This window comes from Roseomonas gilardii subsp. gilardii (assembly GCF_023078375.1).
Taxonomy (GTDB): Bacteria; Pseudomonadota; Alphaproteobacteria; order Acetobacterales; family Acetobacteraceae; genus Roseomonas; species Roseomonas gilardii.
The window spans coordinates 3,316,992-3,372,517 of record NZ_CP095554.1; the positions used below are offsets into that span (position 1 = coordinate 3,316,992).

At 71.5% G+C, this 55,526-nt stretch carries 51 protein-coding genes, 1 other RNA gene and 3 pseudogenes (2 of these 55 cut by a window edge); 25 read left to right on the forward strand and 30 right to left on the reverse strand.

Annotated features, from left to right (window positions below; all coding sequences use genetic code 11):
- From MVG78_RS15250 to ruvB, 11 genes are all read right to left on the reverse strand, one after another.
- Nucleotides 1–185, reverse strand: the 5' portion of a protein-coding gene (locus MVG78_RS15250) for a tautomerase family protein (RefSeq protein WP_247552845.1). Its footprint begins 1 nt before the window's first position; 185 of the gene's 186 nt are visible here — the first part of the coding sequence; the start codon lies at nt 183–185; the stop codon is cut by the window's left edge — 2 of its three bases fall inside, at nt 1–2.
- A gap of 62 nt (nt 186–247) precedes the next feature.
- Nucleotides 248–1,282, reverse strand: a complete 1,035-nt coding sequence (folP, locus tag MVG78_RS15255; protein ID WP_247552846.1) for a dihydropteroate synthase — start codon at nt 1,280–1,282, stop codon at nt 248–250.
- Between the two features lie 84 nt (nt 1,283–1,366).
- Nucleotides 1,367–3,295 carry an ATP-dependent zinc metalloprotease FtsH gene (gene ftsH, locus MVG78_RS15260; RefSeq protein WP_247552847.1) on the reverse strand — a complete coding sequence of 643 codons (1,929 nt, stop codon included), beginning with the start codon at nt 3,293–3,295 and terminating at the stop codon, nt 1,367–1,369.
- A 189-nt stretch (nt 3,296–3,484) separates the two neighbouring features.
- Entirely contained in the window at nt 3,485–5,587 is a 2,103-nt protein-coding gene (gene tilS / locus MVG78_RS15265; protein WP_247552848.1) for a tRNA lysidine(34) synthetase TilS, read from the reverse strand.
- 9 nt (nt 5,588–5,596) lie between these two features.
- Nucleotides 5,597–6,091: a peptidoglycan-associated lipoprotein Pal gene (gene pal, locus MVG78_RS15270; protein ID WP_247552849.1), complete on the reverse strand. Its 495-nt coding sequence runs from the start codon at nt 6,089–6,091 to the stop codon at nt 5,597–5,599.
- A 105-nt stretch (nt 6,092–6,196) separates the two neighbouring features.
- A complete protein-coding gene (gene tolB / locus MVG78_RS15275) occupies nt 6,197–7,537 on the reverse strand; it encodes a Tol-Pal system beta propeller repeat protein TolB (RefSeq protein WP_247552850.1) in 1,341 nt (446 codons plus the stop codon).
- A 143-nt stretch (nt 7,538–7,680) separates the two neighbouring features.
- Nucleotides 7,681–8,934: a hypothetical protein gene (locus MVG78_RS15280; protein WP_247552851.1), complete on the reverse strand. Its 1,254-nt coding sequence runs from the start codon at nt 8,932–8,934 to the stop codon at nt 7,681–7,683.
- 24 nt (nt 8,935–8,958) lie between these two features.
- Nucleotides 8,959–9,459 (reverse strand): protein TolR, encoded by a 501-nt coding sequence (gene tolR / locus MVG78_RS15285; RefSeq protein ID WP_247552852.1) that lies wholly within the window; start codon nt 9,457–9,459, stop codon nt 8,959–8,961.
- A gap of 65 nt (nt 9,460–9,524) precedes the next feature.
- A complete protein-coding gene (tolQ, locus tag MVG78_RS15290; RefSeq protein ID WP_247552853.1) occupies nt 9,525–10,259 on the reverse strand; it encodes a protein TolQ in 735 nt (244 codons plus the stop codon).
- A gap of 30 nt (nt 10,260–10,289) precedes the next feature.
- Nucleotides 10,290–10,712 (reverse strand): YbgC/FadM family acyl-CoA thioesterase, encoded by a 423-nt coding sequence (locus tag MVG78_RS15295; protein WP_247552854.1) that lies wholly within the window; start codon nt 10,710–10,712, stop codon nt 10,290–10,292.
- Entirely contained in the window at nt 10,712–11,755 is a 1,044-nt protein-coding gene (gene ruvB, locus MVG78_RS15300) for a Holliday junction branch migration DNA helicase RuvB (RefSeq protein WP_247552855.1), read from the reverse strand. Before ruvB ends, MVG78_RS15295 begins: the two co-directional genes overlap by 1 nt.
- Nucleotides 11,756–11,956: 201 nt before the next feature.
- Between ruvB and aqpZ the strand changes: the two genes are divergently transcribed.
- Both aqpZ and MVG78_RS15310 read left to right on the forward strand, forming a co-directional pair.
- On the forward strand, nt 11,957–12,700 hold the full coding sequence (gene aqpZ / locus MVG78_RS15305; protein WP_247552857.1) for an aquaporin Z: 744 nt from the start codon (nt 11,957–11,959) through the stop codon (nt 12,698–12,700).
- A 173-nt stretch (nt 12,701–12,873) separates the two neighbouring features.
- Nucleotides 12,874–13,380: a hypothetical protein gene (locus tag MVG78_RS15310; protein WP_247552859.1), complete on the forward strand. Its 507-nt coding sequence runs from the start codon at nt 12,874–12,876 to the stop codon at nt 13,378–13,380.
- 14 nt (nt 13,381–13,394) lie between these two features.
- Here the strand turns inward: MVG78_RS15310 and ruvA are convergent, their stop codons facing one another.
- The 10 genes from ruvA to MVG78_RS15360 all read right to left on the reverse strand — a co-directional run bounded on the left by ruvA (nt 13,395) and on the right by MVG78_RS15360 (nt 19,586).
- Entirely contained in the window at nt 13,395–14,000 is a 606-nt protein-coding gene (gene ruvA, locus MVG78_RS15315) for a Holliday junction branch migration protein RuvA (protein ID WP_247552861.1), read from the reverse strand.
- Between the two features lie 10 nt (nt 14,001–14,010).
- Nucleotides 14,011–14,541: a crossover junction endodeoxyribonuclease RuvC gene (gene ruvC / locus MVG78_RS15320; RefSeq protein WP_019459549.1), complete on the reverse strand. Its 531-nt coding sequence runs from the start codon at nt 14,539–14,541 to the stop codon at nt 14,011–14,013.
- Nucleotides 14,542–14,604: 63 nt separating this feature from the next.
- The gene (locus tag MVG78_RS15325) at nt 14,605–15,354 is read right to left on the reverse strand and encodes a YebC/PmpR family DNA-binding transcriptional regulator (protein ID WP_247552863.1); all 750 of its coding nucleotides are present in this window, start codon (nt 15,352–15,354) and stop codon (nt 14,605–14,607) included.
- Nucleotides 15,355–15,460: 106 nt separating this feature from the next.
- The gene (locus MVG78_RS15330) at nt 15,461–16,084 is read right to left on the reverse strand and encodes an MSMEG_1061 family FMN-dependent PPOX-type flavoprotein (protein ID WP_247552865.1); all 624 of its coding nucleotides are present in this window, start codon (nt 16,082–16,084) and stop codon (nt 15,461–15,463) included.
- Nucleotides 16,085–16,167: 83 nt separating this feature from the next.
- Nucleotides 16,168–17,237 (reverse strand): IS630 family transposase gene (locus MVG78_RS15335; RefSeq protein WP_428480677.1). Its coding sequence is split into 2 segments (ribosomal slippage): nt 16,168–16,760 and nt 16,760–17,237, totalling 1,071 coding nucleotides; the frame shifts between segments, so codons are not numbered across the junction.
- Between the two features lie 85 nt (nt 17,238–17,322).
- Nucleotides 17,323–18,156: a TIGR00282 family metallophosphoesterase gene (locus MVG78_RS15340; RefSeq protein ID WP_247552869.1), complete on the reverse strand. Its 834-nt coding sequence runs from the start codon at nt 18,154–18,156 to the stop codon at nt 17,323–17,325.
- Nucleotides 18,153–18,776, reverse strand: coding sequence for a 5-formyltetrahydrofolate cyclo-ligase (locus tag MVG78_RS15345; protein WP_247552871.1), 624 nt, complete (start codon nt 18,774–18,776; stop codon nt 18,153–18,155). Before MVG78_RS15345 ends, MVG78_RS15340 begins: the two co-directional genes overlap by 4 nt.
- Nucleotides 18,763–18,917: non-coding RNA, 6S RNA (gene ssrS / locus MVG78_RS15350), on the reverse strand. Before ssrS ends, MVG78_RS15345 begins: the two co-directional genes overlap by 14 nt.
- 9 nt (nt 18,918–18,926) lie before the next feature.
- A complete protein-coding gene (locus tag MVG78_RS15355; RefSeq protein WP_247552873.1) occupies nt 18,927–19,247 on the reverse strand; it encodes a cell division protein ZapA in 321 nt (106 codons plus the stop codon).
- A gap of 3 nt (nt 19,248–19,250) precedes the next feature.
- On the reverse strand, nt 19,251–19,586 hold the full coding sequence (locus MVG78_RS15360; protein ID WP_247552875.1) for a hypothetical protein: 336 nt from the start codon (nt 19,584–19,586) through the stop codon (nt 19,251–19,253).
- A gap of 131 nt (nt 19,587–19,717) precedes the next feature.
- On the opposite strand from MVG78_RS15360, the gene MVG78_RS15365 reads away from it, so the two are divergent.
- From MVG78_RS15365 to MVG78_RS15380, 4 genes are all read left to right on the forward strand, one after another.
- Nucleotides 19,718–20,266 carry a hypothetical protein gene (locus MVG78_RS15365; RefSeq protein WP_247552877.1) on the forward strand — a complete coding sequence of 183 codons (549 nt, stop codon included), beginning with the start codon at nt 19,718–19,720 and terminating at the stop codon, nt 20,264–20,266.
- Between the two features lie 128 nt (nt 20,267–20,394).
- Nucleotides 20,395–21,318, forward strand: a complete 924-nt coding sequence (locus MVG78_RS15370; protein WP_247552878.1) for a class I fructose-bisphosphate aldolase — start codon at nt 20,395–20,397, stop codon at nt 21,316–21,318.
- On the forward strand, nt 21,318–21,992 hold the full coding sequence (gene thiE / locus MVG78_RS15375) for a thiamine phosphate synthase (protein WP_247552880.1): 675 nt from the start codon (nt 21,318–21,320) through the stop codon (nt 21,990–21,992). The genes MVG78_RS15370 and thiE overlap by 1 nt, the downstream gene beginning before the upstream one ends.
- 36 nt (nt 21,993–22,028) lie before the next feature.
- On the forward strand, nt 22,029–23,339 hold the full coding sequence (locus MVG78_RS15380; protein ID WP_247552882.1) for a hemolysin family protein: 1,311 nt from the start codon (nt 22,029–22,031) through the stop codon (nt 23,337–23,339).
- Nucleotides 23,340–23,346: 7 nt separating this feature from the next.
- Here MVG78_RS15380 and epmA read toward each other — a convergent pair whose 3' ends face one another.
- The gene (epmA, locus tag MVG78_RS15385; protein ID WP_247552884.1) at nt 23,347–24,414 is read right to left on the reverse strand and encodes an EF-P lysine aminoacylase EpmA; all 1,068 of its coding nucleotides are present in this window, start codon (nt 24,412–24,414) and stop codon (nt 23,347–23,349) included.
- A 340-nt stretch (nt 24,415–24,754) separates the two neighbouring features.
- Between epmA and MVG78_RS15390 the strand changes: the two genes are divergently transcribed.
- The gene (locus MVG78_RS15390; protein ID WP_247552886.1) at nt 24,755–25,081 is read left to right on the forward strand and encodes a hypothetical protein; all 327 of its coding nucleotides are present in this window, start codon (nt 24,755–24,757) and stop codon (nt 25,079–25,081) included.
- Nucleotides 25,082–25,323: 242 nt separating this feature from the next.
- Nucleotides 25,324–26,456 (forward strand): annotated as a pseudogene (locus MVG78_RS15395) (lysine-2,3-aminomutase-like protein).
- Between the two features lie 12 nt (nt 26,457–26,468).
- On the opposite strand, the gene MVG78_RS15400 reads toward MVG78_RS15395, so the two are convergent.
- Nucleotides 26,469–27,428, reverse strand: coding sequence for a LysR family transcriptional regulator (locus tag MVG78_RS15400; RefSeq protein WP_247552888.1), 960 nt, complete (start codon nt 27,426–27,428; stop codon nt 26,469–26,471).
- A gap of 96 nt (nt 27,429–27,524) precedes the next feature.
- Here MVG78_RS15400 and MVG78_RS15405 point away from each other — a divergent pair, with 96 nt between their 5' ends.
- Nucleotides 27,525–28,583, forward strand: coding sequence for a Gfo/Idh/MocA family protein (locus tag MVG78_RS15405; protein WP_247552890.1), 1,059 nt, complete (start codon nt 27,525–27,527; stop codon nt 28,581–28,583).
- On the opposite strand, the gene MVG78_RS15410 is transcribed toward MVG78_RS15405, so the two are convergent.
- A complete protein-coding gene (locus tag MVG78_RS15410) occupies nt 28,567–29,145 on the reverse strand; it encodes a P-loop NTPase family protein (protein ID WP_247552892.1) in 579 nt (192 codons plus the stop codon). The genes MVG78_RS15405 and MVG78_RS15410 overlap by 17 nt on opposite strands.
- A 190-nt stretch (nt 29,146–29,335) precedes the next feature.
- On the opposite strand from MVG78_RS15410, the gene efp reads away from it, so the two are divergent.
- The 5 genes from efp to MVG78_RS15435 all read left to right on the forward strand — a co-directional run bounded on the left by efp (nt 29,336) and on the right by MVG78_RS15435 (nt 34,309).
- Nucleotides 29,336–29,905, forward strand: coding sequence for an elongation factor P (gene efp, locus MVG78_RS15415; RefSeq protein WP_247552894.1), 570 nt, complete (start codon nt 29,336–29,338; stop codon nt 29,903–29,905).
- Nucleotides 29,906–30,117: 212 nt separating this feature from the next.
- Complete coding sequence (locus tag MVG78_RS15420; RefSeq protein WP_247552896.1) at nt 30,118–30,966, forward strand: inositol monophosphatase family protein; 849 nt, start codon at nt 30,118–30,120, stop codon at nt 30,964–30,966.
- A 160-nt stretch (nt 30,967–31,126) separates the two neighbouring features.
- Entirely contained in the window at nt 31,127–31,729 is a 603-nt protein-coding gene (locus MVG78_RS15425) for an OmpA family protein (protein ID WP_247552898.1), read from the forward strand.
- A gap of 7 nt (nt 31,730–31,736) precedes the next feature.
- On the forward strand, nt 31,737–32,864 hold the full coding sequence (locus MVG78_RS15430; RefSeq protein WP_247552900.1) for a flagellar motor protein MotA: 1,128 nt from the start codon (nt 31,737–31,739) through the stop codon (nt 32,862–32,864).
- A gap of 41 nt (nt 32,865–32,905) precedes the next feature.
- Nucleotides 32,906–34,309, forward strand: a complete 1,404-nt coding sequence (locus tag MVG78_RS15435) for a peptidoglycan -binding protein (protein WP_247552902.1) — start codon at nt 32,906–32,908, stop codon at nt 34,307–34,309.
- Between the two features lie 218 nt (nt 34,310–34,527).
- On the opposite strand, the gene MVG78_RS15440 is transcribed toward MVG78_RS15435, so the two are convergent.
- Nucleotides 34,528–34,860, reverse strand: coding sequence for a DUF1491 family protein (locus MVG78_RS15440; RefSeq protein WP_247552903.1), 333 nt, complete (start codon nt 34,858–34,860; stop codon nt 34,528–34,530).
- 129 nt (nt 34,861–34,989) lie between these two features.
- Between MVG78_RS15440 and MVG78_RS15445 the strand changes: the two genes are divergently transcribed.
- Nucleotides 34,990–35,184: a hypothetical protein gene (locus MVG78_RS15445; RefSeq protein ID WP_247552905.1), complete on the forward strand. Its 195-nt coding sequence runs from the start codon at nt 34,990–34,992 to the stop codon at nt 35,182–35,184.
- 32 nt (nt 35,185–35,216) lie between these two features.
- Nucleotides 35,217–36,173, forward strand: a complete 957-nt coding sequence (locus MVG78_RS15450) for a hypothetical protein (RefSeq protein ID WP_247552907.1) — start codon at nt 35,217–35,219, stop codon at nt 36,171–36,173.
- On the opposite strand, the gene MVG78_RS15455 is transcribed toward MVG78_RS15450, so the two are convergent.
- Both MVG78_RS15455 and MVG78_RS15460 read right to left on the reverse strand, forming a co-directional pair.
- Nucleotides 36,155–37,144: a ketopantoate reductase family protein gene (locus MVG78_RS15455; protein ID WP_247552909.1), complete on the reverse strand. Its 990-nt coding sequence runs from the start codon at nt 37,142–37,144 to the stop codon at nt 36,155–36,157. The genes MVG78_RS15450 and MVG78_RS15455 overlap by 19 nt on opposite strands.
- Nucleotides 37,145–37,195: 51 nt before the next feature.
- Nucleotides 37,196–38,371, reverse strand: a complete 1,176-nt coding sequence (locus MVG78_RS15460) for a M20 metallopeptidase family protein (RefSeq protein WP_247560465.1) — start codon at nt 38,369–38,371, stop codon at nt 37,196–37,198.
- Between the two features lie 410 nt (nt 38,372–38,781).
- On the opposite strand from MVG78_RS15460, the gene MVG78_RS15465 reads away from it, so the two are divergent.
- The 7 genes and pseudogenes from MVG78_RS15465 to MVG78_RS15495 all read left to right on the forward strand — a co-directional run bounded on the left by MVG78_RS15465 (nt 38,782) and on the right by MVG78_RS15495 (nt 50,732).
- On the forward strand, nt 38,782–39,378 hold the full coding sequence (locus MVG78_RS15465) for a tripartite tricarboxylate transporter TctB family protein (RefSeq protein ID WP_247552911.1): 597 nt from the start codon (nt 38,782–38,784) through the stop codon (nt 39,376–39,378).
- Between the two features lie 13 nt (nt 39,379–39,391).
- The gene (locus MVG78_RS15470) at nt 39,392–40,900 is read left to right on the forward strand and encodes a tripartite tricarboxylate transporter permease (RefSeq protein ID WP_247552913.1); all 1,509 of its coding nucleotides are present in this window, start codon (nt 39,392–39,394) and stop codon (nt 40,898–40,900) included.
- A 113-nt stretch (nt 40,901–41,013) separates the two neighbouring features.
- Nucleotides 41,014–42,444, forward strand: coding sequence for a mannose-1-phosphate guanylyltransferase/mannose-6-phosphate isomerase (locus tag MVG78_RS15475; protein ID WP_247552914.1), 1,431 nt, complete (start codon nt 41,014–41,016; stop codon nt 42,442–42,444).
- 252 nt (nt 42,445–42,696) lie between these two features.
- Complete coding sequence (locus MVG78_RS15480; RefSeq protein WP_247552916.1) at nt 42,697–44,088, forward strand: FAD-binding oxidoreductase; 1,392 nt, start codon at nt 42,697–42,699, stop codon at nt 44,086–44,088.
- A 136-nt stretch (nt 44,089–44,224) separates the two neighbouring features.
- Nucleotides 44,225–45,520 carry an MFS transporter gene (locus MVG78_RS15485; RefSeq protein WP_247552918.1) on the forward strand — a complete coding sequence of 432 codons (1,296 nt, stop codon included), beginning with the start codon at nt 44,225–44,227 and terminating at the stop codon, nt 45,518–45,520.
- Nucleotides 45,521–45,979: 459 nt separating this feature from the next.
- A complete protein-coding gene (locus MVG78_RS15490) occupies nt 45,980–47,407 on the forward strand; it encodes an efflux RND transporter periplasmic adaptor subunit (RefSeq protein ID WP_247552920.1) in 1,428 nt (475 codons plus the stop codon).
- 6 nt (nt 47,408–47,413) lie between these two features.
- Nucleotides 47,414–50,732: pseudogene (locus MVG78_RS15495) on the forward strand (efflux RND transporter permease subunit).
- Here MVG78_RS15495 and MVG78_RS15500 read toward each other — a convergent pair.
- On the reverse strand, nt 50,636–50,908 hold the full coding sequence (locus MVG78_RS15500) for a hypothetical protein (protein ID WP_247552922.1): 273 nt from the start codon (nt 50,906–50,908) through the stop codon (nt 50,636–50,638). The pseudogene MVG78_RS15495 and the gene MVG78_RS15500 sit on opposite strands and share 97 nt — an antisense overlap.
- 95 nt (nt 50,909–51,003) lie before the next feature.
- Between MVG78_RS15500 and MVG78_RS15505 the strand changes: the two genes are divergently transcribed.
- Complete coding sequence (locus MVG78_RS15505; RefSeq protein WP_247552924.1) at nt 51,004–51,579, forward strand: transposase; 576 nt, start codon at nt 51,004–51,006, stop codon at nt 51,577–51,579.
- An 89-nt stretch (nt 51,580–51,668) separates the two neighbouring features.
- Nucleotides 51,669–54,010: pseudogene (locus MVG78_RS15510) on the forward strand (xanthine dehydrogenase family protein molybdopterin-binding subunit).
- 75 nt (nt 54,011–54,085) lie between these two features.
- On the opposite strand, the gene MVG78_RS15515 reads toward MVG78_RS15510, so the two are convergent.
- Nucleotides 54,086–54,751, reverse strand: coding sequence for a hypothetical protein (locus MVG78_RS15515; RefSeq protein WP_247552926.1), 666 nt, complete (start codon nt 54,749–54,751; stop codon nt 54,086–54,088).
- Between the two features lie 33 nt (nt 54,752–54,784).
- Nucleotides 54,785–55,526, reverse strand: partial view of a 1-phosphofructokinase family hexose kinase gene (locus MVG78_RS15520; protein WP_247552928.1) — the 3' portion only. Its footprint extends 197 nt past the window's final position; the window shows 742 of its 939 coding nt (coding positions 198–939); its start codon lies off the right edge, out of view; its stop codon occupies nt 54,785–54,787.

A 55,526-nucleotide genomic window follows, 5' to 3' on the forward strand; every position in this document is an offset into this window, starting at 1 on the left:
CAGCGGTCGCAGAACAGCACGCCGCCCTTGGCCTTATCGGTCTTCGGTGCCTCCACGATCTGCACCGTCACCACCTCCGGCTTCACGCCGAAATTCTTCACCATGGCTTCGGTGAGGTCCTTCACCAGCCCGCGCTTCTGTTCGAGGGTCCGCCCCTCGGCGGCGAAGACCATGATCTCGGGCATATCCCGTCTCCCTGACTGCGAGGGCGGCAGCAGGACATGGCGCGGTCCGGAAGGCAATCACCCTAGGCCGCAGCGATCGCGCACCCCAGGCGAAGCGCCTGCACCGTCTCCGCCACGTCATGGACCCGTACCATGCCGGCGCCCCGCGCCGCCGCGGCCAGGGCCACGGCGAGGCTTCCCGGCACCCGGCGCTCCGCCACCGGCTCCCGCCCCAGCCGGCCGATGAAGCCCTTGCGGGAGGCCGCCATCAGCACCCGGCAGCCCAGCCCATGCAGCAGCGGCAGCCGGTCGATCAGTTCCAGGTTATGCGCCACCGTCTTGCCGAAGCCGATCCCCGGATCGACGCAGAGGCGCGATCGCGCGATCCCCGCCGCCTCGCAGGCCGCGATCCGTTCCGCCAGGAAGCGCTGTACCGCCAGCGCCACATCCGGATAATCGGCACGTGACTGCATCGTGGCCGGGTCCAGCCCCGGCATGTGCATCAGCACCACGGCACAATCCGAATCCGCCACCGCCTCCAGCGCCCCCTCCCCGCGCAGCGCGGCCACATCGTTCACCACATGCGCCCCGGCGGCAATGGCGGCGCGCATCGTGGCGGCGTGGCGGGTATCGACGGAAATCCTGGCCTGCGGCGCCAGCGCGCGGATCACCGGCACCACGCGCGCGATCTCCTCCTCCGGCGTCACCGGCGCGGCGCCGGGCCGCGTGCTTTCGCCGCCCAGGTCCAGGAGATCCGCCCCGGCCTCCAGCATGGCATGCCCCGCCGCCACGGCGGCCTTCTGGTCGAGATAGCGCCCGCCATCCGAGAAGCTGTCCGGCGTCACGTTCAGGATGCCCATCACCAGCGGGCGCCCCTCCTGCCGCTCCAGCCCCGCGAAAGCCGGCAGGGGGCGCGCCAGATCCGCCAGCAGCGGCCGCCAGTCCTCCGGCAGCGCCGTGACGGGGCAGAGCCCGGCCTCGCGCCCCGCCTCGATCAGCCGGGCCAGGGTGAAGGCCAGCCCCTCTCCCCGCAGCGCGGCGGCGTGGCCCGCCGCCAGGGCCGCCTCCGCAACCTTCCCACGCAGCAGGCCCAGCGGCTCCAGCCAGCGTTCCACCATCCCCGCCATCTCCCCTTGTCGCCGAAACGGAAACGGGGGCCCGAAGGCCCCCGTCGCATTCCGTACCATCCGTGGAACCGCCGATCAGGCCCCGGAAGGCGCCGGGTTCTGCCAGGGGCCGGCCGGGCGCGGCGGCGTGGAACGCCCCGAGCTCGGCACACTGCCACGGCCCTGGTTCACCGGCTCGTCCGGGCGGTTGCGCACCACCGGCTCGCCACGCAGCAGGGTGCGGATCTCGTCGCCGGAAAGCGTCTCGTACTCCAGCAGCCCCTTCGCCAGCGCATGCAGGCTCTCGATGTTCTCCGTCAGGATCTTGGTCGCCCGCGCATAGGCCGCGTCGATGATCCCACGGATCTCGGCATCGATCTCCCGCGCCGTGGCCTCGGAGATGTTCTTGGTCTGGGTCACGCTATGGCCCAGGAAGACCTCCTGGTCGTTCGAGCCATAGGCGATCATGCCCAGCTTGTCGGACATGCCCCATTCCGTGACCATCCGCCGCGCCTGGTCGGTCGCCATCTTGATGTCGCCCGAGGCGCCGTTGGACACCTTGTCCGGGCCGAAGATGATCTCCTCCGCCACGCGGCCGCCCATGGCCATGGCGAGTTCCGCCTTCAGCTTGCTCTTGTGCTTGGAGTAGCGGTCGCCCTCCGGCAGCGACATCACCAGCCCCAGTGCGCGGCCGCGCGGGATGATCGTCGCCTTGTGGACGGGGTCGCACTCCTCCTCGCTCAGCGCCACCAGGGCATGGCCCGCCTCGTGATAGGCGGTCATGCGCTTCTCGGCCTCGCTCATCACCAGGGAGCGGCGCTCGGCGCCCATCAGCACCTTGTCCTTGGCCTGCTCGAACTCCAGCATGCCCACGGTGCGCCGCCCGATGCGGGCAGCCAGCAGCGCCGCCTCGTTCACGAGATTGGCGAGGTCGGCGCCGGAGAAGCCCGGCGTGCCGCGCGCGATCACCTTGGGATCGACATCGGAGGCCAGGGGCACCTTGCGCATGTGCACGCGCAGGATCTTCTCGCGCCCGTTCACGTCCGGGTTCGGCACCACCACCTGCCGGTCGAAGCGGCCAGGCCGCAGCAGCGCCGGGTCCAGCACGTCCGGCCGGTTGGTGGCCGCGATCAGGATGACGCCCTCGTTGCTCTCGAAGCCGTCCATCTCCACGAGCATCTGGTTCAGCGTCTGCTCGCGCTCGTCATTGCCGCCGCCCAGCCCGGCACCACGATGGCGGCCCACCGCGTCGATCTCGTCGATGAAGATGATGCAGGGGGCGTTCTTCTTGCCCTGCTCGAACATGTCGCGCACGCGGCTGGCGCCCACGCCCACGAACATCTCCACGAAGTCGGAGCCGGAGATGGTGAAGAAGGGCACGTTCGCCTCGCCGGCGATGGAACGCGCCAGCAGCGTCTTGCCGGTGCCCGGCGGGCCCACCAGCAGCACGCCCTTGGGGATCTTGCCGCCCAGGCGCTGGAACTTCTGCGGGTCGCGCAGGAACTCGACGATCTCCTCCAGCTCCGCCTTGGCCTCGTCGATGCCGGCCACGTCGTCGAAGGTGACGCGCCCCTGCTTTTCCGTCAGCAGCTTGGCGCGCGACTTGCCGAAGCCCATCGCCCGGCCGCCGCCGCCCTGCATCTGGCGCATGAAGAAGACCCAGACGCCGATCAGCAGCAGCATCGGGAACCAGCTCAGCAGATAATGGAAGAGCGGGTTGACGTCGCTCTCCTCCGGCCGCGCCTCGACCCGCACGCCCTTGTCGGTCAGCTTGCCGACCAGGGCGGGATCATCCGGCACGTAGGTGCTGTAGGTGCGGCCGTCCGTGAGCTGGCCGGACACCGTCCGCCCCTGGATGCGCGCGTCACGGACCCGGCCGGCCTGAACCTCGTTCAGGAAGTCCGAATAGGCGACCTGCTGCCCCCGCGCCTGATTGGTCCCGGAGGGTTGGAACAGGTTGAAGAGCGCCACGAGCAGCAGCGCCACGATGACCCAGAGCGCGAGGTTCCGGCCGAAATTATTCACTGAAGCTGTTTCCGTCCTGACCGACCAGGTTGTCCCGGCACGCCACGCCGAACCTCCCTGGCAGCCCAAGAGGCAGCCCAGGGGAAACGCGGGTCGCGCGCCGGTTTTCTCCCGTCCTGCACAACATAGGGAGGGCGGACGCTTTCTGGAACCTCAACCTCACAGAATCGCAAGATTCTCGCGGGCTTCTCATATCGGCGCCCCGCCGAGAGGCCGGAGGGAGAGCCCTTCCGGCAGGAGTTCCGCCTCTCCATCCGCGCGGCGCAGCACGGGGCAGCCGCGCAGCACCGCATCCGGCAGCCCGGCCCGCGCGGCGCGGGCCATCCCGCTCCGCCCCTCCCCCAACGCCCCCAGCATGGCGCCCGGCACGTCGCGGTCGAGGTGCCAGCGCCCATCCCAGACGGCGCCCGCCACCGCCGCCACGGGCGGTGCGCAGGCGGCAGGCTCGCGGCACAGGACCCGGCCGCGCCAGAGCGCCCCGCCCAGCGTGCCGCCCCCCTGCATGAGCAGCCGTTCCACCCCCTTGCGCGGCGGCGGATGGGGCTGGCCGGACACGCCACGCAACAGCCGCGACAGCGCCCGCCGCGCCACGGCGTCGCACCCCAGCGCCGCGGCATCCAGCCGCACCCAGCCTTCCGGCCGGAACTCGGCGGCCAGGGCCAGGCGCTCCGCCACGGCCGCCTCGTCCCGCGCGCGGCGGCGCGCGAAGGCGCCCGCCGCCAGAACCAGCGCCCGCGTGCCCGCCCCATCCCCCGACGGATCGGCGAGCGCCGCGCGGAGCCGCGCCCGGGCGAAGCGGGGATCGTCGTTGGACGGGTCTCTCACCGGCTCCAGCCCGGCCTCGGCCACGGTCGCCTCCAGCCGCGCCACCGGCATGTCCAGCAGCGGCCGCAGCACCATCACGCCCGGCATGGCCCGGGCAGGCGCCATGGCGGACAGCCCCGCCTCCCCCGATCCGCGCAGCAGCCGGAACAGCAGCGTCTCCGCCTGATCCCGGCGATGATGGCCCAGCAGCAGCCAGGGCGCGCCCGCTTCCGCCGCGGCCGCCTCCAGCGCCGCCAGCCGCGCCCGCCGCGCCCTCTCGTGCAATGCCGGGCCGGAAGACAGAGCGAGGGACAGGAGCCGGACCTCATACCCCCGCATCCGCAGGCGGCTGGCCACGGCGGCAGCCTCGGAGGCGCTTTCCGGACGCAGGCCATGATCGGCCACCAGGGCCAGAGTGGAACCGCCGCGTGCCACGGCCCAGCGATGCGCGAGGAGGAAGGTGGCGAGGCTGTCGGGCCCGCCCGACACACCCACCGCGAGGCGCGGGGCCGGGGCGAAAGGCCCCAGCGGCGCCATCAGCCCCGCGAACTCCGCATCCCCCACCGCTTCCCGGGCAGGCATGGAGGCGGCACCCCTGGCAATGCCCGTCAGGGGATCAGCGGCAGCCCGCGCGCTGCCGCGCCTGTGCCACCTGACTGGCAACTCCGCCGGGGGCTTCGGGAACTCGCTGTTCAACTGGTCCAGCGTCTGGCAGGCCTCGCGCTTCGCGCCAAATCCGTTGAAGGCATTGGCGAGGCCGAGCAGCGCCTCCGGGGCGCGTCCGGACTTGCGGTTGCGGCGATAGGCGTCGTCATAGGCCAGGGCCGCGTTCTGGTAGTCCCGCCGGCCAAGCAGCGCATCGCCCAGGAGGATCTGGGCATCCTGCTGCCGGGGCGCGTTGCGGGCGCCGATGACCTCCCGCGCCGCGGCCTCGGCGGCGGCATAGTCCCGCCGCGCCAGGGCGGCCTGCCCGTCGGACAGGGCACGCTCCGGCGTGCGCGGTGCGACGGCCGGCGCGGCAGCGGCCGGGGCACTGGCGGCGGGGGCGGCCGCCGGGCCTGGCGGAGGCGTCGCGGGGGCCTGGGGACGGCGCGCCGCCCCACCCCCCTGCTCCACCTGCTGCAGGCGGTAATCGGTGTCACCCTGCAGCTTTTCCATCTGCTGCTGCAGGGTCCGGTTCTGGAATTCGAGCTGGTCCACGCGGCCGCGCAGGCGCTTGGTCTCGTCCTCCAGCGCGCTCACGCGGTCGAGCAGCTGCCCGACCAGTTCGCTGCCCCCGCCGGCGGCACCGCCGCGGGACGGAGGCGGCAGGGCGGGCGCCGCATAGCCCCCGCCCCCGCGCGCCCGCAGCTGCTCCAGCTCCTGGCGAAGCTGCAGGATCTGGTTCTGCAGCGTGATGCCTTCCCGGCTCTCTACCTGCGCCCGGGCGGGCAGCCCGAACGCCAGGGAGGCCAGGAACACGGAGGCGAGCAGCGCGTGGCGCATCATGACCCTGCCTTAGCGGACGACCGTGACCGCGCGGCGGTTCTGCGCCCAGGCCGACTCGTCGGAACCCAGGGCCGCCGGACGGTCCTTGCCGTAGGAGATGGTGGACAGGCGGCTGCCGGCCACGCCGGAGGCCACCAGCACGTCGCGGGCGGAATTGGCGCGGCGCTGGCCGAGGGCCAGGTTGTACTCGCGCGTGCCACGCTCGTCGGTGTGGCCCTCGATCGTGGCCTGCACCTGCGGATACTGGTTCAGCCAGGCAGCCTGGCGCACCAGCACGTCGCGCTGGTCACCGCGGACGGAGCTGGAGTCGAATTCGAAGAAGACGCGGTCGCCGACATTGGCGACGAGGTCTTCCTGCGAACCGGGGCGGACGGAGCCCAGCCCGCCGGCACCCGCGCCGGCGGAGGCGCCGGCGCCCGTCGCGGCCCCGGCCTGGTCATTGCTGTTCGAACAGGCAGCCAGCAGAGCGAGGGCGCCCAGCGCGCCCAACAGCTTCGTTTGCATCGATCCGTTTTCCTCGTGTTGTGCGGGGGGCACAAAAACACGCGATCGCGGCGTTACGGCTGCCTTACGATACGGTCAAGCCGAACAAACCGCGCCTCTCCCGTGTCAGGACAGCAAAGGAGACCAATTCGGATCGGTTGCATCGGTCGGCGTCACAATCTGCCTTTCGTTGAACCCGGCGATATCGATCATCGCCATGCGTGCACCATAGCCATTGCCGCGCAGATCCCGGGCCGGGGTCTCGCGGTAATAGGCCAGGACCCGGCCATTCGGGGCGAAAGTCGGCCCCTCCATGCCCCAGCCCTCGGTCAGGATGCGCTCGCCGCGCCCGTCCGGCTGCATCACGCCGATGGCGAAGCTGCCGCCGCCGAAGCGGGTGAAGGCGATCAGGTCGCCGCGCGGTGACCACACGGGTGTGGCATAGCGGCCACGGCCGAAGGAGATGCGCCGCACCCCGCCGCCCCCGGCATCCATGACATAGAGCTGCTGGTCGCCGCCCCGGTCGGAGTTGAAGACGATCTGCGACCCGTCGGGGCTGTAGCTGGGCGAGACGTCGAGCCCGTTGCCGGAGGTCAGTTGCCGCTCCCGCCGCGTGGCGAGGTCCACCACATAGATGTTGGAATCACTGCCCTTGGCATAGCTCAGGATCACCGAGCGCCCGTCCGGCGAGAAGCGCGGCGAGAGCGTCATGCCCTGGAACTGCCCCAGGACCTCCTGCCGCCCGGTGTCCAGGTTGTACAGATAGACCCGCGGCTGGTTCTGGTAATAGCTCATGAAGGCGATCTGCCGCGCATTCGGATGGAAGCGCGGGCTGAGCACCTGGAAGGAGCCATCGGTCAGGAAGCGGTTATTCTCCCCGTCCTGGTCCATGATCGCCAGCCGCCGGGTGCGCCGGTCGCGCGGCCCCGATTCGGCGACATAGACGATCCGCGTGTCGAAATAGCCCTTCTCGCCCAGCAGGCGGGAATAGATGGCATCGGCGATCAGATGCGCGATCCGCCGCCACTGGGCGGCCGGCGCGGTGAAGGCCGTGCCCTCGATCTGCTGCCCCGGCAGCACGTCCCACAGGCGGAACTCGACGCGCAACTGGCCGCCCTGGTCGGCGACGCGGCCCGTCACCAGCGCATTGGCGCCGATCACCCGCCAGTCCTGGAAATTCGGCTGAGCCGCCGCCGCTTCGGCACTCTGGATGAAGGCGGCGTTCTGCACCGGCCGGAACAGGCCGGAATTGCGCAGGTCGTTCTGGATCACCTGGGCGATCTCGGCGCCCCGCGTGCCCGGCAGAGAGGGCACCGCGATCGGAATCGGGTCGGTGCGGGCGCGGGTGATGTCCACGCGGCTCTCGGCCGCGGCCGGCTGAGCCAGGACCGAACGCAGCGGCGGAATGGCGCCAGCCGCGGCGGTGACCCCCAGAAGCGCGGCGCGTCGGGTAAAGCGGCCGTCCATCGTCGTGTCTCTTCCCCTGAAAACCGGTTCGGACCGGGAGAAGCCCCGGTCCTGCCGTCAAATCAAGCCCCTGTCCCGTCACGAAGCGTGGCGGGCCGTATCGTTCCGCCGCGACAACACTGGCGGGAGCCAGGGCACATGGTTCAGCGCAGCCCCAGATCCCGCGGGTTGAAGCGGAAGACCGTGTTGCGCAACGCCTCCAGCCGGTCCTTCGGCAGTGGCAGCGGGTTACATTGCGGATTCAGCAGCGCGCGCCGCGCCGCCTCATAGACCGAGCGCGCCTGCGGGTCGCTGGGCACGCTCCCGTTCGGGCGAACGTTCCGCACCGTGCCGCTGCCGTCCACATCCACCCGCATCTCCACGATCACCGAGCGGATGTTCAGCGCCCCGCCATCCACCGACCAGCATTCGCTGATCGTGTTGGCCAGCGCCGTCTTCTCGCCCGAGCTGAGCGCGGCTGTCCCGGTCGGCGCCCCGCCCGCCTGGGTGGAGCCCGAAGGCGCCGGATTGGCGCGCGACTTCGGCGCCTCGTTCTGCGCCTGCATCGCCCGCAGCTTCTCCAGCGTGCTCAGCACGGACTGCGACCGCTCATCCGTGTTCCTGGCCGGCGGCGTGCGGCCGGTGCCCGGCTTGTCCGAGGGATTCGGCGGCGGCACCACCTTGCCCGCGCCCTGCTGGTTGCTGGGCTTGGGCTGCTGCACCGGTGGCTGCGGCTTGGGCGGTTCCGGCTTCGGCTCGGGTTTCGCCTCGGCATGCTGCTGCGGCTTCGCCTCCGGTTTGGGGGGCGTCGGCTTGGGCGGCTCCGGCTTCGGCGGCTCAGGCCTGGGCGCGGGCTTCGGTTCCGGCTTGGGCGGCGTCGCCTCGGCATGCTGCTGCGGCTTCGGCGGCGCAGGGGCCGGAGGCGGCGGCAGGGGCAGAACAGCATCCGCGGCCGGCGGCGGCGGGGTCGCGTCTGCCTGCTGCTGCGGCGGCGTGGGCGCGGGCGGCGGCGGGGCCGGAGGCGGCGGCAAGGGCGGCGCGGCCTCCGCCTGCTGCGGCGGCGGGGCCGGCGTCTCGGCGGTGGAAGGCGTCGTGGAGGTCGGCGCCAGGGCCGGGGCCGGCGGCGGCGGGGGCGGCGGGGGCGGGGCCGAGACAGGCTCCGGCCGCGGCGGCTCGACCGGCGGCGGCAGCGGCAGCGGCTCGTCCTTCGCGGCGGCCGTCTTGCTCGGGGATGGCGAGGGCTTGTCCGCCTGGGCGAGCTGCGCCGCCTCGGGCGTGATCACCTCGATGGGGATGCCCTGCTCCATCGGCTCATCGACCTTGTGGGCGGGGAGCTGGATCAGGATCACCAGGAAGGCGAGGAGATGGAGCGCCGCCGAGACGTATGCCCATTCCCGCAATCCGCGCGGCCAGCGCATCGTGGGTTCGTTCCTTCCCCGGCCTCAGCGCGACGGCGCGCGCGCCGCGCCCTGGGCGGTGCCTTGCGCCGGGGCGGCCCGGTTCGCAGATCCGTTCGTGGATCCGTTCGCGGCCCCTTGGCCCGGGCGGGACGGGGCGCCCGCGGGCTGTTCCGCCAGCAGGGCGACGCGGGTGAAGCCGGAGGAGATGATGGCGCCCATCACCTCCATGATGCGGCCATAGCTGTTGGTGCGGTCGCCGCGCACGAAGATGCGCCGCTCCGGCGCGCCCGCCGGCTGGTTCTGCATGATGGCCTGGAGCTGCGGCACCAGCGTGTCGAGCTGCACCTCGGTGTCCTGGAGGAAGATCCGCCCCTCCGGATTCACCGAGACGGTCAGCGGCTCCGTCTCCTGGTTCAGCGGCGCGGCCGCCGTCTTGGGCAGGTCCACCGGCACGCCGGAGGTCATCAGCGGCGCCGCCACCATGAAGATGATCAGCAGCACCAGCATCACGTCCACCAGCGGCGTGACGTTGATCTCGGCCATCGGGCGGTAGCGGGAGCGGCCCCTGCCTTGCCCCCCCCGGGGCCCCCTGTGGACATGCCCATGTTTCAGCGCCCCGCCGGCGTCTCGTCCGCCTGGCGCGAGAGGATCGTGCCGAACTCGGACGCGAATGCCTCCAGACGCGCCGCGTAGCGCGACAGGTCGGTGTTGATCTTGTTGTAGGCCAGCACCGCCGGGATGGCGGCCACCAGGCCGATCGCCGTGGCGAAGAGCGCCTCGGCGATGCCCGGCGCCACCACGGCGAGGTTGGTGTTGTTGTTGCCCGCGATGGCGGCGAAGGAGTTCATGATGCCCCAGACCGTGCCGAACAGGCCGATGAAGGGCGCCACCGAGCCGACCGAGGCCAGGAACACCATCCAGCGCTCCATGCGCTCCATCTCGCGGCCCACCGTCACGCCCATGGCGCGGTCGGCGCGTTCCTTGACGCCCATCAGGGAGATGGCGGAGCCGACCGAGGCCTGGGCGCTGGCCTGCCATTCCCGCATCCCGGAGCCGAAGACGGCCGCCATCGGATGGCTGGGGCGCTCGCCCTCGCTGCGGTAGAGTTCCTCCAGCGATCCGCCGGACCAGAACTTCTCCTCGAAGGCATCCGCGGCGCGGTTCGCGCGGCGCACCGAGGTCACCTTCTCGAACACGATCGCCCAGACCCAGATGCTGGCGAGCAGCAGCCCGATCATCACCAGCTTCACGATCCAGTCGGCCTGGAGGAACAAGTTCCAGAGCGACAGGTCATGTACCATCGGCGCCAGGTTGGTCGCCGTCACGCCCTCACCCACGGGCATCCTCCATTCCCCCTCGCCCCGCGCAGCCCCTCAGCCAGCCGGGGGAGACACCACATTCCGCAGGGCGCTGGACCAGGGCTCCGGGATCCGCGCGGCGCGAAGCTCGTCACGCGACACGCAGACCAGGCCCACCTTGAGACGCGCCCGGTAGGCGCCCGCCTCGTCCACCACATCCTGCGCCAGCTCGACCGAGGCCCCGCCGACCCGCAGCACGCGGGTCTCCACGATCAGGGCCTCATCCAGCCTGGCCGGCCGCAGATACTCCACTTCGGCGCGCCGCACCACGAGGAACAAATTGTGACGTTCCACAAGAAGACCGTGCGGCAAGCCCATGTCGCGCAAGGATTCGGTCCGGGCCCTTTCGGCCCATCTCAGATAGTTGGCGTGATACACGACGCCGCCGGCATCGGTGTCCTCGAAATAGACGCGGACAGGGTAGCGGTGGGCGCTCATCAGCCCTCATCCAGAAGCAGGTCGCCCTGTGATGCCACGGCATTGCGCGGCGGCGCCATGCCGAGATGCCGCCAGCCCGGCAGGCCCAGCACCCGGCCCCGCTGGGTGCGCAGGATCAGCCCCTCCTGGATCAGGAAGGGCTCGATCACCTCCTCCAGCGTGTCCCGGCTCTCCGCCAGCGCGGCGGCCAGCGTCTCCACCCCCACCGGCCCGCCGCCATGGTGCTCGGCCAGCCGACGGAGATAGCGCCGGTCCATCGCATCCAGGCCGAGGATGTCCACCTCCAGCCGCCGCAGGGCATCGTCGGCCAGGGCCCGGTCCGCCGGGCGCCCGGCCACCGCGGCGAAGTCCCGCACCCGCCGCAGCAGCCGCCCCGCGATGCGCGGCGTGCCGCGCGACCGGGTCGCGATCTCCCGCGCCCCGTCGGGCGTGAGCTCGAAGCCCAGCTTTCCCGCCCCACGCGCCACGATCCGTTCCAGCTCCTCCGGCGAGTAGAACTGGAGCCGCAGCGGAATCCCGAATCGGTCGCGCAGCGGGGTCGCCAGCAGGCCCGCCCGGGTGGTGGCGCCGACCAGCGTGAAGGGCGGCAGGTCGATCCGCACCGTCCGCGCCGCCGGCCCCTCCCCGATGATCAGGTCGAGCTGGAAATCCTCCATCGCCGGATAGAGCGTCTCCTCGATCGCCGGCTGGAGGCGGTGGATCTCATCGACAAAAAGCACGTCGCGCGGCTGCAGGTTGGTCAGGATCGCCGCCAGGTCACCCGCCCGCTGCAGCACCGGGCCCGAGGTGGCGCGGAACCCCACTCCCAGCTCCCGCGCCACGATCTGCGCGAGCGTGGTCTTGCCCAGGCCGGGGGGGCCGAACAGCAGCACATGGTCCATCGCCTCGCCGCGCTCGCGGGCGGCCTGGACGAAGACGGACAGGTTCTCCCGCAGGGCGGGCTGCCCGGTGAAGTCGGCCAGGGTCTGTGGGCGGAGGGCGGCATCGTTGCCATCCTCCTCCAGCCGCACCCCGCTGGTCAGGCGGGCATCATGATCGCTCATGGCGGGAACATAGAGGGATCATGCCGCCAAGTCGCGGGGTCCCGCACCGGTTCCGGCGAGACGGCGGCCACCCCGGCCCGGAGGCGGGCCCGCCCGGAACTGGGCGGTGCAAAAAATGAATCGCTTCCGGAGATTTGAGAAGCGGCAAATACTCGTTCTGGGTCGCGACTGATCGACTCCATCAATGATCGAGAGTCTCCCATGCACAACGACACCGGACGGCGCGTCCTCGCCGAATTCTTCGGGACCTTCTGGCTCACCTTCGGCGGCTGCGGCGCCGCCGTGCTGGCGGCCAAGTTCCCGGACGCACTGGGCATCGGCTTCCTGGGCGTCTCCTTCGCCTTCGGACTGACCGTGCTCACCATGGCCTACGCGGTCGGGCACATCTCGGGCGGCCACTTCAACCCCGCCGTCACGCTGGGCCTCTGGGCGGCGGGCCGCTGCGCCAACCGCCATGTGGTGCCCTATATCGTGGCGCAGGTCGCCGGCGCGATCGTCGCCGCGGCGGCGCTCTGGATCATCGCCTCCGGCCAGCCGGGCTGGGTGCCGGGCGGCTTCGCCGCCAATGGCTACGGCGCGCTCAGCCCCGGCAAGTACGGCATGGGCTCGGCCTTCCTGATCGAACTGCTGCTGACCTTCTTCTTCCTGCTGATCATCATCGGCACGACCTCCAAGGGCGCCGCCACGGGCTTCGCCGGCATCCCCATCGGCCTCGCCCTGACGCTGATCCACCTCGTCTCCATCCCGGTCACCAACACCTCGGTGAACCCGGCCCGCAGCACCGGCCCCGCCCTCTTCGCCGGCGGCGAATATATCGGCCAGCTCTGGCTCTTCTGGATCGCCCCGATCCTGGGCGCCATGGTGGCCGGCGCCATGACCCGCATGCTCTACGAGCCCGCCGACCCGGTGGACACCGTGGTGGTCGAGCAGCGCAAGGCGGCCTGAGCGCCCGGCGCTTCGGCCTCCTGGGTTCACCGCAACCCGCGCGGGGCTTGGCATCGATTGGCCGGGCCCCGCAGCCTCTCGAATTCCTTCCAGCGGATCTTCCCAACCCGGCCAGGATGACGTTCCATATATTCGATTGCAATCACGACACGGGACCGATGTCGAATTTTTCAATGGATGAGCGCTGGATCGCAGCGAGCCTGGTCGAGCGCATCATCCACGGCCATGATTCGACCTTCCAGGCGGATGATGCGCTGTCCCTGCTTGCCCTTCTGCCTGCGAAGAGCTGGCTTGATCGGCTGCGGGATCAATTACCGGTCTTCAGCGTGCAGGCGTCCCTGCCGGGCAACGAGGTGCAGGGAGCCGCGGCCGGCGGAAAAGGAACCGTGAGCAGCAGAAGCGGGAACCGGACCTACGACTACGACTCGCAGGGACGGCAGACCTTGAGAGCCGGCCAATGGAAGCTGTACCGAACCGACGACCTGCTCGGCCAAGGAGCGACGGTCGAGATCGCGAGGGTCCTGTCCGACCTGGACGAAGAGGATAGCGCGTCCATCCGTTTCATGGCGTGCAGGCCCATCGCGATGACACAGACCGTGATACGGAGCATGCGGCTCTTTCCGGGAGCACCATTCGTGGTGTCCGTGTCCCGGCAAGTCCCGTGGAAACGGCCGGTCTGACGCGGACCATCGCGCTACCGCGGCGCCAGCTCCTTCAGGCTCTCGCGGATCATCTCGCTCAGCCCCGCCCCGTCGCCCAGCCGCTCGCGCACCCGATTCACCGCCGCCGCCGCCTCGGCCCGCTTCCAGCCCAGGTTCAGCAGGGCGGAGACCGTCTCCTCCGCCGCCCCCGCCGGCACTGGCGGCGGGATCGTCACGCTGAAATTCCCCGTCGGCATCGCCCCCACCCGGTCGCGCAGCTCCGCCACCAGCCGCGCCGCCAGCTTCGGCCCGACGCCCGGCGCGCGGCCCAGCGCGCCCCGGTCCCCCGCCATCAGCGCGGCGGCGAGGTCCGCCGGGCTCAGCGTGGACAGCAGCGCCAGCGCCACCTTCGGTCCCACGCCCTGGATGGCGGTCAGCAACCGGTACCAGTCCCGCTCCGCCGCGTCGGCGAAGCCATAGAGGGTGATCGCGTCCTCGCGCACCACCGTCTCGATCCAGAGCGTGCCCTGGGCCGGCGGCGGCGGCAGCGCGGCCACGGCGCGGGAGGAGGCGGCGACGACATAGCCCACCCCGTTCACGTCCAGGATGCAGCCGCCCTCATGCACCGAATCCAGCACGCCGCGCAGCTTGCCGATCATCTCTCTCGTCCTATCGCGGCTGGCTGACGGCGAGGTTCGCCATCCGCGCCAGCGCCATGCGGCTGCCCCGGTGATGCGCGTGGCAGATCGCGACCGCCAGCGCATCCGCCGCATCCGCGCGCCGGATCACGGCACCGGGCAGCAGCCGCCGCACCATGTCCGTCACCTGCACCTTGTCGGCATGGCCCGTGCCGACCACGGCGCGCTTGACCTCCATGGCCTGGTACTCGGCCACCTCGATCCCCGCGAGCGACGGCGCCAGCAGCACCACGCCGCGCGCCTGGCCCAGCTTCAGCGCGGCGCCGGGGTTCTTGTTGACATAGGTGTGCTCGACCGCCGCCTCATCGGCCTGATGCAGGTCCAGGATCGCGCGCAGGGCGCGGTAGATCTGCGACAGCCGCTCCGCGAGCGGCAGGTCGGCAGTGGTGCTGATCACCCCGTCCGCCAGATGCCGCAGGCGGGAGCCGCTGCTCTCGATCAGCCCCCAGCCCGTGTGCTGCAGCCCGGGGTCCAGGCCCAGGATGCGGACGCTGCCCGACATGCCATTCCCCCCAATCGGCCTCCCATCGGCGGCCGGCTTCCCCGAAGCCCGCCGCCCCGGCCATCAGGCCGAAAGCTTGTCGGCGATCTCGTCCGAGACCTCGAAATTGGCGTAGACGTTCTGCACGTCGTCGTGGTCGTCCAGCACCTCGACGAGCCTGAGCACGGACCGCGCCTGCTCCTCGTTCAGGTCCACGGACACGTTCGGCCACCACTCGATCTTCGCGCTTTCCGCCGGGCCGAACTTCTCCTCCAGCGCGTCGCGCACTGCGGTGAAGTCCTCGACCGAGGTGGTGACCTCGTGGATGCCGTCATAGCTCTCCACGTCGCTGGCGCCGGCCTCGATCGCCGCCTCCATCATCGCCTCCTCGGAGGCCACATCCACCTTGTAGGTGATGACGCCGCCGCGCTCGAACTGGAAGCTCACCGAGCCCGTCTCGCCCATCGCACCGCCGAACTTGGAGAAGGCGGAGCGGAGGTCGGAGGCGGTGCGGTTGCGGTTGTCGGTCAGCGCCTCGACGATGATGGCCACGCCGGCCGGGCCATAACCCTCGTAGCGGACCTCATCGTAGTTGTCCGTGTCCGCCCCGGCGGCGACGCGCTTGATGGCGCGTTCCACCGTGTCGCGCGGCATGTTGGCCGTCAGCGCGGCCTTCACGGCGGCACGCAGGCGCGGGTTGTGCGCGGGGTCGGGCATCCCCGCCTTGGCGGAAACGGTGATCTCGCGGATCAGCTTGCCGAAGGCCTGGGCCTTCTTGGCGCTCTGCCCCGCCTTGCGGTGCATGATGTTCTTGGCGTGCGAATGGCCGGCCATGGTCGTCTGTGCCCGTCACGTCAGGGAATAGGAAGGGTTTGGCGGCACCTATAACCCCCAAGGCGGCGAACGGCCAGCGGGAGGGCCGCCGCCCCCTTCGCCAGCCTCAGTAGAGATGCTTCTCCAGATCCGGCGAATGCGCATCCACCTCCGCCGCCTCCACCATCCCGCCGGTATGGGCGGCGATCATCTGCCCGGGTGTCGGCGTGCCGGCGGGGCGGGCGTCGCAGGGCCAGAGCTTCGCCCGCGCCACCGCCCGGCGGCATTGCATGAAGACCTCCCGCACCTCGATCAGCATCACCGTGGCGGGCTCCCGCCCCTCCACCGCCAGCCGCGCGCGCAGCGCCGGATCGGCGGTCAGCCGTGCCAGCCCGGCGACGCGCAGCGTCTCGCCCGAGCCCGGCACGAGGAACAGCAGCGCCACGCGCGGGTCGTCCAGCACGTCGCGCAACGCATCGATCCGGTTGTTGCCGCGCCGGTCCGGCAGGGCCAGGGTGCGTTCGTCCAGCACCGCCACGAAGCCCGGCGCATCGCCGCGCGGCGTGCCATGCGCGCCCCGGCCGCCCACGGTGGAGAGCACGCAGAAGGGGCTGTGGGCGATGAAGGCGGCGGCCGTGGCATCGACCACCGGGCTCACCTTGCGCAGCACCACCGGCCCCGGCGGCGCATAATGCCCGGCCAGTTGTTCCGGCGTGGTGATGGCGTAGGGGTCGGGTGGCAGGCTGTCCATGGCGGGCATCCTGGCATGATGGCGCCTGGCTTGCGAGCGGTTCTCACCCCTCCCCCGCGGCCCGGGCTCTTATACGCCCGGTGTCATGCACTGACCGTCGCCCATGATCTGGTTGCGATTGAGGTGATGCGTTCGGGTTGTTCGGTAAGCCAGTTCCAGGCGTTGCAGCAGGCGTCGACGATGTCGTCGTAGGTTTCGAACACGCGGTTGCTGAGCTTGTTGCCCCGCAGGTAGGCCCAGACGGTCTCGACCGGGTTCAACTCGGGGCTGTAGGGCGGCAGGTGCAGCAAGGTGATGTTCGGCGGCACGATCAGCTTGTCGCCGGTCTGGTGCCACCCGGCACCGTCGATGGTCAGGACGGCGTGGGCGCCGGGTGCGACGGCGGCACCGATCTCGGCCAAGTGCAGGTTCATCAGCGCGGCATTGGCGTAGGGCAGCACCAGCCCGGCACCCACGCCGCGGGCCGGGCAGACGGCCCCGAACAGATAGGCCCAGGTGTAGCGCTGATCGCGCGGCGCAGGAGGCCTGCTGCCGCGCCGGGCCCAGATGCGGGTCAGCGTGCCCTGCTGGCCGATGCGGGCCTCGTCCTGCCACCACAGCTCGAGCGGCTTGCCTCGGGCGTGCTCGGGCAGGGCTGCGTCTACGTGGGCGGCGAAGTCGCGCCGAAAGACGCTTGCGCCTCCGGACTGTGCCCAGGGTGGCGGGGCCGTGGAACAAGGCGGCCGAACCCCAGGCGGCGCAGCACGTCGCTGATGCTGCGCTCGGCCATCACCACCCCGAACCTCGCCTCGATCGCAAGCACCAAATCGGCCCGACGCCACCGCGTGACACCGTCACGGGCCAGGTCCGGCCCCTCGGTCACCCAGGCTGCCACCTGCCGTTCCTGCTCGGGCGACAGCAGGCACGGCGTGCCGCCGCCGTGCCGGTCCGTCAGGCCGTCCAGGCCCTCGGCGTTGTAGCGATGCACCCAGTCGCGCAGCGTTTGCCGGTCCATGCCGCAGGCACGCGCCGCATCGGCCCGCGACGCACCGTCCAGCACCAGCGCCAAGGCCAGCATGCGCCGGGCGGCGGCGCCGTCCCGGCAACGTTTGGCCGCGCGCCGGAGACCTGCCGCATCCAGATCCGTCCGCGTGATCGCAACAGGAACCGCCATACCCGCCTCCCCAAAAATAGGAAGAGCGAATCACACCCGCGTGCTCAGAGGAATCCCTCGCGAGTCAAACCATGACACCGGGCTCTCAGAACCCCGGCTTCACCGCCGCCAGCCGCCCGCCGACCCGCAGCGGCCCGATCCGCCTGGCGAGGCCCGTGGCATCGTCCGTCTCCACCAGCGCGCCGCAGAGCGTGGCCTCACCCTCGGCGGGGGAGAGCCGCTCCCCCGGCACCCGGCGCCAGAAGCGCAGCGCCGAGGCGCCCTTGTTCATGCCGATCACGCTGTCGTAGTCGCCGCACATTCCCGCATCGGTCATGTAGGCCGTGCCGCCCTCCAGCACCTGGTGGTCCGCCGTCGGCACATGCGTGTGCGTGCCGATCACCAGCGAGGCCCGGCCGTCGAAGGAATGCCCGAGGGCCAGCTTCTCGCTCGTCGCCTCGGCATGGATGTCCACCACCGCCGCCTGGACCGTCCCGGGCGTGCCCACCGGCCCGCCCAGCACATGCTTCGCCAGCTCCGCCTGCACGCCGCGGAAGGGGTCGTCCAGCGGCTCCATGAACAGCCGGCCCATGACGTTGACCACCAGCGCCCGCCGCCCGCCGGAGACCTCGACCACCGTGGCGCCGCGCCCCGGCGTGCCGGGCGGGAAGTTGATCGGGCGGATGATGCGCGGCTCCCCCTCCATGAAGGGGATGATCTCCTTGCGGTCCCAGGCGTGGTTGCCCAGCGTTAGCACATCGGCCCCGGCCTCCAGGAAGGCCCGAGCCATGTCGGGGGCGAGGCCGAAGCCGTGGCTGGCATTCTCCGCATTCACCACAACGAGGTCGGTGGCGAGTTCGCGCCGCAGCTCGGGCAGGCGGGACACCAGGGCATCGCGGCCGCTGCGCCCCACCACATCGCCCAGGAACAGAATTCTCAAGCCTTCTCCTCGGAACTTTCCACGCGCGGGGCCGCATCGCAGCGGATCACACCCCGCTCCGTCGCCACCGCGCGCAACGGCTGGTCGCCCGGCCCGGTGGGAACGCAGGGAACCTCCTGCCCCGCATAGGCGAAGCCCAGGGCCGCGGCGCCCGGCAGGGATTCCAGCGTGCGGTCGTAGTAGCCGGCGCCATAGCCCAGCCGGTGCCCGCGCCGGTCGAAGGCGAGCAGTGGCACCAGCAGCCAGTCGGGGCGCAGCTCGGGCGCCTCGGGCGGGGGCTCGGACAGGCCGAAGCGGGCGGACACCAGCGGCTCGCCCGGCACCCATTGCCGGAAGCGCAAAGGCTGGCCGCGCCGCGTCGTCACCGGCAGGGCGACGGCATGGCCGCGCGCCGACAATGCCGCCAGCAGCGGCCTCGGGTCCAGCTCATGCCCCATGGGCCAGTAGCCGGACACCACCGCGCCCGGTGGCGGCGGAGCCTCATCCAGGATCGCCCGCGCCACGGCCCCGGCGGCCTCCGGCGTGGCGATGCCCGCGCGATGCGCCAGCATCTCCCGCCTCAGCCGCGCCTTGCCGGCGGCGAGCTCACCGGTATCGGGAACGAAGTGCGGAGCCACCATGACCGCTGGCGATTCATCCTCCCAAGGCCTGCTGAAGCAGGTGGGCACCAGATACCCGGACCACGGTCCGGACAGAGCCAGTTCCCGGAGGATGCACATTGGCCCCGGGGATGAGATACCTGGCGCGAAAGGCAGCCCCGCCCGGCCTAGTTAAGGGCGCTCGAGCTCCGCCGCAATGCCCTCGATCCTCTCGGCGACGCGGACCAGCCGTTCGGCCATCGCGGGGTTGTCCAGCGTGGGCTGGCCCGCCCGGGCCTGGGACAGCTCGACCTTCAGGTCATGCACCTCATCGGCCAGCAACAGGGCGGCCAGCAGCAGCAGCCGGTTCTCGCCAAAGGAACCGCCCATGGCGCGCACGGAATGGACCCGGCGGTCCACCTCCGCCGCCAGGGCGACGAGATGCGCCTCCTGCCCGTCCTCGCAGGAAACGGGGTGGCTGTAGCCGCCGACGCGAACCGTGACCTGACCCAAGCCCTAGACCTCCTGCCTGTTCTGCGGCTCCGCCCGCCGGTCCGGAGCATCCTCCGGCCCCGCCCGTCCCCCGGACCGCCCGGCCTCCTCCTCGCCGTCCTGCTCCCCGGCCCCTTCCAGGGGCGGCAGGTCCTCTGCTTCCGGCTCGGCCTCCATCTCCCCCTCGGACTCCTCCCGGGCCAGCGCCAGGCGCAGCCTGGCCAGGGTCGAGTCCAGGCGCCGGCCCAGCTCCGCCACCTCCTCCCCCGAGATGGACGAGCGGGGGCGCGAGGCCGCGGCAGCCAGACGCTCCACCGCCGCTTCCAGCCGCGCCGCGGCTTCGCCCAAACGATCCGCCATCAAGCAAGAACCCCGAACGCGTGATATCCTGGGGCATTAGGCATGGCATGGCGCGAGGGTCAACGCCACGCTGGCCCGACCGGGCGGTAAATAGTCGGCGGTCAATCCGGAGGCGGAAAGGGAACCGGGCCATGGGCCGGATCGCGGATCACATCCAGGGGGGAAGCACGCCATCCCGGCGGGTGGCCACGGAGACCCCACCGCCGCCCCGCTGGATGCCGGCGGTCCGGGTCCATGGGCTGCGCGAGGCCGAGGCCGTGCTGCGCGCCGCGGAGGCCACCGGCGGCGGCGCTCCCCATGGCGCGGTGCTGCTGTCCGCCCCCTGCGCCGCCACCTGGCCCGGCCCGGCGGGCTTCGCGGCGGTGATCCGCCTCGCGTGGGCCCGGCACCCCGGCCTGCCCTGCCGCGCCCTGCTGGATTGCGGCGCCATGCCGGGGCTGGCGCTGCGGGCGCTGCGCGAGGGCTGGCGGGAACTGGTCCTGGCGGAGACCTGCCCCGCCTTCGCCCAGGTGGCGGGCGCGGCCCGGATGGCGGGCGCGGTCCTGCACGGGCGGCCGCCAGCGGCACTGTCGCTGGACGGCATCGACCTGCGCCGCCCCGGCGGGATGGCCATCCTGCACCGCTGGCTCACGGCTTTGCCAACCGGCGGCGAGATGACAGGGCGGGCCGGGCACGGCTAGACAGGCACCACTTTCCAGGAATCACCATCCCATTCCCGAAAATGCGACGCGCCATGGCATTCCGGGACAATCCACGGGAACATCCACCGGCAGCCCCGTCGGGGCTGGAAGAAGGAAAGGGAAACGCGATGCAGCTCACTTCGCAGGTCCGGGAAATCCTCTCCTGGTACGAGAGCGACAATCCCGGCACCAAGACCAACATCGCCCGCATCCTGAACACCGGGCGGCTGGCCGGAACCGGCAGGATGGTGATCCTGCCGGTGGACCAGGGCTTCGAGCATGGCCCGGCCCGCTCCTTCGCCCCCAACCCAGCCGCCTATGACCCGCGCTACCACTTCGAGCTGGCGACCGAGGCCGGGCTGAACGCCTATGCCGCCCCGCTCGGCATGATCGAGGCCGGCGCCGCCACCTTCGCCGGCACCATCCCCACCATCCTCAAGGTCAACTCCTCCAACTCCCTCTCCACCACCAAGGACCAGGCGGTGACGGGCACGGTGGCGGATGCGCTGCGCCTCGGCTGCTCCGCCATCGGCTTCACCATCTATCCGGGCTCGGAATACCAGTTCGAGATGATGGAGGAGCTCCGCGAGCTGGCCGAGGAAGCCAAGGCCGCCGGCCTCGCCGTGGTGGTCTGGTCCTATCCGCGCGGCCCGATGCTGGACAAGGTGGGCGAGACCGCGCTCGACATCTGCGCCTATGCCGCCCACATGGCCGCGCTCACCGGCGCCCATATCATCAAGGTGAAGCCGCCCACCGAGGCGATCTCGCTCGACGCCGCGAAGAAGACCTACGAGAAGTTCCCGGTCCCCGACATCAACACCCTGGCCGGGCGCATCCGGCACGTGGTCCAGGCCTGCTTCGGCGGCCGCCGCCTCGTGGTCTTCTCGGGCGGCGAGGCCGGCACCTTCGAGGCGATGGTGGAGATGGCCAAGGGCATCCATGCCGGCGGCGGCAACGGCTCGATCGTGGGCCGCAACAGCTTCCAGCGCTCCAAGCCCGAGGCGCTGAAGCTGCTCTCCGCCCTCATCGACGTGTACAAGTCGCCGCTCTGATGGCCGGCTCCGCGAAGCAGCCCCCCAAGGCGCAGAATGGCGACGCGCCCGGCTGCCGACTCTACCTGGTGACGCCGCCGGCGCTGGAACCGGCCCGCTTCGCGGAGGATCTCGCCCGGGCGCTGGATGCGGGCGACGTCGCCTGCGTCCAGCTCCGGCTCAAGGATGCGGACGACGACACCATCCGCCGCGCCATCGACGCGCTGCGCCCGGTGGCGCAGTCGCGCGACGTCGCCTTCCTGCTGAACGACCGCGCCGACCTCGCCGTGCAGACGGGCTGCGACGGCGCGCATCTGGGCCAGGAGGACGGCGACCACGCGGCCGCGCGGACGCTGCTGCGCGACGGCATCCTCGGCATCACCTGCCACGCCTCCCGCCACCTCGCCATGGAGGCGGGCGAGCTCGGCGCCGACTACGTGGCCTTCGGCGCCTTCTTCCCCACCGCGACCAAGGAGACCGTCCACAAGGCGGAGCCGGAGATCCTGTCCTGGTGGGCCGAGGTGATGGAGATCCCCTCCGTCGCCATCGGCGGCATCGACGCGGCGAACTGCGCCCCCGTGGTCCGGGCCGGCGCGGATTTCCTGGCGGTCGTCGGGGCGGTATGGAACCACCCGGAAGGGCCGGCCGCCGGAGTCCGGGCCATGAACGCCGCGATCGCCGAAGCCGCGGGCTGAACGGGTCCGGCCGGGCCGCAAAAGAGGAAGCGCCGCTTGGACATCGCCCTGGGACTCTTCCTCACCCTGCTGCTGGTCGTCGTCAGCGTGGTCATCTCCCTGGCGGAAATCTCCTTCGCCGCCGCGCGCGAGACGCGCCTGCGCGCCCTGGCGCAGGAAGGCGACCTGCGCGCCAGCCGCTTCCTCGCCCTGCGGCGCGACACGGCCAGCGTCGTCACCGCCATCCAGATCTGCCTGAACGCCGTCGGCGTGCTCGGCGGCGTGATCGGCGAGGGCCTGCTCTCCCCGCCCTTCTCCGCGGCCCTGGCGGGGATGGGCCTCAGCCCCGCCACCGCCACCACCGCGGGCTCGACCCTCTCCTTCCTGCTGGTCACGATGCTCTTCGTGCTGCTGGCCGACCTGGTGCCCAAGCGCATCGCCATGCAGGCTCCGGAGAAGGTCGCCCTCTCGGTCGGCTGGTTCCCCGCCCTGGCGGTGCGCGTGCTCCGGCCGCTGGTCTTCGTCTTCAGCCGCCTCGCCGACGCCATGCTGCGGATGCTGGGCATGCCCACCACCTCGGTGGCGGAGCTGGTCACGGCCGAGGAACTCCGCGCCACCCTGGCCGCCGGCGTCACCTCCGGCGCGCTGGAAGCGGGCGAGCACCGGCTGATCGAGAACGTCCTGGCGCTGCGCGAGCGTACCGCCGCCTCGGCCATGACGCCGCGCGACGAGATCATCTATCTCGACATCCGGGAATCGCCCGAGACCTGGCAGGAGAAGGTCCGCCGCCACCCCTATTCCCGCTACCCGGTCTGCGACGGCAGCCTGGACCGCGTGCTCGGCCTCACCCGGGCGGAGGACGTGCTGGCCGCGGTGCTGAACGAGGGGCCGGGCGGCATCGACCCCGCCCGCCTGCGCCGCGACGCCCCCGTGGTGCCCGACACGCTCGACCTCTGGGAGGTCCTCTCCCAGTTCGAGGCGCAGAAGGCCGGCTTCGCGGTGGTGGTCAGCGAATACGCCATGGTGGTCGGCGTCATCACCTACAAGGACGTGCTGGCCGTGCTGGTCGGCGGCCTCGCCGATCCCTTCGAGGAAAGCGCCATCGTCCAGCGCGACGAGAATTCCTGGCTGGTGGACGGCATCGCCCCCATGGCCGACGTGGTGCAGACCCTGGGAATCCCGATCTCGCCCGATTCCGGCCCTTACGAGACCGCCGGCGGCTTCGTCATGCACCATCTCCGCCGCGTGCCGCGCAAGGCCGACAAGATGGAGATCGCCGGCTTCACCTTCGAGGTCGTCGATGTCGAGGGCTTCCGCGTGAACCAGCTCCTCGTCACCCGCCGCGCCCTGCCGCGCGAACCCGCCTGACCGCCCCCTACCCGTAGGGCCACCGCCCCAGCCACTGCGTCAGCGCGATCTCCTCCACCCCCGCCGCCAGCATGGCCAGCCGGTCGAAACCCAGTGCGATCCCCGACCCGCCCGGCATGCCATGCTCCAGCGCCCGCAGGAAATCCTCGTCCACCTCCCAGCCTTCCTCGCCATAGAGGCGCCGCCGCTCCGCCACGTCGCGCTCGAAACGGCCCCGCTGCTCCGCGGGGTCGGTCAGCTCGTCGAAGGCATTGGCCAGTTCGATCCCGGCCACGAAGAGCTCGAAGCGCAGCGCCGCCCGGGGGTCCGCCGGATCGCGCCGGGCCAGCGCCGCCTGGGGCGCCGGCCAATGGGTCAGGAAACTCGCCCGCCCGCGCCCGAGATTCGGCTCCACATGGTCGAGCATCAGCCGGAAGAACAGGTCCTCCCAGCCCTCCCCGTCCGGCGCCTCCAGCCCCAGGCCGCGCGCCGCCGCGCGCAGGGCCGCGCCATCCCCCTCCCCGTCCGCCCCGACCGTGGCGAGGATATCCAGCCCCCCGCACCAGCGGCGGAAGGCTTCCGCCACCGGGATGCGCTCGAAGGGCAGGCCGAGATCCGTTTCCACCCCATGCTGCGCCACGCGGGGCGGCAGCACGGCCCGCAGCAGCGCCTCCGCCTCATCCATCATCCCGTCCAGCGACAGGCCCGGCGCGTACCATTCCAGCATGGTGAATTCCGGCGCGTGGCGGGAGGAGACCTCGCCATTCCGCCAGACCCGCGCCAGCTCGAAGACCGGCCCGGCCCCGGCCACCAGCAGCCGCTTCAGCGCCAGTTCCGGCGAGGTCCGCAACCAGAGGTCCCTCGCCTCGCCCGGCCCCAGATGCGGGCGGAAGCGGGAGCGGAAGCCCTGGAGATGCACCTCCATCCCCGGTACCGGCACCAGCGCGGGGGTCTCCACCTCCGTATAGCCGCGGCTGGCGAAGAAGGCCCTGGTCTCCGCCAGGAGCCGGGCGCGGCGGTGCAGCGCCGGCAGGCGGGCCGCGAGGCGTTCGGGAAGCCAGTCCGGCCGGGGGGAAGACGATGCGGGAGAGGACATTGCGCCCGCCTTATAGCGCCTCCGCCGCTTCCGGGAGCGGTGGAAAGGGTGATGACGATCGCATGGATTGTTCCATGCCAGGAAACGAACGGCGCATCCCCTCTCGCCATCCGTCCTTCCCACGACGCGGGTTTGCCATGCGCGGGGCGCGGAAAACATCGCGTTATCGAGAGGGGTTGCCCCTCCCAGCCTTTGCCCAGAGCCGGTCCCACCAGCCATTGTTCTGGATTAAAGGACAAACATTCCGCAGCATCGCTGATTTTCCGGTTCGATTAGTGTCCTATCTATCAATCATGAGAACGGGACAACGAAGCCCCGCTCAACAGGATCGGAACACACCATGCATACCCTCTCGAAGATCGGTCTCGCCGCCCTGATGGCCACCACCCTGATGGCAGCCCCCATGGCGAGCCATGCGGCGGAAGGCGGCGGCTACAGCCAGTACAGCATCGGCTCCACCCCCACGGACACCAGCGGCGCCGGTTCCTCTGCCACCCGCGGCACGCCCAGCTTCGACATGGCCGACAGCTATGCCACCCCGGGCAGCGTCGTGCGGAACAGCAGCAACTCCGGCTCCTCGGCGGTGTCCGGCAAGCCCCTCGGCAACATGCCGGCCAGCCGCTTCAGCTTCGGCTCCACGCCGCTGGACGTGAGCAACAACAACTGAGCCTCCGCCGCCCGGGCAACCGGGGGCAGGACCACGAAACAGGGGCGCTCCGGCCGGAGCGCCCCTGTTTCGTTCGCGCCTTCAGGAACCCTCCCCAAGGACCGCTCCCCCGGACGCGCGGCCCAGCCGTGATCAGGAAACGCCGCGCGCGTTCCTCCGGCACCGCTCCCCCGGACGCGCGGCCCAGCCCCTCCCTCTGGCCGCTTCCACCGCCCCCCATCCTGGTCTAGCTGCTGGCCGCCATGCCCGATGGCCTCCCCCGCCCCACCATGCCGAGCCCCGCCCGCACCCTCCGCGACCCGGAAGCGCTGGCGGAAGCCGGCCTCGTGCCCGTTGAGGCCCTGCCCGGCCTGCGGGCCGTGTCGGAACGCTACGCCATCTCCGTCACGCCCGCCGTGGCGGCGCTGATCGACCGCGCCGACCCCGCCGACCCCATCGCGGCGCAGTACATCCCCCGCGCGGCGGAACTCCTCACCTCCCCGCAGGAGCTGGAGGACCCGACCGCCGACCATCCCCATTCCCCGGTGAAGGGCGTGGTCCACCGCTATCCCGACCGCGCCCTGCTGAAGCCGCTCCTGGCCTGCCCGGTCTATTGCCGCTTCTGCTTCCGGCGCGAACAGGTCGGCCCCGATGGCGGCCTGCTGTCGGAGGCGGAGCTGGACGCCGCGCTGGACTACTTCGCCCGCACCCCGCAACTGCGGGAGGCGATCCTGACCGGCGGCGACCCGCTGATGCTCTCGCCCCGCCGCCTCGGCGCGATCGTCGCCCGCCTGTCCGCCATCCCGCATATCGAGATCATCCGCCTCCATTCCCGCGTGCCGGTGGCCGACCCCGCCCGCGTCACCCCCGCGCTAGTCGAAGCGCTGGAGACGGAAAAGGCCCTCTTCCTCTGCGTGCATGCCAACCATGCCCGCGAATTCTCCCCCCGGCCCGTTCCGCCCTGCGCCTCCTGGCGCGGGGCGGGGTGGCCCTGCTCGGGCAGTCGGTGCTGCTGCGCGGGGTGAACGACAGCGAGGCCGCGCTGGAGGACCTTTTCCGCGCCATGCTCGCCAGCCGGATCAAGCCCTACTACCTGCACCAGCTCGACCGCGCCCCCGGCACCGCCCGCTTCGAGGTGCCGATCGCCGAGGGCCGCCGCCTGCTCCGCGCCCTGCGCGGCCGCCTCACCGGCCTCGCCTGGCCGGTCTATGCGCTCGACACGCCCGGCGGCGGCGGCAAGGCCCCGGTCGGCCCGGAATTCGCGGCCCCCGAGGGCACGGACTGGGTGGTGGAACGGCCGCTGGACGGCGCGCCCTACCGCCACGCTGCTCCCCTGCCCACGGGCGGCAATCCGGCGGACCGGCGGGAAAGGTCCTTTCCCGAAAGGTCCTCCTGACACCGCCACGGATCACGGCATCTCCTCCGCTCCCCTTTCCGGCGCTCCCCCTTCCAGCCTTGGCATCAGGGCGAAAGGGCCTTCCCGGAAGCGCTGCCGCAGGAACTCCACACAGACCCGCACCTTGGCGGAATGGCGCAGCCGCGCCGTGGAGACCGCCCAGACATCGGCCGGCTGCCGCCATTCCGGCAGGATATGCACCAGCCCCCCATCCCGCAGATGCTCCGCCACGTCCCAGGCGGACACCATGACGATGCCATGCCCGTCGCGGGCCCAGCCCAGTACGACATCGGTATGGTTCGCGGCCATGTTGCCCGTCACCTTCACCGTCTCGGGGCCGTTGGGCCCTTCCAGCCGCCAGACCCCGAAGGCTTCCTCGCGCTCACGGAACAGCAGGCAGTTGTGCTGCGCCACCTCGGCCAGCACGCGCGGCCATCCCTGCCGCTCCAGATAGGCAGGCGCGGCGCAGAGGATGCGCCAGCTCCGCAGGATCCGGTGCGCGATCAGGTTCGGCTCCTGCACCTCGCCCACCCGGATATCGAGGTGGAAGCCCTCGGCCACGAGGTCGGCGCGCCGGTCCAGCAGTTCCAGCCAGACCTCCAGCCCCGGGTGCCGCCGCACCAGCTCCGACAAGGCTGGGGCGACATGGTTCCGCCCGAGCCGGGAACTGGTGCTGATGCGCAGCGGGCCTTGCGGCCGGCCCCGCATCCCGGCCAGGTCCTCCCGCATCTCCTCGACATCGCCGAGGATGCGACGCGCCCAGCGATAGACCGACTCCCCCTCGTCGGTGATGCCGACACGGCGGGTGGTGCGCGCGAAGAGCCTGACGCCCAGCGCTTCCTCCAGCAGCGCGATGCGCTTGCTGACATAGGTCGCCGAAACCCCGAGCTCCGCCGCACCCGCCGCGAAACTGGACCGGCGGGCAACCGTGCAGAACAGGCGCAGGTCGCGCAGGGAGGGTCCATTATCCACGCCTAGTTCTTTCAGAATGTGATTTCCGCCAGATTATCTCTCATTCCATCCGCAATAACCTCCCTTCCGCGCAAGATGCGGAAACGGGAGGACGGAATGGAACAGGTGCGTATCGCCGTGGCAGGGGCCGGGCTGATCGGCCGGCGGCATATCGAGGAAATCGTCAGGAGCCAGGGCGCGGTCCTGTCCGCCATCATCGATCCCTCCCCTGCCGCGCGGGAGATCGCGGACCGCGAAGGCGTCCCGCTCTATCCCTCCCTGCGCGACTGCTTCGCCCATGACAGGCCGGACGGGGTGGTGCTGGCGACGCCCAACCAGATGCATGTCGCGCAGGGGCTCGAATGCGTCGCCGCCCGCGTGCCGGTCCTGGTGGAGAAGCCGATCGGCCACCGGCCGGACGAGGCGCTGCGACTGGTCGAGGCCGCGGAGCAGGCCGGAATTCCCCTGCTGGTCGGCCATCACCGCCCGCACAGCCCGATCCTGCGCAAGGCGGTCGAGGTGGTGCGCTCGGGCATCCTCGGCCGGCTGGTCGGCGTGATCGGCAGCGCCGTCTTCTACAAGCCCGACGCGGACGGCTACTACGACGGCCCCTTCGCCTGGCGCCGCGAGCCCGGCGGCGGGCCGGTCCTGATCAACATGATCCACGAGGTCGGCAATCTGCGCGCCATGATCGGCGAGATCGTCGCGGTGCAGGCGCTCGCCTCCAACGCCACGCGGAACTTCGCGGTGGAGGACACGGTCGCCATCAACCTCCGCTTCGCCAATGGCGCGCTCGGCACCTTCATGCTCTCCGACACCGCCGCCTCCCCGAAGAGCTGGGAGCAGACCTCGCGGGAGAACGCGGCCTATCCGACCTATCCAGAGGAGGACGCCTACACCATCCTCGGCACCGACGGCTCCCTGGCCGTGCCGACGATGCGGCTGAAATACTATGCCCGGAAGGAGGACCGCTCCTGGCACAAGCCCTTCCGGGAGGAGGTCCTGCCAGTGGAGCGGACCGACCCGCTCGCCCGGCAGATCGAGCATTTCGCGGCGGTGATCCGGGGGGAGGAAGCACCGCTGGTGACCGGACGGGACGGGCTGCGGAACCTGCGCGTCACCGACGCGATCCTGGAGGCCGCGCGCAGCGGCGGGACCGTCAGCCTTTCCGGCTGACGCCCGCGGCCGCCGCGCGCTCCCGCGCCGCCAGCAACCGCCGGAACAGCGGCTCCACCTCATCCGGATGCCGCAGCCGGTGCCGTTCCAGATGCGCCAGCCCCGGGTCCTCCAGCAGCGCCGCATAGGCCCGTCGCTGCTGGTGATAGGTGCGCCAGGCCCAGCGGAGCGGGTGATCCGCGTCCAGCCATTGCCGGAATGCCTCCCGGTTGCCGGTGCCCGGCCAGATCTCGCGCCGCGTGACCGCCCGCCGCAGGGAGCGCCAGAGGACCCGCCGCATGACCAGGGAGCGCGGATAGTCCAGCCAGATCACATGCGTCGCGCGATCCAGCACGAGGTCGCGCACCCGGCCGTAATTGCCGTCGCTGACCCATCCCTCCGCCGCCACGGCCAGCGCCACCCGGCGCCGGAATTCCGGCAGGTCATGCGTGTTCAGGTCGCGCCAGCCCGCCTGCCAGTTGATCGCGTCCAGCTCGACATGCGGCACGCCCAGCGCGGCGGCGAGGCGCCGCGCCAGGGTGGACTTGCCCGATCCCGACACGCCGAAGACGGCAACACGCATCCCGCTCCACTCCCCGTTTCCGCCCCTCCCCGGCCCCTCGCCGCGGGGCCGCCCCCTGCCCGGCGCACCGCTGCCCCGGTTGCCCGAAAGCGCCCGGGGGTCTAAACGCCGCCCTTCAGCGCGGGCGCCACGCCGCCCGCCCGCTCCTTTCCCAGTCCGCCATCTCAGACCACGAGGACGAGCCGCCCCCATGGCGAAGCAGCAGGCCAACCAGATGCGCCCTGGCCAGGTGATCGAATTCGAGGGCCGCCGCTGGTCCGTGCTCAAGATCAACATCATGACCCCCGGCAAGGGCGCGGCCGTGATCCAGGTCGAGATGCGCGACGTGAAGTCCGGCACCAAGAAGGACCAGCGCTGGCGCACCCAGGACACGGTCGAGCGCCTGACCACCGAGGACAAGGAGTACACCTACTCCTACGCCGATGGCGAAAGCCTGATCCTGATGGACCCGGAGACCTTCGAGCAGCACAGCGTGCCCAAGGAGATCCTGGGTGACCGCCTGCCCTTCCTGGTCGAGAACATGACCGTCAACGTCCGCCTGATCGAGGGCGACCCGGTCTCCATGGACCTGCCGGACACGGTGGTGCTGGAGGTGACGGAGGCCGACCCGGTGGTGAAGAACCAGACGGCCACCTCCTCCTACAAGCCGGCGATGCTGAGCAACGGCGTGAAGACGCTGGTGCCGCCCTTCATCTCCACCGGCGAGAAGATCGTGGTCCGCACCGAGGACGCCTCCTACGTGGAACGCGCCAAGGGCTGAGCCCCGGCTGCCTCCCCGCCCTGGCGGGGAGGGCTTTCCGAAGCTGGCGGCGCCCTTTCCCGGGCGCCCCGATCCGGGCAGGCTGCGGCCTGCCCTTTTCCGTCATTCCCGCCCGGCGCGCTTCCGACCGGGCCGCGCCCCCGGACCCGCCCCATCCGGTCCCGGGGGCAGCCGGCCGGCCCCACGCCCCGGGCGCAGCGAGGATCCACGCGATGCGCCCGAGCCCCCGACTCTCCCCCGCGCTCAATGTCGTCATCCAGGCCGCGCAGAAGGCCGGCAAGCGCCTGCTGCGCGATTTCGGCGAGGTCGAGAACCTCCAGGTCAGCGTGAAGGGCCCCGGCGACTTCGTGTCCCAGGCCGATCTGCGCGCCGAGGAAAGCCTGCGCGCCGACCTCACCAAGGCCCGCCCGGGCTTCGCCCTCCTGATGGAGGAAAGCGGCGAGAGCGGCGACAAGGACTGGGAATGGCGCTGGGTGGTGGACCCGCTGGACGGCACCAGCAACTTCCTGCACGGCATCCCGCAGTGGTGCGTCTCCATCGGCATCGAGAAGCGCACCGGCGAGAACAGCTCCGAGGTGGTGGCCGGCGTCATCTACAACCCGGCGCTGGACGAGCTCTTCTGGGCCGAGAAGGGCATGGGCGCCTTCCTGAACGACCGCCGCCTCCGCGTCTCCGGCCGCCGCAACATGCAGGAGGCGCTCTTCGCCACCGGCATCCCCTTCGCCAACGTGCCGAAACGCGCCGAATTCTCCGCCACCCTCGCCCGGCTGATGCCGCAGGTGGCCGGCGTGCGCCGATTCGGCGCGGCGGCGCTCGACCTCGCCTGGGTGGCGGCGGGCCGCTACGAGGGATTCTGGGAACTGGGGCTGAAGCCCTGGGACTGCGCCGCCGGCATCGTGCTGGTGAAGGAAGCCGGCGGCTATGTCACCGATCCGGACGGCAACGACCCCTGGCCGCATGGCAACATCGTCGCCGGCAACCCGAATCTGCACGGCCCGCTGCGGGAGGCGGTGGCCGAAGGGATCGCCCGCGTCGCGGCCAGCCGCGCCACGGCGGGCTGAACCGCCCCCCCCGCCTCATCCTGGACCGGCCGGGCCGCATCGCCCCGGCCGGCCCATCGCCGGCACGGCGCATCCCGCCCCCCCCAAAAAGGCACACAGGCACACAGGCGCGGCAAGGGGCTGTTCCGGCCCCCGCCGATCTGCTCTAGCCTCGCGGCCAATGCCTCCGGTCCCAAAACTTCTCCGGCCCGCCCTGATCCTGGCCTGCCTGCTCAGCCTCCTGCCCGGTTCCGGGTGGGCGCAATCCGACCTGCCCCTGCCGCCGCCGCCCCCTCCGGCCCCGCCGCCACCGGTGCAGCTCGCCCCCGGCCCGGTGCCGCGCCCGCCCGCCCCGCCCGCCACCACCGCCTATGCCGACATTCCGCTGGCCGAGGGCATCGCCACCCTGCCCGAGGGGCTCTGGCGCATCCAGGGCGACGTCACGCCGGCACAGCAGGCGGCGCTGCAACGGCTCGCCAGGGCCATGGCGGACCGCAGCCGGGGCCGCGTCACCGTGCTGGCCCGCGTCTCCGGCCCGGCGGACGACCTGTCCACCGCCCGGCGCGACAGCCTGGCCCGGGCGCAGGAGATCAAGCGCCTCCTCGAATCCGGCGGCCTGCCCGGCACGCGCATCGACCTGCGCCCGCTCGGCCTGACCATCGAGGCCACCGACAGCATCGACCTGATCCCACCCGCCCCGGCGCGCGGCGCCACGGCCCCCTCGCCCACTCCCCCTTCACCCACCCCGCCACCGGCGGCCCCGCCCGCCCCACGCAGAGGATGAACATCCCATGACCCGCCCCACCCGCTACCTGCTGCGGATGGTGGTCTTCCTGGCCGTGGTGCTGGCCATCGCGGCCCTGCTCTCGGCACAGCTCCTGGTGGCCTTCATGGCCAATCCGGTGCTGAACGGGGTGATCCTCGGCGTGCTTCTGCTGGGCATCGTCTGGACCTTCCGCCAGGTGCTCACCATCCGGCGGGAGGCCGACTGGCTGGAGGAATTCCGCCGCCAGGGCCCCGGCCAGACGGCGCAGCCCGCCCCCAGCCTGCTCGCCCCCATGGCCTCCATGCTGGCCAGCCGCCGCGGGGAGACCTTCTCCCTCTCCGCCCCGGCGATGCGCTCCGTGCTCGACGGCATCGCCGCGCGGCTGGACGAGAGCCGCGAGCTCTCCCGCTACATGACCGGGCTGCTGATCTTCCTCGGCCTGCTCGGCACCTTCTGGGGCCTGATCATGACGATCGGCGCGGTGGGGGAGGTCATCAACGGTATGTCGGTCGGCTCCGGCGACCTGAACACGCTGTTCAACCAGCTCAAATCCGGCCTCGCCCAGCCGCTGGGCGGCATGTCGATCGCCTTCTCCTCCTCCATGCTGGGCCTCGGCGGCTCGCTGGTGCTGGGCTTCCTCGACCTCACCGCCGGACAGGCGCAGAACCGCTTCTACAACGAGCTGGAGGAATGGCTCGCCTCCTCCACCCGCCTCTCCTCCGGCGTCCTCGGCGCCGAGGGCGAGGGCGGCTCCGTCCCCGCCTATGTCCAGGCCCTGCTGGAACAGACCGCCGAGAACCTGGAAGGGCTCCAGCGCATCATGGCGCGCGGCGAGGAACGCTCCGCCCATGCCGGACAGGCACTGAACACGCTCACCGAACGCCTCTCCGTCCTCACCGACCAGATGCGCGCCAGCCAGGTGCTGATGCAGCGCATGGCCGAGGGGCAGGCCGCCCTTTCCCCCGTGCTGCAACGGCTGGGGGAGGCGCAGGGGCATGGCGAGGCCTCCTATGCCCATCTGCGCAACATCGAGCTCTACCTCGCCCGCCTCGTCGAGGAGGTGAGCCAGGGCCGCGCGCAATCCACCCAGGAAATCCGCAGCGAGATCAAGCTGCTCGCCCGCACCATCGCCGCCCTGGCGGAATCGCCCTGATGGCGGCCCCGATGGCGGCCATGCAGGCGGGGCGCTGACCGATGGCGCGCGGCATCCGGCGCTCCCAGCGCGAGGGGCTCAACGCTTGGCCCGGCTATGTGGACGCCCTGTCCACCCTGCTGATGGTCATCATCTTCGTGCTGCTGGTCTTCGTGCTGGCGCAGGGCTTCCTGTCCGTCACGCTCAGCTCGCGCGACCGGGCGCTGGACCGGCTGAACCGGCAGGTGGCCGAACTGGCCGACCTGCTCTCCCTGGAACGCACCCAGACGGACGAGCTCCGCGCCAGCCTCGGCCGCGCCCAGGACGAGGCACGCCGGGCCACCGCCGCCCGCGACGCGGCGCAGGGCGAGCTGACCGGGCTGCGCACCGAGCGCGACCAGCTCCATGACGAGCGCGACACGCTGCGCGATGCCCGCGACCAGCTCGCCGCCCGCCTCTCCGACGCGGAACTGGCCGCGCGCGGCACGAACGAGCGCATCGCCTCGCTCGAATCGCGCCTGACCGAGGCGCTGGGCCGGGCGGAGGCGGTGGGCGGCCAGACCGCCGAGGCGGTGCGGCAGCGCGCCGAGGCCGCCCGCGCCCTCAGCGCGGCCCAGGCCGGACGGCAGCAGGCGGAACAGGCCCTCGCCCAGGCCCAGGCCCAGTCCCAGGCCCAGATCACGTCCCTCCAGGCCGAGGCCGCGAAGCTGTCCGACCAGGTGCGCGCCCTGACCGCGCTGCGCGACCAGTTGGAGAAGCAGGCGCAGGAAGCCCAGGCGAAGCTCGGCGAGGAACAGCGCGCCCATGGCGAGGCCGTGCGCCTGTCCGAAAGCGCCCAGGCCCAGGCGGCCCTGCTGAACCGGCAGATCGACGAGCTGAAGGCGCAGCTCCAGCGCCTGTCCGCCGCGCTCGACGTGCAGCAGAAGGCCGGGCAGGAGAAGGACGACGCGCAGATCGCCGATCTCGGCACCCGCCTGAACGCCGCCCTCGCCGCGAAGGTCGAGGAGCTCCAGCGCTACCGCAGCGACTTCTTCGGCCGGCTGCGGGAGGTGCTGGGCGACCGGCCGGATGTCCGCATCGTCGGCGACCGCTTCGTCTTCCAGTCCGAGGTGCTCTTCCCTGTCGGCAGCGCCGACCTGTCCGACAGCGGCAAGGCGCAGATCCGCCAGATCGCCGGGGTGCTCAAGGACATCTCCACCCGCATTCCGCCCGGCACGCCCTGGATCCTGCGCGTGGACGGCCATGCCGACCGCACGCCCTTCCGCGGCGGCGGCCGCTTCGCCTCGAACTGGGAGCTCAGCGCGGCCCGCGCCATCGCCGTGGCGCAACTGCTGATCGGGGAGGGCCTGCCGCCCAACCGCGTGGCTGCCGCGGCCTTCGGCGACAACCAGCCGATCGACCCGGGCGACAGCCCCGAGGCCCTGGCGAAGAACCGCCGCATCGAGCTGCGCCTGACCGACCGCTGAGGCCGCCGGGCGCTGGCTCTCGCTGACACCAGGCCACGCCGGAGAGCCCCGCCGATCCACCGGCGTTCAGGGATCGGGCCCGGGACCGACCATGCCGCCCGGTGCCCACCCAAGGCGGGGTCCGGGGGAATGCCATTCCCCCAGCGGAGGAGGTTCCGGGGGAGGCGGAGCCTCCATCCGGGGCGGGCCAAGGGAGCGGCGCCGAAGGCCAGCCAGCGTCAGAGGATCTTGGCCTCGAAGGGCGGCAGCAGGTCCGGCGCCTCGAATTCCAGCACCCAGAGGTCCGGGTCGCGCTTCACCTGCCGCGCGACATAGGCATCGGCGGCCTCCTGGTCCACCGCCGCCGCGCCGGTGCCGCGCATCCAGGCCTGCCGGCCCTCGGCGTCGCGCACCTGGGACAGCACCACCAGCCCCTCCCGCCCATGCAGGACGCAGAGGATGCCGCCGCTGTCGGGGTCCCCCTTCCGCAGCACCATGCCGGGGCGTCCGGCCTGGTCCCCGAGGCGAAGGGCCATCGAGGCCCAGATACCGGCTTTCACACGCGCTTCCATGCTCCTGGAGGTGCCGCCGGCGCGGCTCCGGCGCAAGCCCCGCCACAGCCTCTTGCCGCCGCCGCGCCGCCGCGCGAAACACCCGCGAACCGACAGGGGATGAGCAGGATGGCTGCACCGGAGCGCCGTTTGACGGAAGGCCAGCGCGCCTATGAGGCGAAGCGCGCGGCCAAGGCAGGTATGAGCCTGGAGAAGTGGCTGGCTTCCCGCGAGCGGGAGCGCGAGGCGGCGAAGCCGGCAGCCCCCGCGGCCCCCAAGCCGCAGGGCAAGGCCCGCGCCTTCTTCAGCAAGCTGATGGAGAAGGCCAACAAGCCGATCGGCTGAAACCCCGGCACCGCCCGGCGAGGGTGCCGGCCATGATCGCCGCCCATGCCGACTGGTCGGTGAACCCGGGCAAGCGCTGGTTCACCCGCGCCCACCGCGCGGGGCCGGGCCTCTGGCACGCCACCGCCCCGCGCCCGGTCGGCGATCCCTCCACCTGGGCCGCCACCCTTCTGGCGGAAGGCCCCGCTCTGGCGCTGGGGCTCGACCTGCCTCTCGGCCTGCCCCGCGCCTATGCCCGCCAGCGCCCCGAAGCGGATTTCCCGGCCTTCCTGCGCACCCTTTCCGCGCGCCCCGGCTTCTGGCGGGTGGCGGACAGCATCGCCGGGGTCTCCGCCGACAGCCCCTTCTACCCGGCGCGCGGCCGGCGCGGCATGACCCGCCTGGAACACGCCCTGGCGCTCGGCATGGCGGAGGCTTCGGGCCTCTGCCGCCTCTGCGACCTCGCCACGGCGGAACGCCCCGCCGGTGCCCCGCTCTTCTGGACGCTCGGCGCCAACCAGACGGGCAAGGCCGCGATCTCCGCCTGGCGGGACTGGCTGGTCCCGGCCCTCGCCGCCGGCGCCCCCTACCGGCTCTGGCCTTTCGAGGGCGGGCTGCACGCCCTGCTGGCGCCGGGGCGGGCCGTGCTGGCCGAGGTCTATCCGGCGGAATGCCTGCGCCATCTCGGCCTGCGCCTGTCCGGCAGCAAGCGCAGCCGGGCGGTGCGGCTCCAGGCCCTGCCCGGGCTGCGGCAGGCCATGGCGCGGCTCGGCATCACGCCGGATGCCGCGCTGGAGGCGGCGCTGGCGGAAGGCTTCGGCGCCGATGCCGCCGGGGAGGACCGGTTCGACAGCCTGCTCGGCCTGCTCGGCCTCATCGGCGTGCTGGACGGCCACCGCCCGGATTTCGTCCCCGACGATCCCTGGCTGCGCCGCTGGGAAGGCTGGGTCCTGGGCCAGACAAGCCTTCCCAACAGCCTTCCCGCCGCGCCCTACCCGGCCGGCGCGTAGAGCCCCGCCCCCTCGGCGACGCTCTTCGCCAGCGCCAGGGTGAGGTCCAGGGTCGGCGTCTCCACCCCCGCCAGGCGGGCGAGGCGCAGCGGCGCCAGCAGGATCGCCTCCACCTCCATCTGCCGGCCGAGTTCCAGGTCCTGCAGGATCGACGGCTTGTGCCCGCTGCGCCCGACGCCCGACAGCTTCGCGACCGGGTCCTCGTCGAGCGTGATGCCGAGCCCGGCGGCGATGGCCTGCGCCTCGCGGATCATCCGCTCCGCCGCCGCGGCCACCACCGGATCGGCATAGGTCTCCCGCAGGTTCCGCCGGGTCAGGATGCAGAGCGGCCCATAGGAGATGTTGCCCATCAGCTTGGCCCAGATCTCCTTCCGGATCTCCGTGGTCACGGGCACCTCGCTCAGGCCGCCGGCCCGGAACAGCCCGGCCAGCGCCTCGGCGCGCGGCGTCACCCGCCCGTCCGGCTCGCCCAGGATCAGGCGGCTGCCCTTGCCCTCCACCGACACCACCCCGGGCTCGACCACGGCGCAGGAGGAATAGACCACCCCGCCGACCGTGCGCGCGATGCCCACGGCCTCGCGCAGCGCGCCGCCCGGATCGAGCTCCGGCATGCTCCGCCCCTCCAGCACCCCGCCGGCCCCGTCGGCATACCACCAGGGGATGCCGTTCATCGCGAAGACCACCGCGGTCTCCGTCCCGAGCAGCGGCCCGATCATCCGCGCCACCTGCGGCAGGGCCGGCGCCTTGGTGGTGACGACCACCGCATCCTGCGGCCCCAGCTCGGCCGGGTCCTCCGCCGCGGCGATGCGCAGCTTGTGCTCGCCGTCATAGGCCCGCACCACCAGCCCGCGCGCCCGGATGGCGGCGAGCTGCGCACCGCGCGCGACCACGGAGATCTCCGCCCCGCCCTTCGCCAGGCGCATCGCCAGATGGCCGCCGATCGCCCCGGCGCCGAAGACGCAAACCTTCATGTCAGCCCCATTTTCCTGTCATCGCCGTCATGCCCACGCCACTCGCCGCGCTCAGGACAGCAGTTCCAGCGCCGCGCGGGACAGCGCCTGCACGCCCAGCGCGATGCAGCGCTCGTCGGGCTGGTAGAAGGCGTTGTGCAGCCGGTCGTCCCGGCCCGGCGCGCCGGAGCCGATCAGCATCTGGAAGGCGGGCATCCGCTCGGAGAAGGCCGAGAAATCCTCCGACCCCATGCTCGGCTCCCCCTCCTCCGGCTCGACGCCGAGCTGCGTCCGGATCGCCGCCACCGAGGGGGCGAGCACCCGGTCGTCATTCACCAGCGGCGGCACCCGGCGGGCATAGTTCAGCTCGCAGGTCACGCGCATCCCCACCTCCAGCCCGGCCACCAGCCGGCGGATCGCCGCCTCGGCGGTGTCGCGCGCCTCCGGATGCAGCGTCCGCACCGTGCCCTTCAGCGCCACCCGCTCGGGGATGATGTTATAGGTCGTGCCGCCCTGGAACATGCCCACCGTCACCACGGCGGGGTGCAGCGGCCGCACCTCGCGGCTCACCACCGTCTGCACCTGGGCCACGAACTGCGCCGCCGCCACGATCGGGTCCACCGCCGCATAGGGATGCGCCGCGTGCCCCGACTTGCCCCGGATCGTCAGGTCGAACAGGTCCGAGGCCGCCAGCCCCGCCCCGCGCACATAGCCGAAGCTGCCGACCGGCTTGTCCGGCACGTTGTGGAAGCCCAGCGCCATGTCCACGCCCTCCGCCGCCCCGTCGGCGATCATGGCGGCGGCACCCTCCAGGATCTCCTCCGCCGGCTGGAAGACCAGCATCACCCGCCCCGCCAGCATCGGCGCGATCCCCCGCAGCACCTCCGCCACGCCGAGCAGCGTCACCGTGTGGATGTCGTGCCCGCAGGCATGCATCTTCCCGGCCACAGTGCTGGCGAAATCCTGCCCCGTCTCCTCGTGGATCGGCAGCGCGTCCATGTCGGCGCGGATCGCCAGGGTCGGCCCCGGCCGGCCGCCCTCGATCACCCCCAGCACGCCCGTGCGCCCCACCCCGGTCCGGTGCGGGATGCCCAGCCGCGCCAGCTCCGCCGCCACGATCCCGGCGGTCCGCACCTCCTCGAAACCCAGTTCCGGATGCGCGTGAATGTCACGGCGCAGGCCGATCAGCCGCTCTTCGGCGGCCGCGGCGATCCCGGCGATTCGGCCGGTGGGGTCGTTGGAACGCATCTCTGTCACGGGGCGTCTCCGGAGGGCGTCGGCACCCGCGCCGGCCGGGGCCGGTGGGGTCGCGCGGGTGGGAAAACCGGGTGGAAAAACGGGCGGGGCGAAGGCCGCCGCTGCCCGGCAGCATAAAAAAGGTGGGCCATCCCACAAGGGCACTCCCTTGCGACGGAGTGTTTCCCCGCATTACGCTTCATCAACTTCAAAGTCAGGGGAGGACCAAGGGGATGCCGCGTGCGAACGCCGCCATCGCCGGGCGCGGGCAGCGCCAGGCGTCAGGAGATCCGGCGCGCCCGGCCTTTCGCGTCCTTATCCGTGCCTTTGCTGGACACTGCCTCTCCCCCAACCGGGGTGGCCAGGAAGGAGGCGATGCCCGGCCCGAACCGGCCGCGTAGCGCGATTCGGAGACAACACGCGTGAAGATCAACACGAAGGACCTGATTTCCGGGGGGCTGCTGGCGCTGCTCTCGGTGATCGGGCTTTGGCTGAACACGGAGCATACGCTGGGCGACGCGCGGCGCATGGGCCCCGGCTACATGCCGATGCTGGTGTTCGGGCTGCTGCTGGTGCTGGGGGCGCTGGTCATCCTGGTGAGCCTGCGCAGCGGCCCGGACCCGCTGGAGCGCTGGACGAGCATGGACCTGACCACGGTGCTGATCGGCACCGCCGCCGGCCTGGTGGTCTGGCAGGTGCTGGAGCGCATGGGGGTGGGCGAGGGCAACTGGCGCCAGATCGGCTTCGCCTTCGTGGTCGGCCTCGGCATCATGGCGGCCTCGCCGGGCTGGCGCCCGCTGGCGCTGGTCAGCGTCTCCATGGCGGTCTTCGCCCTGGCGCTGGAACCGCTCGGACTGGTGGTCGCCCTGGTGCTCAGCCTCACCGTCAGCGCCTTCGCCGACAGCAGCCATACGGTGAAGGGCGTGCTGGGCATGCTGGTGGCGCTGATCGTGATGGCCTGGGTCATCTTCATCTGGCAGCTCGACATCCGGGTGCCGGTCTGGCCGACGGCCTTCTGAGAGCAGACGCACCATGGACCTCATCGCCAACCTCGCGCACGGCTTCGGCGTCGCGCTCTCCTTCGACAACCTGCTCTTCGCGCTGCTCGGCGCCCTGATCGGCACCGCCATCGGCGTGCTGCCGGGCATCGGCCCGGTGGCCACCATCTCCCTGCTGCTGCCCATCACCTTCGGCCAGCCCGCCACCACCGCCATCATCATGCTCGCCGGCATCTACTACGGCGCGCAGTATGGCGGCTCGACCACCGCCATCCTGCTCAACCTGCCCGGCGAGGTCTCCTCGGTCGTCACCACGCTCGAGGGCTACAAGATGGCCCGCAACGGGCGGGCGGGGGCGGCGCTGACCATCGCGGCGCTCGGCTCCTTCTTCGCCGGCACGGTGGCGACCCTGGTGGTGGCGGCCTCCGGCCCGCTGCTGACCCAGGTGGCCCTCTCCTTCGGCCCGGCGGACTACTTCTCGCTCATGCTGCTCGGCCTGATCATCTCGGCGGTGCTGGCCCAGGGCTCGGTGGTCAAGTCCATCTCCATGGTGGTGCTGGGCGTGGCGCTGGGCCTGGTCGGCACCGACGTGCAGACCGGCCAGCAGCGCTTCACCTTCGGCATCCCCGAACTCTCCGACGGCCTGGGCTTCGCCTCCATCGCCATGGGCATGTTCGGCATCTCCGAGATCATCCTCAACCTCGAGCGCCCCGAGGCGCGCGAGGTGCTCAAGACCAAGATCGGCAGCCTGTGGCTGACCAAGGAGGAGTTCCGCCGCGCCACCCCGGCGGTGCTGCGCGGCACGGTGCTGGGCTCGGTGCTGGGCATCCTGCCCGGCGGCGGCGCGGCGCTTTCCGCCTTCGGCTCCTATATGCTGGAGCGCAAGGTGGCCAAGCACCGCCACGAGTTCGGCAACGGCGCCATCGAGGGCGTGGCCGGGCCGGAATCGGCCAACAACGCCGCCGCCCAGACCTCCTTCATCCCCCTGCTCACCCTGGGCATCCCCGCCAACGCGGTGATGGCGCTGATGGTCGGCGCCCTGATCATCCAGGGCATCCAGCCCGGCCCGCGCATGGTGGAGGCCCAGCCCGACCTGTTCTGGGGCCTGATCTGCTCCATGTGGATCGGCAACCTGATGCTGCTGGTCATCAACCTGCCGATGATCGGCATGTGGGTGAAGCTGCTCAGCGTGCCCTACAAGTACATGTACCCGGCGATCCTGATGTTCTGCGTCATCGGCGTCTACTCGCTCAACAACAGCGTCTTCGACGTCTACCAGACGCTCGCCTTCGGCATCCTGGGCTACGCCTTCACCAAGCTGAACCTCTCGGCCGCCCCGCTGCTGATCGGCTTCGTGCTCGGCCCGATGATGGAGGAGCACCTGCGCCGCGCCATGCTGCTCTCCCGCGGCGACGCCTATGTCTTCATCGACTTCGCCAACCGCCCCATCAGCGCTTCCCTGCTGGTCATCTGCGCCCTCGTCCTCGGTTCCATGATGCTCCCCGCCCTGCGCAAGAAGAAGGACGAGGCCATCGCGGAGTGATTTCATAAAAGAGAAATGTCCGAAAATAGAAGCGGGCCGTCTGGCCCGCTTCCCTTTTGTGCAGCGCTCCGCTAGGTCGTGAGGCTACCGAGCGTTAAGGACCTGCGCGATCGATGACAGCTGCCGCTGCGTCTCTCATCCCTGTCGTCCTCTGCGGAGGAACCGGCACCCGGCTTTGGCCCCTGTCGCGTGAGGGATACCCGAAGCAGTTCTGGCCGCTCGCCGGCGAGAAGACCATGCTTCAGGCCACCGCGAGCCGCGCCCAGGGCCCTGGCTTCGCGCCCCCCATCCTGGTCGCCTCGGAACCGCACCGCTTCCTAGTGGCCGAGCAGTTGCGCGAGGACGGCATCGAGGACGCCCGCATCGTCCTGGAGCCGGAGGGCCGCAACTCCGCCCCCGCCATCGCCGCCGCCGCCGTGATCGCCGCGGAGCAGGACCCGCGCGCCATCCTCTGGATCATGGCCGCAGACGCCGTGATCGGTGACAAGGACGCGCTGCTGGAGGCGGTGAAGCTGGCCGCCGAGGCCGCCCAGGCCGGCTCCATCGTGGCCTTCGGCATGAAGCCGACCGCGCCCGAGACGGGCTATGGCTACATCGAGGCCGGCGACCCGCTGCCGCAGGTCGAAGGCCTCTTCAAGATCAAGAGCTTCGTCGAGAAGCCGGACGCCGCCACCGCCCGCCACTTCCTGGAAGGCGGCCGCCACCTCTGGAACTCCGGCATGTTCGTGGCCTCCGCCGCGACCTGGCTGGCGGAGCTGGAGCGCCTGGCGCCCGAGCTGATGGAGGCCGTCCGCGCCTCGGTGGAGGGCGCCAAGCGCGACCTCGACTTCGTGCGCCTCGACGCCAAGGCCTTCTGCAAGGCCCCCTCCATCTCCATCGACTACGCGGTGATGGAGAAGACCCCGCATGCCGTGGTCGTCCCCGCCTCGCTCGGCTGGTCCGATGTCGGCTCCTGGGACGCACTCTGGGCCGTCTCGCCCAAGGACGAGAAGAACAACGCCACCCACGGTCCGGTCCACCTGGTGGATGCCGAGGGCTGCTTCGTCCGCTCCGAGGGCATGCTCACCGGCGTGGTCGGCCTCAAGGACGCCGTGATCGTCGTCACCGAGGACGCCGTGCTCGCCATGTCCCGCGACAAGGCGCAGGACGTGAAGAAGCTGGTGGAGAAGCTCAAGGCCGCCGGCATCAAGGAAGCCACCGAGCATCGCCGCGCCTATCGCCCCTGGGGCCACTACGAGGGCCTGATCCTCGGCAACCGCTTCCAGGTGAAGAAGATCCAGGTCCGCCCGGGCCAGAAGCTCAGCCTGCAGAAGCACCACCACCGGGCCGAGCACTGGGTCGTGGTGAACGGCACCGCCATCGTGGAGCGGGATTCCGAGCGCATCCTCGTCCGCGAGAACGAGAGCGTCTACCTGCCGCTGGGCTGCGTCCACCGCATGGAGAACCCGGGCATGATCCCGCTGACCCTGATCGAGGTGCAGTCGGGCTCCTATCTCGGCGAGGACGACATCGTCCGCTACGAGGACAGCTACGGCCGGGCCTGAGGCCCAGCCCTTCCCCGGCTGGCACCCGCCACCCGGTACGGAACACGGAGACGGGCGCTTCCTGCCGGGGAGCGCCCGTTTCCGTTCCAGGACTGCCGGCCTGGGCGTTTCCGCCCGGGCCAGCACCGCACTCAACGCTGCCTTGCGGGCGGAGGGGCTGACGGTGCCCGATCCGGAGATCACACTCTCCACCCTCGGCGGCGGTCCCCACTGCCCGGCCCCCCCTATCACGCGAAGCGGAGCGAAACGCCCATGAACATCCAGTCGAGGCCCGTGGACCAGGTGATCGCCGAGGCCCGCGAATTCCTGGGCGACCGCCTCTCCACAAACCAGGCGGTGCGGGAACAGCACAGCCGGGGGGAGGACACCACCACCCCCACCCTGCCCGACGCCGTCGCCTATGCGCAGACCACCGAGGAGGTCTCCCGCCTCCTCGCCCTCTGCCACCGGCATGAGGTGCCCGTGACCGCCTTCGGCGCCGGCACCTCGCTGGAAGGCCATGCCAACCCCGTCCGCGCCGGCATCAGCCTGGACCTGTCGCGCATGGACCGCATCCTGGAGGTCAGCCAGGAGGACATGGACTGCCTGATCGAGCCGGGCGTCACCCGCCACCAGCTCAACGACCACCTGCGCGACCAGGGCCTGTTCTTCCCGGTCGATCCCGGCAGCCACTGCACCATCGGCGGCATGTGCGCGACCCGCGCCTCCGGCACCAACGCCGTGCGCTACGGCACGATCCGCGAGAATGTCATGGGGCTGGAGGTCGTCCTCGCCGACGGCCGCGTCATCAACACCGGCTCCCGCACCCGCAAGGCCGCCAACGGCTACGACCTCACCCGCCTGGTCATCGGCTCCGAGGGCACGCTCGGCATCATCACGAAAATCCGCCTGCGCCTGCACGGCATCCCGGAGGCCACCTCGGCCGCGGTCTGCCAGTTCCAGACCCTGCGCGGCGCCGTGGAATGCGTCATCGCCACCATGCAGGCCAGCATCCCCGTCGCCCGCATCGAGCTGGCGGACGAGATCCAGATGGAAGCCTGCATCCGCTACTCCAGGCTGGAAGGCTACCAGCCCCTGCCCACCCTCTTCCTGGAATTCCACGGCTCGCCCTCCGGCGTGCAGGAACAGGCGGAAACGGTTCAGGAACTGGCCGACGGCTTCGGCGGCAGCGGCTTCGCCTGGGCCACGGATGCGGAAACCCGCAACCGGCTCTGGAAGGCCCGGCATGACGCCTACTGGGCCGCGGTCGCGCTGAAGCCCGGCTCGCGCGGCATGGCCACCGATGTCTGCGTGCCCATCTCCCGCCTCGCCGAGGCCATCGTCGGCGCGAAGGAGGACATCCTCGCCTCCGGCATGACCGCGCCCATCGTCGGCCATGTCGGCGACGGCAACTTCCACACCACGATCCTGGTGGACCAGGAGGCCCCCACGGCGCAGGACCGCGCCTGGGAGCTGGACAAGAAGATCGTCGCCCGCGGCCTTTCCCTCGGCGGCACCTGCTCCGGCGAGCATGGTGTGGGCCTCGGCAAGCGGGAGTTCCTGGAGACCGAGCATGGCCCCGAGGCCCTGGCGGTGATGCGCTCCATCAAGACGGCGCTGGACCCCAAGGGCATCCTGAACCCGGGCAAGATCTTCCGGAACTGACGCCTCCTCCTCCCCCGGCGCCCAGCGGCGCCGGGGGGGGGCCGCCCCGAAAGACTGGAACGGCCCGGCCGCCGCCGGAATGCCCGAGGGGTGACGAACACCCCCGGGCGGATCACGGGAAGGAAGACGCCCCCTCATGTCACGGCCCCATCCACGACCAGAGGCCACACCCCCGGCCGCCCCACGGGCCACCCCAAGGACGGGGACCGCCGCCGAGGCCGGCGCCGGCTTCGTCCTGCCGGTCCTCGCCCTGGCGCTCGGCCACATGCTGTCCAACGCGCTGCGCACCCTGCCGGCCATCGCCGCCGACCGCATCCAGATCGACCTCGGGCTGACGGCGGAGGGCCTCTCCAGCCTCACCGGCTCCTATCACATCGCCTTCGCCCTGGGTCAGATCCCCGTCGGCGTGGCGCTGGACCGCTTCGGCGTGCGGCCGGTCTCGCTGGCCCTGCTCGCGATCGTCTGCGCCGGCACGCTGATCGCCGCCCTGGCCGGCGGGCCGGCCGGCTTCCTGCTCGCCCAGATCGTCCTCGGCTTCGGCTGCGCGGGCGCGCTGATCGCCCCGATGACCCTGGCCGCCAAGCGCATGAGCCCGGCCCGCTTCGGCCTCTGGAGCGGGCTGATCCAGGCCGTCGGCAACACGGGCATGCTGCTCTCCGCCTCCCCCCTCGCCTGGCTGGTGGAGCAGGAGGGCTGGCGCGCCGGCTTCTGGGCGGCGCTCGGCTTCGGCCTCTTCGCCCTGGCCTGCACCGCCCTGCTGGTGCGGGACCGGCCGCTGCCCGGCACCGAGAGCCACCGCTCCCTGCTGGGCGACGCGATCGAGGTGCTGCGCCTCGCCGTCTCGCGCCGCCTGCGCGGGGCGGTGGTGCTGGCCTTCTGCTCCTTTGCCATCGTGGTCTGCCTGCGCGGCCTCTGGGGCGGCCCCTGGCTGATGCTGGACAAGGGGCTGGACCGCCTGCACACGGGCCATGTCCTGCTGCTGGCGACCCTGGCCCTGATCCTCGGCACCATCGGCTGGGGCCTGGTGGACCGCCGGCACGAGGGCTGGCGCCGCCGCCTGCTGATCAGCGGGCACCTCACCGCCGCCGCCGCCATCGGCCTGCTGGTCGCGGGCGGCCCGGACGGTCTCCTCGGCCCCCTGCCGGTGGGCTGGGACCTCGCCATGCTCACCCTCTTCGGCCTCAGCATCGGCGTGCAGCTGATCTTCGCCGCCACCCGCGCCCTGGTGCCGCCGGAACAGACGGGCAAGGCGCTTTCCGCGGTGAACCTGTCCTTCTTCCTCGGGGCCGCCGTGCTCCAGCCCGGCTCCGGCATGGTGGCCAGCCGGGCGGGCACCGGCGCGGCGCTGCTCTTCCTGGCGCTGGTGGTGGTGCTCTGCACCCTGGTCTTCGCCTGGCTGGGGCGCCCCAGCCCCACACCGGCCCAATCCTGACCTGGCCGCGCGGGTGGGGGAGCGGCACGAAGCCCTCCACCTGCCCCACGAGATCGTTAACACCCCGCCGACGATAAGGGATTGTCGCGCCGCGCCCCGGATGGCGAGTTGCCATCCCGCAGTCTGCGCGGAGAGTGCCATCGTGCGAGGTTCCCTCACCCTCATCCCGCACCGGCCCTGGAAAGGGAAGGCCGCAGGGAAAGCCATGACGGGACCGGCCGGGGAACATACGCCAGCACAATCATTCACGAATGTAAGTCTTGACCGGCGGCCCTCGCCGGGCCATCCCTCCGTTTGACGCCCCGCCCCGAATCTGTCCGGGGCCGGAGACGGACAAGAACAACGCCGGAATCCCACTCGCGAGCCCCCGCGGTTCCGCGGGCGGTGCCGTCCGGAGCCCCATCAGACCGCACCCGGGCCGCTCCCCGGTTGTCCGCGGATACGCCTGGAGTAGCCACGATGTTGGGACGTATCGCCAAGGGCTCGCTCGGCCTCTCGCTGGGCTGGTCGGCGCTCCTTGCGCCAGCCACCCTCGTCGCTTCCACCTTCGCCACGCCGGTCCTGCTGCCGTCGCTCGGCCTGTCCGCCCTGGCCCCCGCGGCCTGGGCCCAGGGCGCGCCACAAGGCCCGCCGGCCGTCGGCGTCATCGAGCTGAAGCCGCGCCCGGTCACGGAAAGCACGGAATTCGTCGGCCGCGTCGAGGCCACGGACCGCGTGGACCTCAAGGCCCGCGTCACCGGCTTCATGCAGGAGCGCCTGTTCCAGGAAGGCCAGGAGGTCAAGCGCGGCGACGTGCTCTACCGGCTGGAGCGCCCGCCCTTCGAGGCCCAGGTGGCCCAGGCCCAGGCCTCCGTCGCCTCGGCCGAGGCGGAGCTGACCAATGCCCGCGTCTCCCTCGCCCGCGCCCAGGACCTGGCGCGCAGCAACTACGGCACCCGCGCCAACCTGGACACGGCGACCGCCCAGGAACGCACCGCCAACGCCAACCTGCTCTCCGCCCAGGCCCAGCTCCGCGTGGCGCAGATCAACCTCGGCTACACCAACATCATCGCGCCGATCGACGGGCGGATCGGCCGCACCAACCTGACCATCGGCAACGTGGTGAGCCCCGATACCGGCACCCTGGCGACCATCGTGTCGCAGGACCCGATGCGCGTCTCCTTCCCCATCAGCTCCCGCGCCGCCACCCAGCTCTACCAGCGCTATGCCAATCGTGGCGGCATCGACGCCGTGCGCGTCCGTATCCGCCTGAACACCGGCGACCTGTACCCCGAGAGCGGGCGGATCGAGTTCATCGACAACCAGATCAACCGCAACACGGACACGATCCTGGTGCGCGCCCTCATCGCCAACCCGGTGCGCGGCCACACCCCCAATGGCGGCACGGTGCCCAGCCGCTCGCTGATCGACGGCCAGTTCGTCAATGTCTATGTCGAGGGCGTGGAGCCGGTGCAGGCCATCGTGGTGCCCCGCGCCGCCGTGCTGCAGGACCAGCAGGGCTCCTACGTCTTCATCGTGGACGGGGAGAAGAAGGCCCAGCGCCGCGACGTCACCCTCGGCCGCGCCCTCGGCGCGGATACGGTGGTGGAGAAGGGCCTGAACCCCGGCGACACCATGATCACCGAGGGCATCCAGCGCGTCCGTCCCGGGCAGGTGGTGAACCCCGCCCCGGCCGCGCCCGCCGCGGCCCCGGCCGCCGGCCCGGTCCAGCCCGGCAGCGCCCCCGCCGGCAGCGCCCCCGCCGGCAGCGCCCCAACCAGCGCCCCATCCGGCAATGCCCCCGCCGGCACGCCCCCGGCCAGCGCCCCGAACGGCGGCAGCCAGCCGGGCGGCAGCCAGGCGCCCTCGACACAGCCGGCCTCCCCGGCCCAGCGGAATCCCGGCTGACCGACGATGATCTCCTCCCTCTTCGTCGACCGGCCGAGGCTGGCCTTCGTCATCTCCATCGTGATCACCATCGCGGGTGCCATCTCGCTGATGCGGATCCCGGTGGCCCAGTTCCCGGACATCGTGCCGCCCCAGGTGCAGGTCAGCGCCACCTATCCGGGCGCCAATGCCGCGGTGATCGAGAGCACCGTCGCCCAGGTGCTGGAGGCGCAGATCAACGGCGTCGAGAACATGATCTACATGTCCTCGAAGAGCGCCAATGACGGCACCTACAGCCTCACCGTCTCCTTCTCCCTCGGCACCAACGGCGACATCGCCACGGTGAACGTGAACAACCGCGTCCAGGCCGCCCTGGCGCGGCTGCCGCAGGAAGTCCAGCGCAGCGGCGTCACCGTGCGCAAGCGATCCTCCTCGGTGCTGCTCTTCGCCACCCTCTATTCCGAGGGCAACGCGCAGTCGCCGCTCTTCCTGTCGAACTACTTCACCATCAACATGAAGGACACGATAGCCCGCGTCCCGGGCGTGGGCGACGTGTCGATCTTCGGCGCGCAGGACTATTCCATGCGCGTCTGGTTCAACGTGGACCGCCTGGTCAGCCTGAACCTCACCCCCTCCGACATCGTCGCGGCGGTGCAGGCGCAGAACGTGCAGGCCGCGGTGGGCCGCCTGGGCGGCCAGCCCGCGCCGGACACGCAGCAGTTCCAGATGACGCTGCAGACCCAGGGGCGCCTGACCAGCCCCGAGGAATTCGGCAACATCATCATCCGCGCCAACACGGACGGCTCGGTGCTGCGGCTGCGCGACATCGCGCGGCTGGAGCTCGGCGCGCAGACCATGGAGACGGAGAACCGCTTCAACGGCCAGCCCTCCGTCGCCTTCGCGGTCTACCTGTCGCCGGGCGCCAACGCGGTGAACGTCGCCGCCGCCGTGCACAAGACGCTGGAACAGCTCAGCCAGCGCTTCCCCACGGGGATGAAGACCCAGGTCTTCTACGACACCACCGACTTCGTGAACGACACGATCCACGAGGTCATCCGCACCCTGATCGAGGCCTTCGTCCTCGTCGTCGCGGTGGTGTTCTTCTTCCTCGGCTCCTGGCGCGCCACCATCGTGCCGACCATCGCCGTGCCGGTCAGCCTGATCGGCGCCTTCATCGTGCTGCTCGGCCTCGGCTACTCGGCCAACACCATCTCGCTGCTCGCCATGGTGCTGGCCATCGGCATCGTGGTCGACGACGCCATCGTGGTGGTCGAGAATGTCGAGCGCGTGATGGAGGAGGAACCCCACCTCACCCCGGCCGAGGCCACCAAGAAGGCGATGAGCGAGATCACCGCGCCGATCATCGCCATCACCCTGGTGCTGCTCTCGGTCTTCGTGCCGATCGCCTTCATCCCCGGCCTTTCGGGCGAGATGTTCCGCCAGTTCGCGGTGACCATCTCCGCCTCGATGCTGATCTCGGCGGTCAACGCCCTGTCGCTCTCGCCGGCGCTGTGCTCCATCCTGCTGCGGCCGAGCCCCCATGCGGCCCATGGCGGCGGCCGGCGCGGCATCATGGGCCGCGTCCTGAACGGCATCGACTGGACCCGCGACCGCTATGCCGGGATCGTGGCGCGGCTGGTCCGCGTCTCCGCCCTGTCGGTGCTGCTGATCGCGGTGCTGGCCTTCGGCACCTGGGAACTGTCGCGCCGCACCCCCACGGGCTTCCTGCCCGCGGAGGACCAGGGCGCCTTCTTCGTCCAGGCCCAGCTCCCCCGCCGCCAGCGTCTCCCGCTCGCGCGAGGTGGCCCGGCAGATCGAGGACATGGTCCGGCAGAACCCGGCCGTGCTGGGCACCCTCTCGGTGGTCGGCTTCTCCCTCATCGACGGCGGCGCCCAGTCCAACTCCGCCTTCGTCGTGGTGCGCATGAAGCCCTTCGCCGACCGGGAGGGCGCCATGGGCAGCGTCCAGGCCGCCATCGGCCGCGTCTTCGGCCAGGTGCAGTCCATCCGCACCGCCAATGCCTTCGCCTTCAACGTGCCGCCCATCCAGGGCCTCGGCACCGGCGGCGGCTTCGAATACGTGCTGCAGGACTATGAGGGCCGTTCGCCCGCCGATCTCGGCTCCGCCGCCCTGGGGCTGATCGCGGCGGCGAACCAGGACCCGCGCCTGTCGGCGGTCTTCACCACCTTCACCGCCAACACGCCGAGCCTCTACCTCGACGTGGACCGCGACAAGGCACAGGCCCTCCAGGTGCCGATCAGCAGCATCTTCTCCACGCTGCAATCGACCCTCGGCGGCTACTACGTGAACGACTTCAACCTCTTCGGCCGCACCTGGCAGGTGAACCTGCAGGCCGAGTTCCCCGACCGCGCCAATGTCGAGGACCTGTGGCGCATCTTCATCCGCAACTCGAACGGGGAGATGGTCCCGCTCAGCGCCCTGGCCACGGCCCGGGTGGTGCTGGGGCCGCAGACCATCGGCCGCTACAACAACTACCGCGCCATCACCATCCAGGGCTCGCCGCGCGCCGGCGTCTCCTCGGGCGATGCGCTGAACGCGATGCAGGAACTGTCGGGCCGCACCCTGCCCGCCGGCTACGGCTTCGAATGGACCGGCACCGCCTACCAGGAACGCCTGGCCTCCGGCCAGACGGGCATCATCCTGGCGCTCGCCGTGCTCTTCGCCTTCCTCTTCCTCGTGGCCCTCTACGAGAGCTGGACCATCCCGGTGCCGGTGCTGCTCTCGGTGATCGTGGCCATCACCGGCGCCTTCCTCGGCGTGCTGTTCAGCGGGCTCTCGCTGGACATCTACGCCCAGATCGGCCTCGTCGTGCTCATCGCCCTCGCGGCGAAGAACGGCATCCTGATCGTGGAATTCGCCAAGGAGGCCCGGGAGGGCGGCAAGAGCATCCGCGAGGCCGCCATCGAGGGATCGCGCCTGCGCTTCCGCGCGATCATGATGACCTCGATCGCCTTCATCCTCGGCCTGTTGCCGCTGGTGACGGCGACCGGCGCCGCCGCCGCCTCCCGCCGCGCGGTGGGCACGCCCGTCTTCTGGGGCATGCTCGCCGCCTCGCTGGTCGGCATCTTCTTCATCCCCATGCTCTACGTGACCTTCCAGTCCCTGCGCGAGCGCGTGAAGGGCTGGATGGGCAGCACCGGGGAGACCGCCCGCCGGCCCAGCCGGCGGCCTGATCGCGGAAGACACGCACCGGGACGGGCCCCGCCCGCCCCGGTGCCCGCGCCGCCCTATGCCACGGCGCGGAACCCCAGGACGAAGTCGATCACCTCGTCGAGCGGCATCTCGCAGGGCCGCAGCAGCGCCTTGCCTTCCCTGCCCAGATAGATGTTGCAGCTGATCCGGCCGGTGCCGCCCAGCTCCTCACCATACAGCCAGCGCCGGCGGCCATCGCCCGAACTGGCGAGCGTGACGCCATAGCGCCGGCCGGCATAACGCCCCTCGCTGTAGCCCTGCGGCAGCCTTCCCAGCCTCGCCAGGAAGGCCTCGACCCTGTCGCTCATGGCGCGACAACGTCCAGGGACATCCGATGTCCCCCCGGTTCATGCACAGGCCCGAAATTCTTGCCAAATTAGGAATATTTTGCTATTCCTGAGCCATGTCCCACCCTGCTCCCCTCACCGACAGCGAGTTCGCCACCCTCCAGCCCTTCCTCCATGCCCCTTCGGACATCCCCCGCCGAGGCCGCCCCACCGACCACCGCGCCCGGCTGGACGCCATCTTCCACCTCGCCGGCACCACCCTGCCCTGGTCCGCCTTGCCAGGCTGCTTCGGTCCCCACGCCACCGTCGCCCGCCACTTCCGCCGCCTCACCCATGCCGGCTTCTGGGAACGCCTCCTCGCCACCCTGGCCAAGGCCCCGCCGCACCACCCGCTCCAGGCCCTGCGCCACCGCATCTGCCGCGCCGCGCGCCGTGCCCACCGCCTCCTCGGCCCGCGCCTGGCCCTCCTCGCCCGCCGCCTGGAACTCCGCGAAGCCCTGCCTGGCCCGCCCTGGCTGCTCCCCGACCCGGATTTGTCCGAAACCCTCGCCCGCGCGAAAATCCCGCCCTTCCCAACGGCTTACGGCTCGGTCACGCCCTACCGGCGGATGCTCCGCGCCCTGGCCGCCCTGCATCGCACCGCCGCCGGCCGCGCCCGCCTCCCCCGCTCCCTGCGCCTGGGCTGGCTCTGATGCGATGCCCACCGCATCCGTCCCCCTTCCCAGCCGCCCCGCTCCCGGCCGATGATGCCGGCCGGTTTCCGGGTGGGAGCACAAGAATCATGGCCAAGTTCGGCCTCAGCCAATCCCTGCGTCGCGTCGAGGACCCTCGCCTCCTGAAGGGCGAGGGCCGCTACACCGACGACCTCACCGTCGCCGGCGCCGCCACGGGCTACCTGCTGCGCAGCCCGCACGCCCATGCGACCATCCTCTCCATCGACACCGCTGATGCGCGGGCCATGCCCGGCGTGCTCGCCATCTACACGGCGGAGGATCTGGCGGCGGACGGACTCGGCCCCCTGCCCCATGCCGGCAGCCTGAAGAACCGCGACGGCTCGCGCTCCGCCAATGCCCCGCGCTTCCTGCTCGCCAGCGGCAAGGTGCGCCATGTCGGCGATCCGGTGGCCTTCGTGGTCGCGGAAAGCCTCGGCGCCGCCAAGGACGCGGCCGAGGCCATCCTGGTGGACTACGACCCGCTCCCCGCCTGCACCGACCTCGCCACGGCCAACGACCCCGGCCAGCCCCTGGTCTTCGACGATGTGCCGGAGAACCGCGTCTTCGACTGGGCGATCGGCGACAAGGCGAAGACCGACGCGCTCTTCGACTCCGCCGCGCATGTCACGCGCCTGACCGTGGTGAACAACCGCATCGTCGTCGCCTCGATGGAGGGCCGGGCGGCGCTCGCGGAATACGACCCCGCCACGGAACGCTTCACCCTCCAGGCCACCAGCCAGGGCGCCTGGCACCTGAAGGACATGCTGGCCGAGCACGTCTTCAAGCTGCCCAAGGAGAAGTTCCGCGTCGTCACCCATGATGTCGGCGGCGGCTTCGGCATGAAGCTCTTCTGCTACGTCGAATACGGGCTGGCCTGCTACGCCGCCCGCAGGCTGGGCCGCCCGGTGAAGTGGACGGCGGAGCGCAGCGAGGCCTTCGTCTCCGACACGCATGGCCGCGACAACATCACCCTGGGCGAGCTGGCGCTGGACAAGGACGGGAAGTTCCTGGCCCTGCGCACCCGCAACCTCGCCAACATGGGCGCCTATCTCTCGCAGTTCGCCGGCTTCATCCCCACCGCCGCGGGCACCAAGGTCCTCGCCAGCGTCTACGGCTTCCAGGCCATCTACGCCCATGTCATCGGCGCGCTGACCCACACCACCCCGGTGGACGCCTATCGCGGCGCCGGCCGCCCCGAAAGCAACTACCTCGTCGAGCGCCTGATCGACGCCGCCGCCCGCGAGCTCGGCATCGACCGTGCCGAACTGCGCCGCCGCAACATGGTGCCGCCCAGCGCCATGCCGCACACCACCCCGGTCGGCCAGAAATACGACAGCGGCGACTTCGCCCGGGTGCTGGACGAGGCGCTGGAGCGTGCCGACTGGGCCGGCTTTCCCGCCCGGCAGGCGGAGGCCCGCGCCCGCGGCAAGCGGCGCGGCATCGGCCTCGCCTACTATCTCGAAGCCACCGGCGGCGACCCGAGCGAGCGCGCCGAGGTCCGCTTCACCGAGGACGGGCATGTCGAGGTCCTGGTCGGCACCCAGTCCACCGGCCAGGGGCACGAGACCGCCTACACCATGATCATCGCCGAGCGCCTCGGCGTGCCGGTGGACAGGATCCGGGTCCGCCAGGGCGATTCCGACGAGATCCCGACCGGCGGCGGCACCGGCGGCGCCCGCTCCTCTATTCCGAAGGGACCGCCCTGCTCGCCACCGCCTCCACGGTGCTGGAACGCGGCAAGCAGGCGGCCAGCGAGGCGCTGGAAGCCTCGCCCGCCGATATCGAATTCACCACCAGCGGCGCGCTCGACGGCGGCGGCCGCTTCAGCATCGCCGGCACCGACCGGGGGATCGGCATCCTGGAGCTCGCCGCCCGCCAGCGCGCCGCCGCCGCGCGGGGCGAGCCGGCGACGCTGCTCGACGCCGCCGAGGTCGCCGAGGTGCCCTTCGGCACCTTCCCGAACGGCTGCCACATCGCGGAGGTCGAGGTGGACCCGGAGACCGGGCTGATCGAGGTCGCCCGCTACCTCGTCGTCGATGACGTGGGCCATGCCATCAACCCGCTGATCGTGCGCGGCCAGGTGCATGGCGGCGTCGCCCAGGGCATCGGCCAGGCGCTGCACGAGCGCACGGTCTATGACCCGGAAAGCGGCCAGCTCCTCTCCGCCTCCTTCATGGACTACGCCCTGCCGCGCGCCGAGGACCTGCCCGCCATCGAGGTGGATCTGGTCGAGATCCCCTGCGAGACCAACCCGCTCGGCGTGAAGGGCGCCGGCGAGGCCGGGGCGGTGGGCTCGCCGCCCGCGGTGATGAACGCGCTGGTCGATGCCCTCTCGGCCGATGGCGTCACCCATCTCGACATGCCCGCCACGCCCGAGCGCGTCTGGCAGGCCCTGGCCAGGGTGGCCTGATGGGGATGGCGCCGCCGGATCGCCCCCCCGGCGGCGCTCACCCCATCCCTGTCCGGATCGTACCCGGAATGCCCGTCAGGGCAGGGTGATACGCGGCATGGCGCAGGTATCGAGGCCCTTCCGGTCCTCCACCCCGCCATCGGCATAGACCACCCGCAGGTCATAGACGCAGGCCCCCGGCTCCCGCGCCACCGAGCGCGCCGCCCCGGGCGGGATGGCACCCCGCGGCCCCAGCAGCTCCGGCCCCCAGTTCCCCGCCGTGGAAGGCGTGGCGTAGAGCTGCGTGACCGCGCGGCCGGAGCGGTTCACCAGGCTGAAGGCCGCCGCGCCGGGCACCATGCCGTCACCAGTGCCATATCCGGGGCCATATCCGGGGCCAGCGCCACGCGGCACGGGTGCGAAGACCACCTGCCGCTGCTGGCAGACATCGACGCCGCGCTGGTCCAGCACCAGCCCCGCCACGGTCACGGCCCGCAGGTCCAGCATGCAGCCGCCCGCCCCGTCCAGCCGGATACGGCGGCTGCCGCCATCAGACAGCGGGCCGCCGCGCAGCCGCTCCGGCCCCCAGTTCGGCACCTGGGCCGGCGTCGCATAGACCGAGCGGATCGCCTCCCCCGTGCGGTTGAGCAGGGTGAAATCGGTTCCCTGGGCCCGGGCGGGACCGGCCATGACCAGCAGGGCAACCAAGGGGGCAGCCAATGGGGCAACCCAGAAGGCGACCGGAACGGCAGGCCGGATCATCTCCCCACTCCTTTCACGATGGCCGGTGCCGGGTCAGCCAGGCGGCAGGGTGATGCGTTGCCGCAGCATCCGCACATCCGCCTCGCGCGGATGCGCGGTGCCGGGGCTGGACACGGCGGCCGCGCCGGCGGCCATGCCCCAGGCGAAGGCGTCCTCCGGCTCCGCGCCACGGGACAGCGCCATCACCATGGCCGCCAGGAAGCTGTCACCGGCTCCCACCGCGCCCTTCACCTCGACCTTGAGCGCCGGCAGGCGGATGGTGCGCTTCTCCGTGGCCAGGATCGCCCCATCGGCGCCCAGCGTGACCGCCAGGATGCGCGTCCTGCCGGAGCGGACGATCTCGGTGGCGGCCGCCTCCTGCTCGCGCGGGTCCTTCAGTTCGCGCCCCGCCAGGGTCTGGAACTCGCTCAGGCTGGGCTTCACGAGATCGACGGGCGCCTCCAGCGCCTGGATCAGCGCCTGGCCGGAGGTGTCCAGCACGAAGCGCAGCCCGCGCCCGGCGGCGATCCGCGCGGCACGGGTGTAGAAATCCACCGGCACGCCGCGCGGCAGGCTGCCGCTGCAGACCAGCCAGCCGCCTTCCACGGTCTCCAGCACGCCCAGCGCCGCCTGCCATTCGGAATCGGCGATCAGCGGCCCTTCGGGCACGAAGCGGTATTCCAGGCCGGTGGAACGCTCCAGCACGGTCTGGCTGATGCGGGTGAAGCCCTGCACGGCGATGGACTGGCGCGGCACCCCGGCCTCGTCCAGCAGTTCCTCCAGCAGATGGCCCGTG

Excerpts from the sequence above, each read along its gene's own strand:
- folP (WP_247552846.1), bottom strand. The coding sequence starts at position 1,282 with ATGGTGGAACGCTGGCTGGAGCCGCTGGGCCTGCTGCGTGGGAAGGTT.
- tilS (WP_247552848.1), bottom strand. The coding sequence starts at position 5,587 with ATGATGCGCCACGCGCTGCTCGCCTCCGTGTTCCTGGCCTCCCTGGCG.
- pal (WP_247552849.1), bottom strand. The coding sequence starts at position 6,091 with ATGCAAACGAAGCTGTTGGGCGCGCTGGGCGCCCTCGCTCTGCTGGCT.
- tolB (WP_247552850.1), bottom strand. The coding sequence starts at position 7,537 with ATGGACGGCCGCTTTACCCGACGCGCCGCGCTTCTGGGGGTCACCGCC.
- MVG78_RS15280 (WP_247552851.1), bottom strand. The coding sequence starts at position 8,934 with ATGCGCTGGCCGCGCGGATTGCGGGAATGGGCATACGTCTCGGCGGCG.
- tolR (WP_247552852.1), bottom strand. The coding sequence starts at position 9,459 with ATGGCCGAGATCAACGTCACGCCGCTGGTGGACGTGATGCTGGTGCTG.
- tolQ (WP_247552853.1), bottom strand. The coding sequence starts at position 10,259 with ATGCCCGTGGGTGAGGGCGTGACGGCGACCAACCTGGCGCCGATGGTA.
- MVG78_RS15295 (WP_247552854.1), bottom strand. The coding sequence starts at position 10,712 with ATGAGCGCCCACCGCTACCCTGTCCGCGTCTATTTCGAGGACACCGAT.
- ruvB (WP_247552855.1), bottom strand. The coding sequence starts at position 11,755 with ATGAGCGATCATGATGCCCGCCTGACCAGCGGGGTGCGGCTGGAGGAG.
- aqpZ (WP_247552857.1), top strand. The coding sequence starts at position 11,957 with ATGCACAACGACACCGGACGGCGCGTCCTCGCCGAATTCTTCGGGACC.
- MVG78_RS15310 (WP_247552859.1), top strand. The coding sequence starts at position 12,874 with ATGGATGAGCGCTGGATCGCAGCGAGCCTGGTCGAGCGCATCATCCAC.
- ruvA (WP_247552861.1), bottom strand. The coding sequence starts at position 14,000 with ATGATCGGCAAGCTGCGCGGCGTGCTGGATTCGGTGCATGAGGGCGGC.
- ruvC (WP_019459549.1), bottom strand. The coding sequence starts at position 14,541 with ATGTCGGGCAGCGTCCGCATCCTGGGCCTGGACCCCGGGCTGCAGCAC.
- MVG78_RS15325 (WP_247552863.1), bottom strand. The coding sequence starts at position 15,354 with ATGGCCGGCCATTCGCACGCCAAGAACATCATGCACCGCAAGGCGGGG.
- MVG78_RS15330 (WP_247552865.1), bottom strand. The coding sequence starts at position 16,084 with ATGGACAGCCTGCCACCCGACCCCTACGCCATCACCACGCCGGAACAA.
- MVG78_RS15345 (WP_247552871.1), bottom strand. The coding sequence starts at position 18,776 with ATGGTGGCTCCGCACTTCGTTCCCGATACCGGTGAGCTCGCCGCCGGC.
- MVG78_RS15360 (WP_247552875.1), bottom strand. The coding sequence starts at position 19,586 with ATGGCGGATCGTTTGGGCGAAGCCGCGGCGCGGCTGGAAGCGGCGGTG.
- MVG78_RS15365 (WP_247552877.1), top strand. The coding sequence starts at position 19,718 with ATGGGCCGGATCGCGGATCACATCCAGGGGGGAAGCACGCCATCCCGG.
- MVG78_RS15370 (WP_247552878.1), top strand. The coding sequence starts at position 20,395 with ATGCAGCTCACTTCGCAGGTCCGGGAAATCCTCTCCTGGTACGAGAGC.
- thiE (WP_247552880.1), top strand. The coding sequence starts at position 21,318 with ATGGCCGGCTCCGCGAAGCAGCCCCCCAAGGCGCAGAATGGCGACGCG.
- epmA (WP_247552884.1), bottom strand. The coding sequence starts at position 24,414 with ATGTCCTCTCCCGCATCGTCTTCCCCCCGGCCGGACTGGCTTCCCGAA.
- MVG78_RS15390 (WP_247552886.1), top strand. The coding sequence starts at position 24,755 with ATGCATACCCTCTCGAAGATCGGTCTCGCCGCCCTGATGGCCACCACC.
- MVG78_RS15405 (WP_247552890.1), top strand. The coding sequence starts at position 27,525 with ATGGAACAGGTGCGTATCGCCGTGGCAGGGGCCGGGCTGATCGGCCGG.
- MVG78_RS15410 (WP_247552892.1), bottom strand. The coding sequence starts at position 29,145 with ATGCGTGTTGCCGTCTTCGGCGTGTCGGGATCGGGCAAGTCCACCCTG.
- efp (WP_247552894.1), top strand. The coding sequence starts at position 29,336 with ATGGCGAAGCAGCAGGCCAACCAGATGCGCCCTGGCCAGGTGATCGAA.
- MVG78_RS15420 (WP_247552896.1), top strand. The coding sequence starts at position 30,118 with ATGCGCCCGAGCCCCCGACTCTCCCCCGCGCTCAATGTCGTCATCCAG.
- MVG78_RS15425 (WP_247552898.1), top strand. The coding sequence starts at position 31,127 with ATGCCTCCGGTCCCAAAACTTCTCCGGCCCGCCCTGATCCTGGCCTGC.
- MVG78_RS15430 (WP_247552900.1), top strand. The coding sequence starts at position 31,737 with ATGACCCGCCCCACCCGCTACCTGCTGCGGATGGTGGTCTTCCTGGCC.
- MVG78_RS15435 (WP_247552902.1), top strand. The coding sequence starts at position 32,906 with ATGGCGCGCGGCATCCGGCGCTCCCAGCGCGAGGGGCTCAACGCTTGG.
- MVG78_RS15440 (WP_247552903.1), bottom strand. The coding sequence starts at position 34,860 with ATGGAAGCGCGTGTGAAAGCCGGTATCTGGGCCTCGATGGCCCTTCGC.
- MVG78_RS15450 (WP_247552907.1), top strand. The coding sequence starts at position 35,217 with ATGATCGCCGCCCATGCCGACTGGTCGGTGAACCCGGGCAAGCGCTGG.
- MVG78_RS15455 (WP_247552909.1), bottom strand. The coding sequence starts at position 37,144 with ATGAAGGTTTGCGTCTTCGGCGCCGGGGCGATCGGCGGCCATCTGGCG.
- MVG78_RS15460 (WP_247560465.1), bottom strand. The coding sequence starts at position 38,371 with ATGCGTTCCAACGACCCCACCGGCCGAATCGCCGGGATCGCCGCGGCC.
- MVG78_RS15470 (WP_247552913.1), top strand. The coding sequence starts at position 39,392 with ATGGACCTCATCGCCAACCTCGCGCACGGCTTCGGCGTCGCGCTCTCC.
- MVG78_RS15475 (WP_247552914.1), top strand. The coding sequence starts at position 41,014 with ATGACAGCTGCCGCTGCGTCTCTCATCCCTGTCGTCCTCTGCGGAGGA.
- MVG78_RS15480 (WP_247552916.1), top strand. The coding sequence starts at position 42,697 with ATGAACATCCAGTCGAGGCCCGTGGACCAGGTGATCGCCGAGGCCCGC.
- MVG78_RS15485 (WP_247552918.1), top strand. The coding sequence starts at position 44,225 with ATGTCACGGCCCCATCCACGACCAGAGGCCACACCCCCGGCCGCCCCA.
- MVG78_RS15490 (WP_247552920.1), top strand. The coding sequence starts at position 45,980 with ATGTTGGGACGTATCGCCAAGGGCTCGCTCGGCCTCTCGCTGGGCTGG.
- MVG78_RS15500 (WP_247552922.1), bottom strand. The coding sequence starts at position 50,908 with ATGAGCGACAGGGTCGAGGCCTTCCTGGCGAGGCTGGGAAGGCTGCCG.
- MVG78_RS15505 (WP_247552924.1), top strand. The coding sequence starts at position 51,004 with ATGTCCCACCCTGCTCCCCTCACCGACAGCGAGTTCGCCACCCTCCAG.
- MVG78_RS15515 (WP_247552926.1), bottom strand. The coding sequence starts at position 54,751 with ATGATCCGGCCTGCCGTTCCGGTCGCCTTCTGGGTTGCCCCATTGGCT.